A 57671-nucleotide genomic window follows, 5' to 3' on the forward strand; every position below is an offset into this window, starting at 1 on the left:
GGAAACAAAACGGCGCCCCGAGGGGCGCCTTTTTGCTATCCACAATCAGTCGTTCTGCATGGCCTTCCGCATCGTCCGGAGCAGTTCCGCGGACTCCTCGGTGGGGCGGTTCGGGAACATGGCGACGCCGAGGCTGCCGCCGTCGGCCCAGCCGCACACCGCCATGGAGCCGCCGTCGGTCTTCGTGGAACCACACCTCATGACGCCGCCCAGCGGCCCAGCGGGCACCACCTGGACGCTCTCCACTCCACCGGACTCGTCGCTGATCAGTTGGAAGGTCTTGGTCAGCGCCTCGTCCGGCGAGGAGATCCTGCCCGTACCGCCGATGAACAGCACCGAGCGCGACTGACCGGCCTCGTCCGCGTACACGGCGCCTGTGGTCTTCTCCAGAGAGACACCGGTCTGTACGGCCGTGCGCAGGTAGTCGATGGTCTCGTGCGCGCCCTGGCTGTCGTCGAGGACCAGTCCAGCCAGCCGCGGCGGGGTGTCGATCCGGACGTCCTTGTGGTTCAGCCTGTCCCAGGCGACGGGGGCGAAGGCGGCCGCGAGTACGAGAGCCGCTGCAGCGCCGCCGATCACGGCCAACCTGCGGCGGCGCGACGAGGTCGGACGATCGCCGTCCTCCTCGGCTGTACCTGCCTCGTCGTTTGACAGGACAACGTCAATCGGGCCCGGCGTGGTGCCCTCGGTCGCTGGCCGTTCCAGCGCGTCGACCTCCGCCGAGTTCGGCTCCTCCACCGGCGAGCCGGCGTCGTCGGCCGAATTGGCGTGCTCCGATGAGCCGGCGTCGTCTGTCGAGCCGTCGTGCTCCGATGAGCCGGCGTCGTCTGTCGAGCCGTCGTCGTCCCCGGGCAGGTCCTGCTCTGCCGCCTCGGCATCCCGGTCGCCTGCTTCGCCATCCTCGTGACCGTCGGCGTCGGCATTGACCGACTTCACCGCGGGAACCTTGGCGGAGCCTTCGTTCACCGGTGTCGCGGACCGCTCGTCATCGGAGACGGCCGTGGGCCGTTCGTACTCGCTCATCGCACCTCCTGCCGAGGGGTTCTCCCGGGCGGCGCTCGTTTCGGACGTCCGTGTTTCCGGCTCCGGTCAGGGTAGCGGTCGGCGCTGTTTCAGATTGGTCTGGGTTGAGGTCAGGTGGTGCCGGCGGGCGCAGTCCTGCGCGGGGGCCGCCGTAGACTCGCTACGTGACCGAAACCGTGCAGATGACCGCGAACAGCGATCCCGACCGCTCCCGCTCGCAGCAGGACACGAGCCTGCCGGCACAGTACTCTCCTGCGCAGGTAGAGCAGCGTCTGTACGAGCAGTGGGTAGCCGCGGGTCTGTTCCGGGCCGACGCGGGCAGCGACAGGCCACCGTTCTGCATCGTCATCCCCCCGCCGAACGTGACCGGGTCGCTGCACATCGGCCACGCCCTCGACCACACCATCCAGGACTCCCTGGTCCGCCGTAAGCGCATGCAGGGGTACGAGGCACTGTGGCTGCCCGGCATGGACCACGCCGGTATCGCGACCCAGAACGTCGTCGAGCGGCAGCTCGCCGCCGAGGGCCTGTCCCGCCACGACCTCGGCAGGGACAAGTTCATCGAGCGGGTCTGGCAGTGGAAGTCGGAGTCCGGCGGCAAGATCCTCGGCCAGATGCGCCGGCTGGGTGACTCGGTCGACTGGACGCGTGAGCGCTTCACCATGGACGAGGGCCTTTCCAGGGCCGTGCTCACCATCTTCAAGCGGCTTTTCGACGAGGGCCTGATCTACCGGGCCGAGCGCATCATCAACTGGTGCCCGCGCTGTCTGACGGCGCTGAGCGACATCGAGGTGGAGCACTCCGACGACGAGGGCGAGCTGATCTCGATCCGGTACAGCGACGAGGTCGTGGTCGCCACCACCCGGGCCGAGACGATGCTGGGTGACACCGCGGTCGCCGTGCACCCCGGCGACGAGCGCTACAAGCACCTGATCGGTACCGAGGTCGAGCTGCCGCTGACCGGCCGGCGTATCCCGATCGTGGCCGACGAGCACGTCGACCCGAGCTTCGGTACCGGCATGGTCAAGGTGACCCCGGCGCACGACCCGAATGACTTCGAGATCGGCCAGCGGCACGGCCTGCCGAGCCTGACGATCATGGACGAGCGCGGTGTAATCACCGCCCACGGCCCGTTCGAGGGGCTCGACCGGTACGAGGCCCGGCCGGCGATCGTCGACGCGCTGCGCGAACAGGGCCGGATCGTGGCCGAGAAGCGGCCGTACCTCCACGCGGTCGGGCACTGCTCGCGCTGCGCCACCACGGTCGAGCCGCGCCTGTCGCTGCAGTGGTTCGTGAACACGGAGCCGCTGGCCCGGGCCGCGGGCGACGCGGTGCGCGACGGCCGGGTGCGCATCGAGCCGCCGGAGCTGGCGAAGCGGTATTTCGCCTGGGTCGACAACATGCACGACTGGTGCATCTCGCGGCAACTCTGGTGGGGCCATCGCATCCCGGTCTGGTACGGGCCGAACGGCGAGATCGTCTGCGTCGGGCCGGACGAGGAGCCGCCGGGCACCGAGGAGCAGGGCTGGCGCCAGGACGAGGACGTGCTGGACACCTGGTTCTCCAGCGGGCTGTGGCCGTTCTCCACGCTCGGCTGGCCGGACCAGACCACCGACCTGGAGAAGTTCTACCCGAACAGCGTGCTGGTGACCGGGTACGACATCCTGTTCTTCTGGGTGGCCCGGATGATGATGTTCGGGCTGTACGCGATGAACGGTAAGCAGCCGTTCGACGTCGTGGCGCTGCACGGCATGGTCCGCGACGAGCACGGCAAGAAGATGTCGAAGTCGTTCGGCAACGTGGTCGACCCGCTGGACTGGATCGACCGGTTCGGTGCCGACGCCACCCGGTTCACCCTGGCCCGAGGCGCCAACCCGGGCTCGGATGTGCCGGTCAGCGAGGACTGGGTCCAGGGCTCGCGCAACTTCTGCAACAAGCTCTGGAACGCGACCCGGTACGCCCTGATGAGCGGCGCGACCGTGGCGGGCGACCTGCCGCCCGCATCCGACCTGGGCAGCGTGGACCGGTGGATCCTGTCCCGGCTGCAGCACGTGACGGCGCAGGTCGACGAGTACTTCGAGGAGTACGAGTTCGGCAAGATCTGCGACACGCTGTACCACTTCGCCTGGGACGACGTGTGCGACTGGTACGTCGAGCTGACCAAGCCCATCCTCAACGCGGGTGACGCCGAGGTGGCGGCGCGCACGCGTCGCGTACTCGGGCATGTTCTCGACCAGCTGTTGCGCCTGCTGCACCCGGTGATCCCGTTCGTGACCGAGGAGCTGTGGACCGCGCTGACCGCGCCGGCCCCGGTCGTCGGAGTGGAGGAGGCGGCCCCAGGCATCGGGCCGATCGACGTGATCGAGCCCGCCGGGGTGCGCTCGATCATGGTGGCCGCCTGGCCGGCCGCCGACCAGGCGTACGTCGACGACGCGGCCGAGGCGGAGATCGCCGCCCTGCAGCGCGTCGTCACCGAAGTCCGGCGGTTCCGTTCCGACCAGGGCGTCAAGCCCGGTCAGCGGGTGAGCGCCCGGCTGATCGGTCTCGCCGACCTGGCCGCGCACGAGCCGCTGATCCGTTCGCTGGCGCGCCTCGACGCGGCCGGTGACGACTTCGCGGCCACCGCGACCCTGGCGGTCGGCGGGGGAGTGAACGTCGAGCTGGACACCCGCGGCTCGATCGACGTCGCCGCCGAGCGGGCCCGACTGCTCAAGGACCGGGCGGCCGCGGAGAAGGAGGCGGCGCAGTGCCACGCCAAGCTGAACAACCCGGCGTTCGTCGGCAAGGCGCCTGAGCAGGTCGTCAGCAAGATCCGCGACCGGCTCGCGACCGCCGAGGCCGAGCTTGCGCGCATCGGCGGACAGCTTGACGCACTCCCGGCGGCGTGACGTGAGTTCGGAGCGGTTCACCGAAGCCGAGCGGGAACTGGAAGCCCGTGGATACGCCCGCATGGTCTTCGACCTCGGGCGGATCCAGGGGCTGCTGGAGGTGCTCGGCGACCCGCAGAAGGCGTACCCGTCGATCCACGTCACCGGTACCAACGGCAAGACGTCGACGGCACGGATGATCGACGCGCTGCTGCGGGCCCACGGTCTGCGTACCGGGCGCTACACCAGCCCGCACCTGAAGACCGTACGCGAGCGGATCACCATCGAGACGGAGCCGATCGACTCCGAGCGCTTCGCTGACGTGTACGCCGAGGTCGCGCCGCTGGCGAAGCTCCTCGACGAGCGCGCCGGCGAGACGCTGACGTACTTCGACATGACGACGGCGATGGCGTTCGCGGCGTTCGCCGACGCGCCGGTCGACGTCGCGGTCGTGGAGGTCGGGCTCGGTGGCGTGGACGACTCGACCAACGTCATCCAGGCCGGCGTCTGCGTGATCACCCCGATCGGGCTCGACCACCAGGAGTGGCTCGGCGACACGATCGAGGACATCGCGCTGGCCAAGGTCGGCATCGTGCACAAGGGCGCGACGTTGATCACCGCCAACCAGCCCGAGGAGGCGATGCGCCCGATCGTGGAGCACTGCGCCGAGGTCGACGCCACGATCGCCCGGGAGGGCAGCGAGTTCGGCGTCATCGGGCGCGAACTCGCGGTCGGCGGGCAGGTGCTCACCCTGCAGGGGCTGTCCGGCGTGTACGACGAGGTGTTCCTGCCGCTGCACGGGGCGCACCAGGCACAGAACGCCGTCGTCGCCCTTGCCGCGGTGGAGGCGTTCCTCGGCGCCGGGCCGGACAAGGCGCTCGACCCGGAGACCGTACGGGCGGGCTTCGCGGCGGCCACCTCACCGGGCCGGCTGGAGCGGGTACGCACCTCGCCCACGATCCTGCTCGACGCCGCCCACAACCCGCACGGCATGGCCGCCACGGTGCAGGCGCTGGAGGAGGAGTTCGACTTCCGCCGGCTGGTCGCCGTGGTCGCCACCCTCGCGGACAAGGACGCGCACGGCATCCTGGACCTGCTCGAACCGGTGGTGGACTCCGTGGTCATCACCCGCAACACCTCGCCGCGCGCGACGCCGGTGTCGGAGCTCGCCGCGATCGCCACCGAGATCTTCGGAGAAGAGAGGGTACGGGTGCAGCCTGACCTGCCGGACGCTATCGAGGCGGCCGTCGCGCTGGCAGAGGAGGACCTGGACGCCGGGCTGAGCGGGGTCGGGGTGCTGATCACCGGCTCCGTGTTCACGGTGGCCGACGCCCGTGGGTTGCTCAAGCGATGAGCGAGTCGCAACCGCAGCCGCAGCCCGGTCTGCGTAACCCGGCGGCGGCGGTCCGGGGCGCGGGCGCGGGAGCGCTGGTTACCGAGGCGCTCGTTCTGCTGCTCGCGATCGCACCGCTAGCCAAGATCGGTGGGGCTGTCCGGGGTACGGCCATCGTGCTCGTCGTCGTCCTGGCCGTGGTCGCCGGCCTGCTGGCCGGGCTACTACGCCATTCGTGGGCGTGGTGGGCCGGACTGGTCGTACCGGTCGCTCTGCTCGCGGGCGGCGTACTGCACTGGGCGCTGGCGGCGCTCGGGGTCGTGTTCGGTCTGCTGTGGGCGTACATGCTCAACGTGCGCAGGACGGTGTTCGCCAACCGCCCGTCCTGACCGGCCGCCTTCATGCCGGGGGACCCCGGCGGGACGGACGCGGTCAGGAGCGGATCTCCCAGCGGGTGAGGTTGACCGCGTGGCCGTCCGGGTCGCGGAGCATCGCCGCCCACTGCTCCAACTGCTCGCCCTGGCTGATCACGCGAGGCGGGTGGATGAACTCCACGCCCTCGCGGCTCAGGCGCTCGTAATGCTCGTGCACGTCGTCCACCTCGAGGTTGACGTGCAGGACCCGGCGGTCGACCGGGCGGGTGTCGGCCACCTGACGCAGCAGGATCCGGGCGTTGCCGCCGACGAGGATGGCACTGCCCATCCCGCCGTCGATCTGGGTCAGGTTCAGCACGTCGCGGTAGAAGGCCAGCGACCGTCGCAGGTCGGACACGATCACCGTGACGCTGACGTTGTGTACCCCGCCGAGCCGCTGCTTGGCGTCCTCCGGCTCGTCGGCGAGGTAGGAAGCCAGGTACGGGGGGGCCTTGGGCCGGTTGGTCCCGGCTCGCCCGGCCGGTTCAGGTTGGACCGGGCCGGCCGCGTCGGGTTCGTCGTCGGCGGGTCGGTGGCCGCTCGATCCCGGTACCCGGCGCGGTAGCGGGATCGGCGCCAGGGTGAACTCGACGGTGTTCGGGCCCGCGGTGCCGGACTCCGTGGCGGTGTCTTCGGCCTCGGTCTCCGCCGGGACCTCAGCCTCGGGCGCGCCCCGCGCCGGGGTGGCCGGTTCAGTGTCGGACGGCACTGCCGTGGCAGCCGGCGCTTCGGACGGCGCTGCCGGCTCTGGCGCTTCGGCTGGCGCTGCCGGCTCTGGCGCTTCGGCTGGCGCTGCCGGCTCCGGCCTGTCCGCGGGCGCTGCCGCACCGGCCGGCGCGTCCTGCTCCACACTGCCGACGAACAGGCCGCCGGCGGGGACGACCGGATCCATCCTCTCGACGGAGGCCGGTACCGCCGACTTCGCCTCCACGACCTCCGACCGCGTCTTCCTCGGCTCGTCGGCCGGCGGTACGACCGGCGGTACGACCGGTACCACGGTCTCCGACGCGGGAGTGGGCATCGGTACGACCGCCTCAACCGAGTCGGGCGGCGCGGTCCGGGGCCGGGGGCGGGGGCTCGGCCGGCGCCGGGCCGGTGCGGCGGTCGCGACGGCCTCCGTACCGGGCGCGGTCCCGGAGGCTGGCGACGCGGGTGCAGGCGACGCGGGTGCAGGCGACGCGGGTGCTTCCGGCGTCACGGGTGCTGGCGGGGTCACGACCGGGATCTCGTCCGTCGGGGTGGTCTCCGTACGGTGCTCCTGGTCGGGGCGGGCCCACTCGGAACGGGATCGCTGCGGCACGACTCGTGCCGGCGGTTCGTCGACGACGGTCTCGGCCGTCGGGTCGGTCGTGGGGGAGTACTCGGGGTAGCTCGCCCCCTCGTCGACGTACTCCTCCTCGACGTACGGGCTGTAGCTCACGTCGTCCATGGCGAGGTCGTGGTGGGCGCGGACCTGGTCCCAGAGGATCTGGAGGCGGCGGGGATTTCCGTTCGGGATCAGTACCGGCAGGTTCGAGCCGATGTCGGGCCACTTGCTCACCGGTACGCGGGCGTCACGGATGCGCACCACGGCGTTGCGGATGCCCTGGGCGTTGACCACCAGATGCAGGTCGGCGCGGCCGGTGAACCCGGTGGCCGGTGGCGGCGAGGACTGGTTCACGTGCGCGCTGCCGAAGACGTCGGGGCGGTTGGCCCGGATACTCGACAGCGTGATCACGGCGGGGCCCAGCAGCCCGACGGCGACGCCGAGGGCGGCGACCGGGATGTTGCTCATGCCCGCACCGCAGGAGAGCATGAACAGGCCTGCTACGACCGACCCGCACACCAGGAAGCCCTGACGCGCGGACAGTGACCAACGGCTGGCATTCGCCAAAGTTGACCTCCCGGGTCTCGACAGCCAGGCTAGGCCGCGCCGAGCGGCGAAGGGAAGCCTAGGCGCTCCGGTCGATGACCGCCCGTCGTGTGGACCCCGCCCCGGCCGACCTCGTCACCGGCCCGATAGGCTCCTCGGGTAGCGGTTGCAAGGCTCGGAGGAGGGCACGTGGGCGAGCGCACGCTCGTACTGATCAAGCCGGACGCGGTCCGTCGCGGACTGGTCGGTGAGGTGATCGGGAGGTTCGAGCGCAAGGGCCTGGCCATCGACGAGATGCGTCTGCGCACAATGGACCCCGCGCTCGCGGACGAGCACTACGCCGAGCACGTCGACAAGCCCTTCTACCCGCCGTTGAAGGAGTTCATGACGAGCGGGCCGCTGGTCGCGATGGTCCTCTCCGGCGACCAGGCGATCGAGGTCGTACGGGCGTTGACGGGCGCGACCGACGGGCGCAAGGCCGCTCCGGGCACGATCCGCGGCGACTTCTCACTGTCCAACCGGGAGAATCTCGTACACGCGTCGGACTCGCCGGAGAGCGCCAAGCGGGAGATCGAGCTCTGGTTCCCCGAGCTGGCCTGAGGGGCAACTGTTCACCGCCGCGACACCCCTTGATCGACTGGGGGCGATAGACCCTCCCATGAAGGCATGTGCCATCAATGGGGAGAGTGACAGTGACCTCTGGAACCTGGAGCCGACGGCGGGTACTCGGCACGACCGCGGCGGCGGCGCTCGGATCCGCCGCCGCACCCGCACTGTTATCGGGCCGCGCGGCGGCGTTCGTACCGGCCGGGCGGCCCGTACTCACGCACGGCGTGCAGAGCGGCGACGCGGTCGGTGACTCGGCGTACGTGTGGACCCGCGCCGACCGGGTCGGGCGCATGTTCGTCGAGGTGAGCGAGCGACCCGACTTCCGCCAGGCCCGCATGCTGCGCGGCCCGCTGCTCACTCCGGACACCGACTTCACCGGCAAGCTGCGCCTGACCGGCCTACGGCCGGGGCGGAAGACCTTCTACCGCGTACGGGTGGAGGCCGACCACGGGCTGCGCAGTGAGCCGCTGACCGGAACGCTTTCGGTCCCCGGTCGGCACGACGGCATCCGGTTCGTGTGGACCGGTGACATCGCCGGGCAGGGGTACGGGATCAACCCGGACATCGGCGGCATGCGCATCTTCCGCGCCATGCGCGACGTCAGGCCCGACTTCTACCTGTGCAGCGGCGACACGATCTACGCCGACGGCCCCATCCCGGAGACGGTAGCGCTGCCCGACGGCCGGACCTGGCGCAACATCACCACCCCGGCCAAGAGCAAGGTCGCCGAGACGCTCGACGAGTACCGCGGCAACTACGCCTACAACCTGCTCGACGCGAACCTGCGGGCACTCGCCGCCGAGGTGCCGCAGATCAACCAGTGGGACGACCACGAGGTCCGCAACAACTGGTACCCGGGGCAGATCCTCGCCGACGACCGGTACACCGAGAAGCGCGTCGACGTGCTGGCGGCGCGCGCCAAGCGGGCCTTCCACGAGTGGGTACCCGTACCGGAGGGTCCGGTCTACCGCAAGCTGTCGTTCGGGCCGCTGCTGGACCTGTTCATCCTCGACATGCGTACCTACAAGGACCCCAACGACGGCAACACGTACGCCGACCCGCAGCGCGGCCTGCTCGGCCGCGAACAGCGGGAGTGGCTCGTCCGCGGGCTGACGCGGTCACGGGCCACCTGGAAGGTGATCGCCAACGACCTGCCGCTCGGCCTGGTGGTGGGCGACGGGCCGGGCAGCTTCGAGGGCGTCGCGCAGGGCGACAACGGCACCCCGAAGGGCCGCGAGCTGGAGTTCGCGGAGATCCTGCGGACGGTTCACCAGCGCAACGTCGACAACATCGTCTTCCTGACCGCGGACGTGCACTACACCGCCGCGCACCACTACGACCCGGCCCGGGCGGCGATCGGCGACTTCACGCCGTTCTGGGAGTTCGTCTCCGGCCCGGCCAACGCCGGCGCGTTCGGCCCGAACACCCTCGACGGTACGTTCGGGCCCGAGGCGGTGTTCGTACGCGGGCCGTCGCGGCCGAACGCCTCGCCGGCGGAGGGGTTCCAGCACTTCGGCGAGGTCGACATCGACCGGCACAGCGGGGCGCTGACGGTACGGCTACGTGATCTCGACGGCGCCGTACTCTGGACGCGGACGCTGCCCGCCGTCCGCTGACTCGTGGATCCTGGACAGTTGGACCGGTTGCAACCGGTCCAACTGTCCAAGATCGCGGAACACCACGGGGGTCGGGGGTGTTGTAAGTAGCGTGAAGAGTGGCCCTTCGTTCGGGTACTCTTGACAACCACAGGCGTCGACCCGGCCATCACCGGTGAGCCTCCGGAAGAACAGGCGCGAGCCCCAGTAGAACCGGACGGGACGGCCCGTCACAGCCGATCAACGAGCGGGCATCCGATCATGGGTGCCAAGCGGGGTGGTACCGCGGGCTTCGGCTCGTCCTCGCGCCGGCAGCAGTTATTACCGGAGCGAGGAGAACCCCAACTCATGGCTTACCCGAAGAACGCCCCCGCCGGCGTCCCGGCGAGCCCCGACCTTCCCGAGGTGGAGCGTCGGGTGCTCGACTTCTGGAAGTCCGACAAGACTTTCGAGGCGAGCGTCTCCAACCGGCCGACCGGCGAGGACGGTTCCAACGAATTTGTTTTCTACGACGGCCCGCCGTTCGCCAACGGCCTGCCGCACTACGGCCACCTGCTGACCGGCTACGTCAAGGACGTGGTGCCGCGCTACCAGACCATGCGCGGCCGTCGCGTCGAGCGCCGGTTCGGCTGGGACACCCACGGCCTGCCCGCCGAGGTCGAGGCCGAGAAGCAGCTCGACATCTCCACCAAGGCCGAGATCCTCGCGATGGGCGTCGACAAGTTCAACGCCGCCTGCCGCGATTCGGTGCTGCGCTACACCAGCGAGTGGGAGCGCTACGTCACCCGCCAGGCCCGCTGGGTCGACTTCGAAAACGACTACAAGACGCTCGACCTGGACTACATGGAAAGCGTCATGTGGGCGTTCCGGACGCTCCACGACAAGGGCCTGATCTACGAGGGCTTCCGGGTGATGCCGTACTGCTGGCGCTGCGAGACGCCGCTGTCGAACACCGAGACCCGGATGGACGACGTGTACCGCGACCGGCAGGACCCGGCGGTCACCGTCAAGTTCCGCCTGGAAACGGGTGAGGACCTACTGGTCTGGACCACCACGCCGTGGACGCTGCCGTCCAACCTGGCCGTCGCGGTCAACCCCGAGGTCGAGTACGCCGTCTACGAATCCGACGGGCAGCGGTACGTCCTCGCCTCGGCCCTCGCCGGTGGCTACGAGCGCGAGCTGGCGAACGCGACCCGGGTGGGCACCGTTCAGGGCAGCGAACTGGTGGGCCGGCGCTACACGCCCCTGTTCGACTTCCTGGTCGAGCGGGGCGGGGAGAACGCGTTCCGGGTCCTCGCGGGCGACTTCGTCACCACCGAGGACGGCACCGGCGTGGTCCACATGGCGCCCGCGTTCGGTGAGGACGACCAGAACACCTGCAACGCCAACGGCATCCCGACCGTGGTGACCGTCGACGACCACACGCGCTTCACGTCGCTGGTGCCGGCGTACGAGGGGCTGCAGGTCTTCGAGGCGAACAAGCCGGTGCTGCGCGACCTGAAGGAGCGTGGCGCCGTGGTGCGCCACGACAGCTACACCCACTCGTACCCGCACTGCTGGCGCTGCGACACCCCGCTGGTCTACAAGGCGGTGTCGTCGTGGTTCGTGGCGGTGACGAAGTTCCGCGACCGGATGGTCGAGCTCAACCAGGAGATCAACTGGACGCCGGAGCACGTCAAGGACGGCCAGTTCGGCAAGTGGCTGGCCGGCGCCCGGGACTGGGGCATCAGCCGTACCCGGTTCTGGGGTTCGCCGATCCCGGTGTGGAAGTCCGACAACCCCGAGTACCCGCGGATCGACGTCTACGGCTCACTCGACGAGCTGGAGCGTGACTTCGGGGTACGCCCGACCGATCTGCACCGGCCCGGTATCGACGAGCTGACCCGGCCCAACCCGGACGACCCGACCGGTCGGTCGACGATGCGGCGGGTGCCGGAGGTGCTCGACTGCTGGTTCGAGTCGGGCTCGATGCCGTTCGCCCAGGTGCACTACCCGTTCTCCAACCGCGACTGGTTCGAGGACCACTACCCGGGCGACTTCATCGTCGAGTACACCGCGCAGACCCGCGGCTGGTTCTACACGCTGCACGTCCTCGCGACGGCACTGTTCGACCGGCCGGCGTTCCGCAACTGCGTCGTGCACGGCACGCTGCTGGGCGAGGACGGCCGCAAGATGTCCAAGAGCCTGCGCAACTACCCGGACGTGTACGGGGTGTTCGACTCGTACGGCGCGGACGCGATGCGGTGGTTCCTGATCGCCTCGCCGGTGCTGCGCGGCGGCGACATGTCGGTGACCGAGACGGGCATCCGGGACGCGGTACGGCAGGTGCTGCTGCCGCTGTGGAACGTCTGGTACTTCTTCTCGCTCTACGCCAACGCCGAGGGGTACGAAGCGGTCCGCCGGACTGACTCGCCGCACCTGCTCGACCGGTACGTGCTGGCCAAGACCGGCGAGCTGGTCGCGGACGTGACCCGGCAGCTGGACGCCTACGACCTGTCCGGGGCGTCCGGCTCGGTGCGCTCGTACCTGGACGCGCTGACCAACTGGTACGTGCGCCGCTCCCGCAACCGGTTCTGGACCGGCGACCGGGAAGCGTTCGACACCCTGTACACGGTCCTCGAGACGCTCGCCCGCGTCGTCGCGCCGCTGGCGCCGATGGTGGCGGAGGAGATCTGGCGGGGCCTGACCGGAGGCCGGTCGGTGCATCTGACCGACTGGCCCGACGCGGCCGAGTTCCCGGCCGATCACGAGCTGGTCGCGTCGATGGACTCGGTCCGGGACGTCTGCTCGGCGGCGCTGTCCCTGCGCAAGGCCCGTGGCCTGCGGGTTCGGCTGCCGCTGCCGCGGCTGACCGTGGCGACGCCCGACGCAGAGCGGCTGCGGCCGTTCGCCGACCTGGTCGCGGACGAGGTCAACGTGAAGGACGTGGCGTTCGCCGCCGATGTCGACCGGTACTGCCAGCAGGTCCTGACCGTCGTGCCGCGGGCGCTCGGCCCGCGCGTGGGCGGCCAGGTCCAGCACGTCATCAAGGCCGTCAAGGCGGGGGACTGGTCGCTGGTCGACGGCGCGCCGGTCGCCGCCGGGGTCACGCTGCAGCCCGGCGAGTACGAGCTGCGGCTGGTCGCCGCGGACGCCGAGAACTCGGCGCCGCTGCCCGGTGGCGAGGGCGTGGTCGTCCTCGACACCGCCGTCACGCCGGAGCTGGCCGCCGAGGGTCTGGCCCGCGACGTGGTACGCGTCGTCCAGTTGGCCCGCAGGGACGCCGGTCTCGACGTGACCGACCGGATCGCGCTCGTCGTCGACGCCCCGGCCGAGGTGGCCGCCGCCGTCGAGGCGCACCGCGACTTCGTCGCCAACGAGACGCTCGCGACGTCGGTGACCCTCTCCGACGCCGGGGACCGCGGGTTCGAGGGCGAGGTCGGCGAGGGCGGGAAGGTACGGGTAGCCGTCTCGCCGGCGTGAGATCGTGAACACTTCGCGGGGCCGGAGCGCCCCGCGAAGTGTTCACGATCTCGGAGGCTGCCGTAACGTGACGGCCGTGCTCGACCTGTACTCGTTCAGCAAGGCCATCGTGGCGCCGACGCTGCGTACGCTCTGGCGTCCCAAGGTCACCGGTCTGGAGCACCTGCCCCGTACCGGGCCGGTGATCATGGCCAGCAACCACCTGTCGGTGGTCGACTCGCTGATCATTCCGATCATGGTGGACCGGCCGGTCTACTTCCTGGCGAAGAACGAGTACTTCCGGGGTGCGGTGATGCGGACGGTCATGACCGGGCTCCACCAGATCCCGGTCGACCGCTCCGGCGGCCGGGCCAGCCTGATGGCGCTGGATGCGGCCCTGCCGGTCCTGCGCGACGGCCAGGTGCTGGGCATCTTCCCGGAGGGCACCCGCTCGCCGGACGGGCGGCTGTACCGGGGCCGGCCGGGCGTGGCCAGGCTCGCCCTCGACGCGGGGGCGACCGTGCTGCCGGTCGGGCTGGCGGGCACGGAGAAGATCCAGCCGATCGGGGCCCGGCTGCCGCGCGTGGGTCTGCCGGTGGAGATGCGGATCGGCGCGCCGCTGGACCTGTCGCGCTGGCGCGACGTCACGGTCGACAGCCGGGTCCTGCGTGAGATCACCGCAGCGCTGATGGCGGAGATCCAGAAGCTGACCGGTCAGGAGTACGTGGGCCGGTATGCGCCGAAGCGCGACAACGGCGCCGTGCCGTCGGCCTGATACCCACGCCCAGGACCCGCGCAAGGTGTGACTTCTTGCTGCTTCGGCGCGCTCCGAGGCCGCAATCTGTGACACCTTGCGCGGATCTTGTGGGGCGGAAGCGTCAGAAGCCCGCGCTGATCCTCGTGAACTCCCAGTCGGCCTGTGAAATCCCGCTGCAGTTGGAGACGACCCCGCCGCCCGGGCACGGCCGGTCCCGGTTGACCGACCAGAACGCCAGGCGTACCAGGCCCTTGCTCCTGGCGTAGTCCCGGATCTGGGTCCAGGTCTGCGGCGACACCTGCTCCTGCTGGTCGGTGAGGCCGTTCATGCCCGAGATGCCCATATGCCCGTACGCGGCCGCGTCCGACCAGCCGAACGTGGTCTTGAGCGCGTTCTTCAGCCCCTCCGCCGCGTTGACGGTGTCGGTGTACATATTCGTGCCGCCGAAGTCGAACGGCATGATCGTGTACACGTCGATGTTGGCGCCGGCCGCCTTGGTCTCGTTGATCAGCTGGGTGCCGTAGTAGTTCGGGCCGGTCTTGGTGGTACCGAAGGTGAGGACCGTCTTGACGCCCGGGTTGCGCTGCTTGACGATCTTCAGCGCGTCGACGATCCGCCGCCGTACCGCGTCGTTCTCGAACTCGTCGGAGTTCTCGATGTCGATGTCGACCACCTTGAGCTTGTAGGCGTCGATCACCTTCTGGTACGCGCCGGCGAGGGCGTTCGCGTCGGCGCAGTTGGGGCCGAGCTTGGTGCCCGACCAGCCGCCGAACGAGATCTCGACGTCGCCGCTGGCGGCCCGGATCGCGTTGATCGCCTGCTGGTCGGCGCCGCCGGTCAGCGGCCGTGAGCTGTCCCAGGCCGGGTTGCAGCCACCGCTGGCGTTCATGAACGCCATGGTGAAGGCCTTGATGCCGGTGGCCGACATGACCGTGGCCGGGTTCGGCGGGTTGCCCCAGCCCTCGTACAGGTAGGGCGCGGCGGCGAGTTTGCCGCCCGGCGTGCCACCGCCGCCGCCCGGGGGAGGAGCGGTCGTCGTCGGCGGGGGCGGGGGAGGCGCGCCGCCGCCGGAGCACGAGCCGCCGTTCAGGCCGCAGTTCGTCGGGCTGCCGGTACCGCTGGCGACGAAGCCGAAGCTCACCGAGGCGCCCGGCGCGATCGCGGCGTTGTAGTCGCGGTTCTTCGCGGTGTAGTGGTTGCCGCTGGACGTGATCAGGGCGTCCCAGTAGGAGCCGAGAGTGGTCCCGGCCGGCAGGTCGAACGTGAGCGTCCAGCCGTTGACGGCGGTGCCGCCGCTGTTGGCGATGGTGTACGTGCCGTTGTAACCGGTCTCCCATGCCGACTTGCTGAACGTCGCGGTGAGGCCGGTCGCGGCGAAGGCCGGCGACATCACCAACACGGTGGCCCCACTGACGATCACCGAGGCGGTGGTCGCGAGAAGGGTTCGGAATGACCTCGGTCCCATGGCGGTCCTCCACGAGGCATCGACGATTGTGGAATGAAGGTACAGTCAGGATTCCTAACAGTAAAGAGAACTGTCAGTACGGCGAGGGCCTCGTTTTCGGGGCGGCGCGGGCGCCCGCGTACCCTTGGGCGTTATGAGCGAGGCGCCCGTTACCACTGCGAACCTGCGAGCCGCGCCCACCGTGTGGCCGCAGCTGGAGCAGTTGCTGCCCAAGGTGAGCAAGCCGATCCAGTACGTCGGCGGCGAGCTGGGGGCGGTCACGAAGGACTGGGACGCCGCCGCTGTGCGCTGGGTCCTGTCGTACCCGGACGCGTACGAGGTCGGCCTGCCCAACCAGGGCGTGCAGATCCTGTACGAGGTGCTCAACGAGCAGCCCGACGTCCTGGCCGAGCGGACCTACGCCGTCTGGCCCGACCTCGAGGCGCAGATGCGGGAGAACGGCGTACCGCAGTTCACCGTCGACTCGCACCGGCCGGTCCGCGCGTTCGACCTGTTCGGCATCTCGTTCGCGACCGAGCTGGGCTACACGAACATGCTCACGATGCTGAGCCTGGCCGGGATCCCGCTGGACAGCTCCGAGCGCGACGAGACCCACCCGATCGTGGTCGCCGGTGGACACGCGGCGTTCAACCCGGAGCCGATCGCCGACTTCGTCGACGCCGCCGTGCTCGGCGACGGCGAGGAGGCGGTCCTCGAGATCACCGCGATCGTGCGGGAGTGGAAGGCGGAGGGCTGCCCGGGCGGCCGCGACGAGCTGCTGCTGCGGCTGGCCCGTACCGAGAGCGTGTACGTGCCGCGCTTCTACGACGTCGACTACCTGCCCGACGGGCGGATCCAGCGGGTCGTGCCCAACCGGGCCGACGTGCCGTTCCGGGTACACAAGCGCACCACCATGGACCTCGACGCGTGGCCGTACCCGAAGAAGCCCCTCGTGCCGCTGGCAGAGACGGTGCACGAGCGGTACGCGGTGGAGATCTTCCGGGGCTGCACCCGCGGCTGCCGGTTCTGCCAGGCCGGCATGATCACGAGGCCGGTCCGGGAGCGTTCCATCACCACGATCGGCGAGATGGTCAAAGAGGGGCTGGAGTTCTCCGGCTTCGGCGAGGTCGGGCTTTTGTCGTTGAGCTCGGCAGACCACTCCGAGATCGGCGACATCTGCTCCGGCCTTGCCGACCAGTACGAGGGCACGAACGTGTCCCTGTCGTTGCCGAGCACCCGGGTCGACGCGTTCAACGTGACGCTGGCGCAGGAGCTGGCGCGCAACGGGCGGCGTACCGGCCTGACCTTCGCCCCGGAGGGCGGCTCGGAGCGGATCCGCAAGGTGATCAACAAGATGGTGTCGGAGGAGGACCTGATCCGCACCGTCGTCACCGCCTACACCAACGGCTGGCGGCAGGTGAAGCTGTACTTCATGTGCGGCCTGCCCACCGAGACCGATGAGGACGTCCTGCAGATCGCCAAGCTCGCCCACGAGGTGATCAAGGCCGGTCGGGCGGCCACCGGCTCCAAGGACATCCGCTGCACGGTGTCGATCGGCGGGTTCGTACCCAAGCCGCACACCCCGTTCCAGTGGGCCTCGATGAGCTCGCCGGAGACCATCGACAACCGCCTCAAGCTGCTCAAGCAGGCGATCAACTCGGACCGGTCGCTCGGCCGGGCCATCGGGTACCGCTACCACGACGGCCAGCCGTCCCTGATCGAGGGCCTGCTCAGCCGCGGTGACCGGCGGGTCGGCGCGGTGATCCGGCGGGTCTGGGAGAGCGGCGGGCGCTTCGACGGCTGGTCGGAGCACTTCTCGTACCAGCGCTGGGTGGACGCGGCGGCCGAGACTCTGCCGGAGTACGGCCTGGACCTCGACTGGTACACGACCCGCCAGCGCGACGAGAACGAGGTCCTGCCCTGGGATCACCTGGACTCGGGGCTGGACAAGGAGTGGCTCTGGCAGGACTGGCAGGACTCGCTGTCGGAATACGAGCAGGACGACTGTCGTTGGACCCCATGTTTCGACTGCGGCGTGTGCCCGAGCATGGACACCGAGATCCAGATCGGGCCGACCGGTAAGAAGCTGTTGCCGCTCACCCCGGTCAACGCCGGGTTGAAGGTGCCTTCATGACCGAGCGGAGCGAGGTCATCGGCAGGCTCAGCGCGGCCAGGCCTCATGGCGTCACCGAGCGAAGCGAGGTGGCGTCATGAGCGGTCGTCGTCCCAAGAACCAGCCGGAAGGCGGCCAGGCGCCGGTCGTGCAGCGCATCCGGCTGCACTACGCCAAGCGCGGGCCGATGCGCTTCACCTCGCACCGGGACTTCGCCCGGGCGTTCGAGCGGGCGATCCTGCGGGCCGGCGTGCCGATCGCGTACTCGCAGGGCTTCACCCCGCACCCGAAGATCTCGTACGCCTCGGCGGCGCCTACCGGCGTGGCGAGTGAGGCCGAGTACCTGGAGATCGGGCTGCGCGAGCGGGTCGACCCGGCCGCGCTGGTCGGGGCGCTGGACGCGGCGCTCTCGCCGGGTCTCGACGTCCTCGACGCGGTGGAGGCGGCCGGCGGCAGTCTGGCCGACCGGATCGACGCGTCGGCGTGGCGGATCGAGCTGCCCGGCGTGTCGATCGAGGCCGCTCGGCACGCGGTCGAAACGTTCCTGAAGGCGACCGAGGTACCGGTGGAGCGCCTGACCAAACAGGGCAAGCGCACGCTGGACGCGCGGTCGCCGGTGGTGAGTCTCACAGCGGCACAGACCACGGATGTGACACCTTCCGAGGTCGCCGGCGTACCGTGTGCGATACTCGACCTTGTTGTACGGCAGGTCACCCCGTCCGTGCGACCCGATGACGTCCTGTCCGGCCTGCGCGAGGCGGCCGACCTGGAGCTGCCGGTGCCGCCCCGTGCGACCCGACTGGCCCAGGGCACGCTGATGGCGCAGGGCGAGCTGGTCGATCCGCTGGCCGCGGATCGCGAGGTGGCTGTCATCGGAACTCCGTCGCCCTGACGGAGTTGGCAGACTTCGGCGGTTGGTTCGGATTCCCGGGCGGGCCGCCGGCACATACAGGTGTCCCTGCGTGGCAGCGTTCGTACGCGCCCGGGGGCCCCAGAACTGGAGAACGTCCGAATGCTCGACAACGAGCCTGGAGCAGCGAACAGCAACGCACCAGGAAATGACGCCCCGGCGAACGCCGCGGGCACCGACAATCCCACCGTCGCGGCGGCGGAGGCCGTGCAGGCCGCCGAGTCGGCGCCGGCCCCACGCCGCAGCAGGCGACGCCCGACGAAGTCCGCGCCCGCCGAGGCGGCGGCGACGACCCCCGCTGACGAGGGCAACGCCGCTGGCGCCGAGGCGGAGCCGGTGAAGGCGACCCGCCGCCGGCGGCGTTCGGTCGGCGAGCCGGCCGAGACGACCGCCGTGGAGCCGGTGAGCGCCGCCGAGACGGCGGAGCAGCCCGCCCCCGCCGAGCAGTCCGCCCCCGCCGAAGCCGCGGAGAGCGTCCCGGCCCGCGCGTCCCGTACCCGCAGGCGGAGCACCAAGGCGACCGCTGCCGCCGCTGAGCCGACCGCTGCCGCCGAGCCCGTCGTTGCGGCCGCCGAGCCCGTCGTTGCGGCCGCCGAGCCGGCCGGGACGGCTGAACCCGCTGTGGCCGAGCCCGCCGCCCAGGTGGCCGAGGCCACCGAGGGTGCGACCCGGTCCCGCCGGCGCGCCGCGCCGACCACGGCGGTGCTGTTCATGCCGCCGAGCGCGGCCGAGATCGAGGCCCAGGCGGAGGCCCAGGCGGAGGCCGAGGCCGAGGCGACCCGCGCCTCCCGGCGGCGCCGGGGCCGGCGCGGCGAGGCTGCCGAGCCCGCCGCCGCGGTGACCGAGGCCGAGCCCGAGGTCGAAGAGGCCACCGAGGCCGGTGACGAGGTCGACGAGGCCGGCGACGAGGAAGACGAGGGTCCGAACGGCCGTCGCCGTCGGCGCCGCGGCCGCCGTGGCCGTGGCCGCGGTAAGGGCGGTTACGGCGACGAGGACGAGGACGAGACCGAGGCCAGCGCCGACGAGGAGACCGGCGAGGCCGAGGAGTCGGAGGACGCCGAGGACGAGGCGGAGGCCGAGGAGGGCGCGACCCGCCGTCGCCGCCGCCGTCGGCGCAAGGGCGCCGGCGACGTCGAGCCCGCGCCGGACGACCCGGCCAACACGGTCGTCAAGATCCGCGAACCGCGCCCCGCCCGCGACGAGGTGCAGGGCGTGTCCGGCTCGACCCGGCTGGAGGCCAAGCGCCAGCGCCGCCGGGACGGGCGTGAGCAGCGGCGTACCCGTCCGCCGATCCTCAGCGAGTCGGAGTTCCTGGCCCGCCGCGAGGCGGTCGACCGGGTCATGGTCGTCCGGCAGAAGGGCGACCGTACCCAGATCGGCGTCCTCGAGGACGGCATCCTGGTCGAGCACTACGTCTCCCGGGCCAGCGCCTCGACGATGGTCGGCAACGTGTACCTGGGCCGGGTCCAGAACGTGCTGCCGAGCATGGAGGCGGCCTTCGTCGACATCGGGCGCGGTCGCAACGCCGTCCTGTACGCCGGCGAGGTCAACTGGGAGGCCTCCGGCCTGGAGGGGCGCACCCGCACCATCGAGCAGGCGCTCAAGTCCGGCGACTCGGTGCTGGTACAGGTCACCAAGGACCCGATCGGTACCAAGGGCGCCCGCCTGACCAGCCACATCGCGCTGTCCGGGCGCCACCTGGTGTACGTGCCCAACGGCAACGCGTCCGGCATCAGCCGCAAGCTGTCCGACGTCGAGCGCAAGCGACTGCGCGACGCGCTCAAGAACCTGGTACCCGACGGCGCCGGCGTGATCGTACGCACGGCCGCCGAGGGGGCGTCCGAGGACGAACTGGCCCGCGACGTGAAGCGGCTGCAGGCGCAGTGGGAGGAGATCTCCGCCCGTACCGGCGAGTCCGGCGCGCCGAAGCTGCTGTACGAGGAGCCCGACCTGCTCGTCCGGGTGGTCCGGGACCTGTTCAACGAGGACTTCCGTGACCTGGTCGTGCAGGGTGACGGCGCCTTCGACATGATCGAGGCGTACCTTCAGCACGTCTCGCCGGACCTGGTGGCGCGGGTGCGCCGCCACGCCGGCGTCGGCGACGTCTTCCACGAGATGCGCATCGACGAGCAGCTGATGAAGGCGCTCGACCGCCGGGTCTTCCTGCCGTCCGGCGGCAGTCTCGTCATCGACCGTACCGAGGCGATGACCGTCATCGACGTCAACACCGGCAAGTACACCGGTTCGGGCGGCAACCTCGAGGAGACGGTCACCCGCAACAACCTGGAGGCCGCCGAGGAGATCGTGCGGCAGCTCCGGCTGCGGGACCTGGGCGGCATCATCGTCATCGACTTCATCGACATGGTGCTCGAGTCCAACCGCGAGCTGGTGCTGCGCCGGCTCACCGAGTGCCTCGGCCGGGACCGCACCAAGCACCAGGTCACCGAGATCACTTCGCTCGGCCTGGTCCAGATGACCCGCAAGCGGGTCGGCCAGGGCCTGCTCGAGGCGTTCAGCGAGAACTGCGAGGTCTGCAAGGGCCGGGGGCTGATCATCCACTCCGAGCCGGTACCGGAGAAGCGCGGCTCCGGCAGCGCCGCCGCGCCGGCGAAGGCGGCCCCGGCCCGGTCCGAGGAGCCCAGCGAGAACGGGCGCGGCAGCCGCCGTCGGCGCAAGGGCGGGGCCGCCGCGACGACGGAGCCCACGCCGGCCGAGGAGGTCGGCACCGCCGAGGTGGGAGCCTCCGAGGCCAGTGCGGACGCCGGCGAAGCCGAGCGTACGGCCGAGGGCGACAACCTCGACGGGCACGAGGCGGCGTTCGCCGGGCTGGACCCCGTACCCGCGGTCGGGTTCGACTCCGACGGACTGGAGCCCGAGGAGGAGCCGGTCGGCGCCGCCCGTCGTCGGCCGCGCCGTCGCCGTTAGGCCGCCCGAGGGCGTCACCTGCTCCGGCCCTGGCGGGTTTCACACCGTATCCGGTGGCGAACCCGCCAGGGTCCCGGTACGCCTGATCTGACGAGGGAGGCCCGCATGCGAGGCCTGATCGCCGTGGCGGCGCTGTGCGGCGCCACGCTGCTCACCGCCGGCTGCGGCACGGCCGCGGGGACGCCCGAGGCGGTCCCCTCGGCCTCGGCCTCGGCCCGGCCCAGCGCGGTCGCCGGCGCCTCCCCGGACGCGAGCGCGCAGGCGGTCTGCGACGACCTGCGGAGCACGATCCTCGACACGGACGCGAAGGCGTTCGGTACCGAACTGGGCCGGATGATCGCGGCCCGGGGTCAGGGTGACCGGGCGGGGGAGAGCCGGGCCCAGCAGGCGGCCGGCGCCAAGCTGGGCGAGATCGCCGGCAAGCTGCGTACGCACGCGGCGGCCGCGACCGATCCCCGGCTGGCGAACGCGCTGACCACCTCGGCCGCCAACCTGGACCGGCTGGGGTCGGACCCGGCCACGTTCGCCGGGCTCACGTCGCTGGACGCGGTCAGCCAGACGACGGGGAAGTTCGCGACGGCGCTCAGTGACGTCGCCGACTACTGCAGTGCCTGACCCGGTTTGGGTTCTGGACCCCTGATGACGTACTCTTGCCTGCGGCGCACGTCGTGCGTCGCGTCCTTGCGTGCCCAGTGTTCACAGCTGGCGGTGCGGCAAGGAACGATCCACCCGCCAGTAGCTACGACAGGAGTCCGCCTCCGATGTACGCGATCGTCAAGACCGGCGGCAAGCAGTACAAGGTCGCCGAGGGCGACGTGATCGAGGTCGAGAAGCTCGCCGGTGACGCCGGTGACGCGGTCACCCTCCCCGCGGTGCTCCTCGTCGACGGTGACGACCTGGTGACCGACGCGAATGTGCTTGCCAACGTCGCGGTGACCGGTGAGGTCGTCGCCCACACCAAGGGTCCGAAGATCCGGATCCACAAGTTCAAGAACAAGACCGGCTACCACAAGCGCCAGGGTCACCGCCAGCCGCTGACCCAGGTCAAGGTGACCGGCATCTCCACCGGAAAGTAGGCGTAAAGCGATGGCACACAAAAAGGGTGCGTCCAGCTCGCGCAACGGCCGTGACTCCGCCGCTCAGCGCCTGGGCGTCAAGCGCTTCGGTGGACAGCAGGTCAAGGCCGGCGAGATTCTGATCCGCCAGCGCGGCACCAAGTTCCACCCGGGCGACCTGGTCGGCCGGGGCGGTGACGACACGCTGTTCGCCCTTGCCACCGGCTCGGTGCTCTTCGGCACCAAGCGCGGTCGCAAGACCATCAGCATCGTGCCCGCCCAGGTCTGAGCGAGTACCTGAGCGAGTTACCTGAGCGGACCGGTGGGCGCTTCGCGCCGCCGGTCCGCTTCGTATTTGACGCGCCGTTGTATTTGACGCGGCGTTTGACGCGAGAGCGCTGGGAAGGGACAAGCTGTGGCTACGTTCGTCGACCGGGTCGTACTGCACGCGCAGGCCGGTGACGGCGGGCACGGCTGCGTGTCGATCCACCGGGAGAAGTTCAAGCCGCTCGGCGGCCCGGACGGCGGCAACGGCGGACACGGCGGCAGCGTCGCCCTCGTCGTCGACCCCGGCGTACACACCCTGCTCGACTTCCACTTCCGGCCCCGGGTCAAGGCCGAGAACGGCAAGGGCGGCGCCGGCTCCAACCGCGACGGCGCCAACGGCGCCGACCTGCAGTTGCGCGTACCGGACGGCACGGTCGTCCTCACGCCCGACGGCGAGGTGATCGCCGACCTGGTGGGCGAGGGTACGACCGTCGTGATCGCCAACGGCGGCCGCGGCGGGCGCGGCAACGCCGCCCTGGCCAACTCCAAGCGCAAGGCACCTGGCTTCGCGGAGCTGGGCGAGCCCGGCGAGATGCTCGACGCCGTCCTGGAACTCAAGAGCGTCGCCGACGTCGGGCTGATCGGGTTCCCGAGCGCCGGCAAGTCGTCGCTGATCTCGGTGCTCTCCGCGGCCCGCCCGAAGATCGCCGACTACCCCTTCACCACGCTGGTACCGAACCTCGGCGTCGTCCGCGTCGACGACCACACCTTCACGATCGCCGACGTACCGGGCCTGATCCCCGGTGCCGCCACCGGCAAGGGGCTGGGCCTGCAGTTCCTACGGCACATCGAGCGGACCGCCGTCCTGCTGCACGTCATCGACACCGCCACGATCGAGCCGGGCCGCGACCCGCTCGCCGACATCGACGCGATCGAGGCCGAGCTCGCCGCATACGGAGGCCTGGAGGACCGGCCGCGCCTCGTCGCGCTCAACAAGGTCGACGTGCCCGACGGTCGCGACCTGGCCGAGATCGTCCGGCCGGACCTGGAGGCGCGCGGGTTCCGGGTGTTCGAGGTCAGCGCCGCCACCCGGGAGGGGCTGCGGGAGCTGACGTACGCTCTCGCCGAACAGGTGGACCGGCACCGCAGGACCGCGCCGCCGCCGGAGCGTACCCGCATCGTGATCCGCCCGAAGGCGGTCGACGACGCCGGCTTCACCATCGACCGGGACGCCGACGGGGTGTACGTGGTGCGCGGACGCCCCGAGCGCTGGGTGCGGCAGACGAACTTCGACAACGACGAGGCCGTCGGCTACCTGGCCGACCGGCTGGCCCGCCTCGGGGTCGAGGACGCCCTGGCCAAGGCCGGGGCCGAGCCCGGCGCCCCGGTGCGCATCGGCACCCACGAGTTCGACTGGCAGCCCACCCTGTACGCCGGCGAGGAGTACGTGCCCAGCGGACGGGGCACCGACCGCCGGCTCGAGGACGCCGCCACGCGACTGTCGGCGGCCGAGCGCAAGGCCGCCCGCCAGGCCCGCCGGCAGCGCTTCGAGGACCAGGCCGAAGCCCCCGCCGGCGTGGCCGGCGAAGCCTCCAGCGACCCCGACGACGAGGGGTGACCCGCCGGGCGGCGTGCGGCCCGGCGACCGCCGCCTCGGTGTGACGCATTGCGGGTAACCTCGGCGGTCGGGTTCAGGAGGTGACGTGGGCATTTTCGACCGGCTGCGACGGCACAGCGGGCCGGACCGGTTCGCCGGCGAGGTGCTCGCCGCCCTGCGCGCCGCCGGGGTCTCCGACGCCCACTACCACCGCCGTGAGTTCTCCATCGAGTACCGCCGCCGACCCGGTACCGAGTCGGCCTGGCTGTACCTGCACAACCTGTACGCCGAGTGCCAGCGCGAGCCGGGCAGCCGCGAGGAGCGGATCCGGCGGTTCGTCACGACCTTCACCCGGCTGCCCGACGTACCCGAGAACTGGGAGGCCGCGCGCCACCGGTTGCGACCGGTACTGCGCAGCGCCACCTTCGCCCGCGCCGGCCAGGCCGGGCGCCCGGCGCCGCTGCGCCGCCCGGCGTTCCCGTTCCTCGACGAGATGGTCGTCATCGACCAGCCCACGTCGATGACCTACGTCTCCGAGGCGACGTGCGCGGAGTGGGGCGTGACCACCGAGGAGGTGTTCGCCGCGGCCCGGGCCAACCTGGCCGCCGTCAGCACCCCGCCGCTGGCCGAGCACCCCGGTGGCCGGGTGATGCTGCGCTTCATCGACGACGGCGACGCGTACTGGGTCTCCCACATCCTGCTCGACGGCTGGCTGGCCGCGCTGGCCGACCACGTCGGCGGCACCCCGGTCGCGTTCGTACCCGACGTGCGCTCGCTGGTGATCGTCGACGCCGACCCGCAGCCGCTGCCCCAACTGTTCGACCTGGTCGAACGGCACTTCGCCGAGTCACCGCGGCCGCTGTCGCCGATGGCGTACACGGTGGACCGGACGGGGCGCGTCGTGCCGTTCACCGTGGATCGCGGGCACCCCGCCGCCGACGCGGTCCAGCGGGCGTCGCGGGTACTGGCCGCCACCGAGTACGGCGCCCAGCGCAACATCCTGCGGGGCGAGACCGACGACTCCGTCGCGTCGTACGCGGTGTTCGCGACCGCCGACGGCGGCACGTTCTCGGTGGCCGCCTGGACGCGGGGTACGCGGGTACTGCTGCCGCGCGTCGACTTCGTGGCGTTCACCGTCACGGCCGGGAACACGTTCTTCGTGCCGTGGGACGTCGTCATCGAGGCCGACGTGCTGACCGAGCTGCCGCAGTACCGGCCGGCCCGCTACCTCGGTGAGGCGTGGCCGTGGCCGGCCGCGCTCGGATACCTGCGGGAACGGGCCGTCCCGATCGACCTGGGCCGCCCCGTTCCCCGTTGAGCTGGCCCCCCTTTCTGGCCCCGGGGCCATGGCCCCGGGGCCGCTCTGGCCCACACTTTTTCGCCCTGCTGGGGCTCCTCCTCGGCGCCGTTGCCCGTTGATTCGCTCTCGACCCATGAACGCGATGAGGCTTCAGCAGTTCACGCTCCTGACCGACCGGTCCCTTGACGAGTCCGCCCGGGCCGCTCTGGTCGAGCGCTGCCCGGACGCCACGATCGCCGGTGGCCCGGCCGGGTCCGGCGTCATGGTCGACTTCGCCCGGGAGGCCCCGACGCTGGTCGACGCGATCGTGTCGGCGGTACGGGACCTCGACACCGTCGGCGTACCGGCTCTCGCCGTACGCGACGACGACCTGGTCACGCTGGCGACGATCGCGGAGCGGGTGGGCCGTTCGCCGGAGGCGGTGCGGCGATGGGCGGCCGGGAGCGCGGGTCCCGGCGGCTTCCCGGCGGCGGCCGAGGGGCGGCGCGGCACGGCGTACTACCGGTGGACCAGGGTGGCGTGCTGGCTCCGGCTACGGCTGGAGATCCCGGTACCCGATCCGGAGCCGGTGCTGGCCGCCGTCAACCTGGCGCTGCAGTTGCGGGCGCTGGCGCCGAGGGTGTCCCGGATGGACGCGATCCGGGCGTTGATCGCGGCATGAGCGGGGGTGCGCGTCCGATCACGACGACGGGACGGCAGGATGATCGGATGCCTAGCCTCACCCGAGCCGAGGCGGCCGAGCGGGCCGCGCTGCTGTCGGTCGACGAGTACACGATCGACCTGGACCTGACGGGCCCGGACGCGGAGTTCGAGTCCGCGACGGTGGTGCGGTTCGGCTGTACCCGACCGGGTGCGGACACCTTCGTCGAGCTCCGGCCGGCCGCGCTGCGCTCCGTGACGCTCAACGGCCGGGAGCTCGACGTGGCCGGACTTAGTGACAACCGGCTGGCGCTTACCGGCCTGGCCGCCGAGAACGAGCTCGTCGTACGGGCCACGATGGCGTACTCGAACAGCGGTGAGGGGCTGCACCGCTTCGTCGACCCGGCCGACGGCGAGGTCTACCTGTACGCCCAGACGTTCCTGGACTCCGCCCAGCGGGTGTTCGCCTGTTTCGACCAGCCGGACCTGAAGGCCCCGGTCACGCTGACGGTCACGGCGCCGGCCGGTTGGACCGTGCTGGCCAACGGCGCGGGGGAGCAGCAGGCGCCGGGGCGGTGGCGGTTCGCCACGACGCCGCCGCTGGCGACCTACTTCGTCACCCTCGTCGCCGGGCCGCTGCACTCCCGGTACGCCGAGCACGACGGCATCCCGCTCGGCATCCACTGCCGGGCGTCGCTCGCCGAGCACCTCGACCGCGACGCCGACGAGATCTTCGAGGTGACCTCCGGCTGCCTCGACCGGTACCACGAGCTGTTCGCCCGGCGCTACCCGTTCGGCAAGTACGACCAGGTGTTCGTGCCGGAGTTCAACGCCGGCGCGATGGAGAACCCGGGCTGCGTGACGTTCCGCGACGAGTACGTGTTCCGCTCCGCCGTCACGCGGGCGGAGCGGGTGGAGCGCGCCGTCGTGATCGCACACGAGATGGCACACATGTGGTTCGGCGACCTGGTCACCATGCGCTGGTGGGACGACCTGTGGCTGAACGAGTCGTTCGCCGAGTACCTGGGCACCCGGGTCGCGGCGGAGGCGACCGCCTTCACCGACGCCTGGAGCGGCTTCACGATCGAGCGCAAGACCTGGGGGTACGCGGCCGACCAGCGGCCCTCCACGCACCCGGTGGCCCCCGAGGGCGTCGACGACAGCGACGCGGCCCTGCTCAACTTCGACGGCATCTCGTACGCCAAGGGCGCGGCCGCGCTGCGCCAGCTCGGCGCGTTCGTGGGCGACGAGGCCTTCCTCGCCGGGCTGCGGCAGTACTTCGCCGACCACGCGTACGGCAACGCCACGCTGACCGACCTGCTGGCCGCGCTCGGCGCGGCGAGCGGCCGCGACCTGTCCGGCTGGGCGGCGCTGTGGCTGCGGCAGAGCGGGGTCACGACGCTGCGTCCGGTGGCCGCGACCGGCCCGGACGGCCGGTACGCCGCGGTCACGGTGGTCCAGACCGCACCCGCGTCCCAGCCGGTCCTACGCCCGCACCGGCTGGCGCTCGGCCTGTACGACCGGGACGCCGACGGCCGGGTCGTGCGCCGGGAGCAGGTGGAGGTCGAGGTGGACCCGGCGGTCGACCTCGGGCGTACCTCCGTGCCGGCGCTGACCGGCCGGCCCGCCGCCGCGCTGCTGCTGGCCAACGACGACGACCTCACGTACGCGAAGGTGCGGCTGACCGAACCGGAGCTGGCCGCCCTGCCCCGCCTGCTGCCGTCGGTCGCCGACCCGGTCGCCCGGGCGCTGCTGTGGAGCGCGGTCTGGGACGCCACGCGCGACGCCGAGGCGGCGCCCGCACGCTTTGTCGAACTGGCCGCCGCCGGGCTCGAGACCGAGACCGACCTCGCCGTCTTCGCCGAGGTGATGGAGCTCGCCGCGGACGTGACGGTCGGCCAGTACCTTCCGGCGGCCCAGCGTGCGGCCGCGTCGGCCGCGCTCGCCGCGATGTGCGCCCGGGTCCTCGCCACCGCTGCCGCGGGCAGCGACCGGCAGCTCGCGGCAGCCCGGGGGCTCGCCCGGTGCGCGGGGGTGGACGAGGCCGGCACCCTGCGGGGCTGGCTGGCCGGCAAGGACGTACCGGACGGTCTCGCCGTCGACGCCGAGCTGCGCTGGGCGCTGCTGCGCCGGCTCGTCGTCCTCGGGATGGCCGGCGCCGCGGACCTCGACGCCGAGAGCGAGCGGGACCGCAGCGGGCACGGCGCCCAGCACGCGGCCCGGTGCCGGGCGGCGCTGCCGGATCCGGCGGCCAAGGCGCGGGCCTGGGAGGCGATCGTCACCGACGAGACGCTGTCCAACCGGCTGTTGCTCGCGTACGCCCAGGGGTTCTGGCAGCCGGAGCAGGAGAGCCTGACCGAGGCGTACGTGGCGCGGTACTTCGACCAGATGCCGGCGATGGCCGCGCAGCGCGGCGCGCAGGTGGTCAGCCAGGTGGCGAAGGCCGCCTACCCGAGGTACGCGGTGAGCACTCCGACGGCCGACGCGGCCCAGCGGCTGCTCGACCGTACGGACCTGCCCCCGGTGCTGCGCCGGGTGCTGCTCGACTGCACGGATGATCTACGGCGGGCGCTGACCGTCCGGTCGCTGGCCGGGGCGTAAGGGGCGACCATTACCATGCCGCGGGTGGGAGAGCCTCGGAGGGACGTGTCTCGTCGTCGAATAGGGATCATGGGCGGCACGTTCGACCCGATCCACAACGGTCACCTCGTCGCAGCGAGCGAGGTCGCCGACGAGTTCTCGCTCGACGAGGTCGTCTTCGTGCCCACCGGGCAGCCCTGGCAGAAGGACGAGGTGGACGTCAGCCCGGCCGAGGACCGGTACCTGATGACCGTGATCGCGACGGCGTCCAACCCGCGGTTCCACGTCAGTCGGGCCGACATCGACCGGAAGGGGCCGACCTACACCATCGACACCCTGCGCGACCTGCGTGAGGCGTACGGCCCGGACACCGACCTGTACTTCATCACGGGCGCCGACGCCCTGGAGAAGATCCTGTCGTGGAAGGACGCCGACGAGATCTTCGCGCTCGCCCACTTCGTCGGGGTCACCCGGCCCGGGTACGAGCTCAGCGCCGCCCACCTGCCCGCCGACACGGTCAGCCTGGTGCAGGTGCCGGCCATGGCGATCTCCTCGACCGACTGCCGGGCGCGCGTCGCGCAGGGCAAGCCGGTCTGGTACCTGGTACCCGACGGGGTTGTGCAATATATCGCAAAGAGAAGTTTGTACCGATAGCTCCCAGGGATCGAAGCGGCACTTCGCGGGTACCCGTGAGAGGCTGGAACCTTGGGGCGGAGCCGCTGGCTGGTTGTGGCCCGCACCGACGACACGACGAGAGGAGTCAGGTGCCCGCAAACGAGCGCGCCCGCGAACTGGCCCTGGCCGCCGCGCAGGCGGCCGCCGACAAGAAGGCACAGGACATCGTCCTGCTGGACGTGGGCGACCAACTCGTGATCACCGATGTCTTCCTGCTCGCTTCGGCGCCGAACGAACGCCAGGTCATCGCGATCGTGGATGCCATCGAGGAGAAGCTGCTCGAACTGCCGGACAAGGCGAAGCCGGTACGCCGCGAGGGCGAGCGGGCCGGCCGCTGGGTGCTGCTGGACTACATCGACATCGTGGTACACGTGCAGCACAGCGAGGAGCGCGAGTTCTACGCGCTCGACCGGCTGTGGAAGGACTGCCCGACCATCCCGTTCGTCGACCGGGACATGGCCACCGCCGAAGCCCGTGGTGGCGCCGAGGGCCCCGGCGGCGAAGCCGACGACGCGGCGTGACGCGTCTGCTGCTGTGGCGGCACGGGCAGACCGCCTGGAACGCCGCCAGCCGGGTACAGGGGCAGATAGACGCCGAGCTTGACGAGGTCGGTCGGGCCCAGGCCCAGGCCGCCGCGGCCCGCCTCGCCGAGCTGCACCCCGACGTGATCATCTCCAGTGATCTCCGCCGGGCGGCGGACACCGCCGGCGCGCTCGCCGCGATCACGGGCCTCGACGTGGCCCACGATCCGCGCCTGCGGGAGCGGCACTACGGCAGCTGGCAGGGGCTGACCACCACGGAGATCGCCGAGCGCTGGCCGGAGGAGTACGCCGGCTGGCGCGCCGGGGCCCCGATCCGGGGGCTCGGCATCGAGGACCTCGACGAGCTCGGCAAGCGGGTCGCCGACGCGCTGACGGACGTGGCGGGCCGGGCCGCCGGCGGCACGATCGTCGTGGCCAGCCACGGCGGCGCCATCCGGCGCGGCGTGATCGCGATGCTGGGCTGGCCCGAGTCGGTCGTACCGACGCTGAGCGTGCTCACCAACTGCCACTGGGTGGAGCTGCGCCTGGACCAGCGACGAGGCTGGCAGCTCCGGGCGTACAACGCGGGCTGAGCCCCTGCGCGATCATGCGTGTGGGGGCGGGGCGGAACCGGGCGGCGCAGAGTAGCGTCCGATCACCATGGGAGCGCCTCGCACCGTCACCGCACTGCTCGTCCCGTTGCTCGCCGGTGCCCTGGTGGGCGGCTGCAGTAGCGGCGGCGGCGGGACGCCGTCCCCGGGAGCGAGCAGCGGCGGCGGCAGTTCGGTGCCGCCCTCGGCGTCCCCGGCGGTTTCCTCCACGCCAGCCCCTGAGCTGACGCTGTCCGGGCAGGTCGAGGCCGGCGTGGAGCCCAACTGCCTGGTGCTTCACAGCGGCGGCCAGACCTACAACCTGATGGGCGGCGACCGGAACGTGGTGAAGCCCGGCAACAACGTGGTCGTCCGGGGTCACGTCGCCCAGAACGTCATGAGCTACTGCATGCAGGGCCAGCCGTTCCAGGTCACCGAGGCCAGCGCCGGGTGAGCGGGACGCGTTTCTGAATTGGCCGCCATCGGTTACGGTGCCGACATGGCAGGTACGTCTGAGCGCGTCGCGGTGGTCACCGACAGCACCACGTACCTGCCGGAGACCCTCGCAACCGAGGCCGGTCTGACCGTCGTTCCGCTCACCGTCGTCATCGACGGGGAGCCGGGCCTGGAAGGCATCGACATCACCCCGGCGGACGTCGCCAAGGCGCTCGAGCACCGACGCGCCCACGTGACGACGTCGCGGCCGGCCCCCGGTGCGTTCGCCGAGACGTACCGGCAGTTGCTCGACGGTGGCGCGCCAGGCGTCGTGTCGGTACACCTCTCCGCGCAGCTCTCCGGTACCTATGAAGCCGCCCGCCTGGCTGCGGACGAGTTCGGCGGGCGGGTCGAGGTGGTCGACTCCTGCTCCACCGGCATGGGCCTGGGCTTCCCGGCCCTCGCCGCGGCGGCGGCCGCCGCCGACGGGAAATCCCTTCCGGAGGTACGGGCCGCCGCCCTCGCCACGGCTGACCGCACCACGACGCTGTTCTATGTGGACACGCTGGAGTTCCTGCGTCGGGGTGGCCGGATCGGGGCGGCGTCGGCACTGCTCGGTACCGCGCTGTCGGTCAAGCCGATCCTGCGCCTGGCCGGTGGACGGATCGCCGTCAGCGACAAGGTACGCACCGCCGGCCGCGCCCTGGCCCGGCTGGTCGACCTGGCGGTCGAGGCGGCGGGCGACGGCACGGTCGACATCGCGGTACACCACCTGGCGGCCACCGAGCGGGCCGAGGCGCTGCGAGGGTCGCTCACGGCGCGGCTCGGTGACCGGATCCGCCGGGTATACGCGACCGAGGTGGGTGCGGCGGTCGCCGCCCACGCCGGACCGGGCCTGCTGTGCGCGGTGGTGAGCCGCCGGTAGCGACCGGCCCGGGTTTTCCACAGGCACCCTCGCTGTCCACAGCCGCGCGGCTCGTACCCGCGGAGACCGCCGCCCGCCACTAGCTTTCGGCGCATGTTTCCATCGCACCGAGACGCCGCCGCCGACGAGGTGCGGGAGCGGTTCGTCCGGGTCGTCGGCCTGCCGGAGGACGAGGAGCTGGTCTCCCCGGCCTCACCTGTCACTACGGCACCACCTCCCGCGCCCGCCGGTCTGCGGGGCGCGCTGGGCGCCCTCGACCCGGGCCGCCGGGGCGTCCGTGCGCTGGTCGCCGTGGCGGTGGTCGCCGTCGCCGTTGCGGGCTTCCTGACCTGGCGGGCCCGTCCCCAGGTGGAGCCCGTCGCCGCCGCCCGGCCCGAGCCCTCGGCGGCGGCGAGCCCGTCCGGCTCCGGTGTCGTCGTGATCGCCGTGACCGGCCGGGTACGGCGTCCCGGGCTGGTCCGTCTTCCCGCCGGCGCCCGGGTGGCCGACGCGATCGACGCGGCCGGCGGCATCCTGCCCGACACCGACCTCTCCTTCGTCAACCTGGCCCGCAAGCTCGCCGACGGTGAGCTGGTGGCGATCGGTGTCACCCCGCCACCCGGTGTCGCCGCCGAGCAGGGCGCGCCCGGGGCGACCGCAGCCGGGCCGCTCAACCTCAACACCGCCACCGCCGCCCAGTTCGAGGCGCTGCCCGGCATCGGACCCGTCCTCGCCCAGCACATCCTGGAGTACCGCACCAAGCACGGCCCGTTCCGGTCGGTCGACGAGCTACGGCAGGTCGACGGGCTCGGGGGTGCCCGGTTCAACCAGATCAAGCCGCTGGTGACGGTGTGAGCGCCGACGCCTACCCCGATCTTCGGCTGGCCGGGGTCGCGACCGGGACGTGGCTGGCGGCGCTCGCGGCGCTGCACCTGTCCGGGCGGGCCGGGGCCGCCGTCGCGGTGGCAGCCGGGCTGGTCGCCGTCGCGGTGGCAGCCGGCCTGGTCGCCGTCGTGGTGGCGGTCGGCCGGCGGTCCGGCCGGATGCCCGCGGGCGCGGTCGGCGCGGTGTCCGGCCGGACCGCCGTGGTCGCCGTGCTGGTCGGCGTCGTCGCCGGTGCCGGGGTCACGGCGTGCCGGGTGGCGCTGCGCGACGCCGGCCCGGTCGCGGCACTGGCCCGCGAGGGCGCCACCGTGGCCGCCGCCCTCGTGGTCACCGACGACCCCCGCCCCACCCCGGGTGCCGTCGGCGGCCCCACCCGGTACGCCGTCGCCGCGGACCTCACCCGGCTGAGCCCGACCGGCCGGCCGGCGCTGCGCCTGTCGACGCGGGTCCTGGTGCTCGGTGGCGACCCCTCCTGGCGGGGCGTCCTGCCCGGGCAGCGGGTCGAGGTCGACGGCCGGATCGTGGCGGCGCGCGGGGGAGACCTGCGCTCGGCGGTCCTGTCCGTGCCGGGCGCGCCACGGCTGATCGGCCGGGCGTCGTGGGCCCAGCGGTCGGCCGGGCGGCTGCGTGCCGGCCTGCAACGGGCCTGCGCGCCGCTGCCACCCGAGCCGGGCGGCCTGCTGCCCGGGCTGGTGGTCGGCGACACCACGCGGCTGGAGCCCGCCGTGGCGGACGATTTCCGCACCACCGGCATGACGCACCTGCTCGCGGTCAGCGGGTCGAACGTTGCGATCGTGCTCGGCTTCGTGCTCGGCCTGGCCCGCTGGTGCCGGGCCGGTCCACGGCTGGCCGCCGCGATCTCCGTCGTCGCGCTCGTCGGCTTCGTGATCCTGGTACGCCCGTCGCCCAGCGTCCTACGCGCCGCCGCCCTGGGGGCGCTCGTGCTGGTGGCGCTCGCGAGCGGTCGTCCCCGGGCGGCGGTGCCCGGGCTGGCCGCCGTGGTGATCGTGCTGGTCCTCGTCGACCCGCAGTTGGCCGGCGAGCCGGGGTTCGCGCTCTCGGTCCTCGCCACGGCAGGCATCCTCCTGCTCGCACCCGGCTGGCGCGACGGGCTGCGCCGCCACCGGGTACCGGCAGGCCTGGCAGAGGCGATCGCCGTACCGGCGGCCGCGCAGTTGGCCTGCGCGCCGGTGATCGCCGCCCTGTCGGGCACGATCGGGCTCGTCGCCGTGCCGGCCAACCTGCTCGCGGTACCCGCCGTCGCGCCGGCCACCGTGCTCGGCGTCGCCGCGGCGCTGCTGTCACCGGTCTGGCCGGCCGGGGCCGAGCTTGCCGCGTGGCTCGCCGCCTGGCCGGCGCGATGGCTCGTTCTGGTCGGCCGGTACGGCGCGCAGGCACCCGCCGGCACCGCGCCGTGGCCCACAGGCGCGGTCGGCGGCGTCCTGCTCGCCGGGGTCCTCGTCGCGCTCCTGGTCGCGGCCCGGCACCCGCTGGTCCGCCGGCTGGCGGCCGTGGTGACGATTGCGACGGTCGTCGGCACGCTGCCGGTACGGCTGGTCGCCTCGGGCTGGCCGCCGCCGGGGTGGCTGCTGGTGATGTGCGACGTAGGCCAGGGCGACGCGGTGGTGCTGCCGGTCACGCCGGGCCAGGCGGTGGTCGTGGACGCCGGTCCCGACCCGCCCTCGGTCGACGCCTGCCTGCGCCGGCTCGGCGTCCGACACGTACCGCTGCTGGTGATCAGCCATTTTCACGTCGACCACGTCGGGGGAGTGGAAGGCGTGTTCCGGGACCGCTCGGTCGGCGCGGTGGTGACGACCGCCCACCCGGAGCCGGCCCTCGGGCGCCGCCAGGTGCTCGCGGCTGCCACCGCCCGGCAAACTCCGGTACGGCAGGCGACGGCGGGTGAGGTCTACCCGGCGGGCGGGCTGCGCCTGACCGTGGTCGGGCCGGGCCGGCCGCTGGTCAACACCCGCTCGGATCCCAACAACAACTCGCTCGTCCTACGCGCCACCGTGCGCGGGCACTCGGTGCTGCTGGCCGGCGACGCCGAGGAGGACGAGCAGCAGGGCCTGCTGGGCGACCCGGTACGGGTCGATGTGCTGAAGGTGGCGCACCACGGCAGTGCCTTCCAGGACCCGCGGTTCCTCGACGAGGTGGATCCGTCGGTCGCGCTCGTCTCGGTGGGCGCCGGGAACGCGTACGGCCATCCCAACCCGGCCGTGCTCCACCGGCTGGCCCGAGGCGGGGCCAGGGTGCTGCGGACGGACGTCTCCGGTGACCTGGCCGTCGTCGACACGGACGGGCGGCTGGCGGTGGCGGCACGCGGCCGGCAGCCCGGCCGCCGGCGCGCAGCCCTGCCAGCACCGCCGCCGGTAGCGCCGGCCGTACGGCGGCGGCGTTCGTGGGACGATGGCTGCCGTGCCTCCACAGTTGTCAGCCGACGTACGTCTCGTCCTCGGTGACGAGGAATTCCTCGCGGACAGGGCGGTGAGCGACGCGATCGCCACCGCGCGGACGGCCGAGCCCGACGCCGAGGTGAGCGAGTACGCCGCCAGCGAGCTGGTGCCCGGCGAGCTGGCCGAGATGACCAGCCCGTCGCTGTTCGGCGGGCGCCGGGTGCTCGTCGTCCGGGGCGGTCAGGACGCGAAGAAGGACCTGGCGGCGGCGCTGCTCGAGTACGCCCGCGACCCCGACCCGGACGTGACCCTGGTCATCACGCACCTCGGCGGCGCCAAGGGTAAAGCCCTGGCCGACGGCCTGCGCGCGGCCGGTGTCAAGGTCATCCCCGTCGGGAAGATCACCAAGCCCCGGGAGCGGGTCGACTTCGTCCGCGCCGAGGTCCGCCGGCTCGGCGGCAAGTGCGCGGAGGACGCCGCCGAGGCGCTGATCGAGGCCGTCGGAAACGACCTGCGCGAGCTGGTCGCCGCCTGCTCCCAGCTGGTCGCCGACACCGGAGGGCGGATCGACGCCGGCACCGTCGCCCGCTACTACCGTGGCCGCGCGGAGGTCACCGGCTTCACGGTCGCCGACGCGACCGTGGAGGGTGACCTACCGGGCGCGCTGGAGGCACTGCGCTGGGCGCTGCACGTCGGCGTCGACCCGGTACCGATCGCGGACGCGCTGGCCGACGGGGTCCGTACGGTGGCCCGGGTGGCCTCGGCCGGGCGCGGCAACCCGTACCAGTTGGCCAGTGCTCTCGGCATGCCGGCCTGGAAAATTGAACGTGCTCAGCGCCGAGCCCGTGGCTGGACCCCCGACGCGCTCGTTGAAGCCATGCGGGTGGTCGCTGACTGCAACGCCGCAGTCAAGGGCGGCTCCGAGGACCGTGGGTATGCGCTGGAGCGCGCGGTCTTCGCGGTCGCAGCGGCCCGAAACGGAGGTGGGACGCGGTGAGTCAGGGCGGCGAAGTCACGGGGCAGGCTTCCTGGTACGCACGTGCGCTGGGGCTACGGCACGTACGGCCCGGTGGGCTGATGTCTTTTCTGCTCTTCGAATGCATGGTCGCGCTGGCCGTGCTGCTCGGGCTGGCAGAGCTGACCAGCTGGTGGGCGGTCGCCGCGCTGCCGGTCGCGGTCGCCGCGATGGTCAAGCTGAACGACCTGGTGGCCGGCGCGGTCGGCGGGGGCGGTCAGGGCAGCCGTGCCGTCGGTTCCCGGCGGTACGGGGAGCACCGGGACAATCTTGCGACCGAGGTGACCCCGGCGTTCGACATGCCGGGCATGGCCCGGGCCGAGGCCCGGTCGTCGCGCGTCTACGTCTCCGGCGCCTACGCCGCCGTCCCCGGCTCCTACCCCACGGGTGCGGATGCCGGTGCCGACCGCATGACCGGGGCGCGCGCCGGGAGGGCCGACACCACGGCGGGCCTGCCGGGCGAGAGCCGGCGTTTCGACGAGCCGACGACCGTGGGTCTGCCCCGTGAGAGCCGGCGCTTCGACGAGACCACCCAGCACAACGGGCTGCAGCGCCGGGTGGCGGCCGGCAACCCGGCCGGGGGTCGTACCGGGAACTCCCGTGGGCGGCAGCACAGCGCCGAGTCCGAGGACGAGCGCGCCGCGCTGGTACGGCCGGAGTGGCGTCAGACGGTCACCCTCGGCCGCCACACCCGGCGGGACGACAGCCGAGCCGGTAACGGCCGGCAGGCAGGTCCGCACCTCGACGCCCATGAGGGCAGGCACCAGGGCGGCCAGCCCAACCGGCACCGGTTCGCCTGAGGCCCTTCGTCTCACCACGGGGCACGCCCGCAGCGGCGCGCCCCGAGTCGCGTGCGTGCCACGATCGGCGTTATCCGCCGCAGCGCATCCGTACCCCACGGGTGCGCCGAAACGGCCGTACCGGGACACGCCAAAACGCCGCCGGGCCGTCAGACCCAGGCGGCGTTACGAGGCGTCGACGAGCGGGGAGCTCAGGCGGCCAGCGACGACAGCCGCTTGGCGATGGCCGACTTGCGGTTGGCGGCCTGGTTCTTGTGGATAACGCCCTTGCTCACGGCCTTGTCGAGCTTGCGCGAGGCCTCGCGCATCAGCGCGGCGGCCTGCTCGGAGTCGCCGGTAGCGGCGGCCTCCTGGAACTTGCGGACAGACGTCTTCAGCGCAGACTTGACCGACTTGTTTCGCAGCCGGCGCTTCTCGTTCTGCCGGTTGCGCTTGATCTGGGACTTGATGTTCGCCACGCGACAGCCTCGTCAGGTAGTTCGGGTTGGAGTCGAGTGCGCATGTTGAGACGGCGCCTCAGCAGTGCGCGAAGAGCCAGGTTACCAGGTGCGCCGCGGAGCGGCCAAAACGGCGGCGAGCCGGACCGGCCCGGTCTGGGCCGAGCCGTCGGACGGAGCCCCGCTCGGGCCCGCGGACGGACCGGTCGGGTTCGCCGGCCGGGGAAGGGCGCTGCCCTTGACGTACTCCTCCCAACTGCGGTTCCAGTCGGTCCAGCCGTCACCCCAGTCCAGGCCACGTTCGGTGCCCTTGACGATCACCGGGTCGCCGATGCGCGTCTGGTGCCACAGCCAGTCGGCGTTCCCCATGGAGATGTTGGTGCAGCCGTGCGAGACGTTGCGCCGGCCCTGGTCGCCTACCGACCAGGGGGCGGCGTGGATGTACTGCCCGCCCCAGGTCAACCGCTGCGGCCAGCTGACCCTGGTGCGGTAGCCGTCGGTCGAGTCGACCGGGACGCCGTAGCTGGACGAGTCGAACCACTCCCACTCGTTCTTGACCATCACGATCATGTTGCCGCTGGACGACGGCGCGCTCGGCTTGCCCAGGCTGACCGGCATCGTCTTGACCACCTGGTCGTTGCGGGTGACCGACATCGTCTTGGTCGCGTTGTCGATGGTCATCACGAACTTGTCACCGATCGAGGCGCGTACGGTCACGTCCGCCGCGCCGTACGAGCCGCCGCCGAACGGCAGCCCACCCGTCGCGAGCCGGATCGACAGCTTCGTGCCGGCCTTCCAGTACTCGCGGGGCCGGTAGTGGACCTCGTGGCCGTTGAACCAGTGCCACACGCCCTCCTGTACCGGCTCGCTGGCGACGAACAACCGCTTCTCGACGTTGGCCCGATGGTCCTGGTGGACATCGCGGCCGAAGTTGACCACCACCGGCATGCCGACGCCGTAGACCCGATCGTCGCCGAGTTGGCTGCTCACCGAGGCGAAGCCGCCAGGCCGGTCCATCGTGGTGAACGTCACCGTCTTGGCGGTCTCCTTGCCGTCCGCACCGATGGCGGCGACCTTCGCGGTGTACCTGGTGGAGTACTTGAGCTGCGCGTTCGGTATCCACGACGAGCCGTCGGACCGCATGGCACCGTCGACCGGGGCGCCCGCGGCGTCGGTGAGGGTCACCATGCTGGACCGGGCGTTCTCGGTGGTGAAGGCGATCTCCGCCGAGGTGGGCACGTCCGCCGCGCCGTCGGCGGGGAAGCTGACGGCCGCGACCGGCGGGGGCGGGGCACTGGCGGTCGATCTCGGGGTCGATGTACGGCCCTTGCCGTTCGAGGCCTTGTCCGAGCCGCCGCACGCAGCGAGGACCATCAGCCCAGCCAGCGCGACCATCGCCCCGACGCTCCGCCGCCGTCGGGCCGCCGTCTGCCCCATGTTCATCTCCCCGATCCCCAAGCCTGGCGCTAATGGTGCCCTAGTACCTGGCTTCGTGAGGTACCCGTTTGTGCCTTCGGCCGGGGACCTGGCGGGGTGAGGGGGAATGGGTTGGGAGGTCACCAAAGGGGCGTGCTATCGTTCTCAGCGTTCCAGTGAGCGCCGCTAGCTCAACTGGCAGAGCAGCGGACTCTTAATCCGCGGGTTCGGGGTTCGAGTCCCTGGCGGCGCACCACAGGTAACAGGCCCTGAGCTGGCGTTTCTCGCCGGATCGGGGCCTGTTTTGTATGTGGCGCCGGTGGGCGGGTGCTCGGTGGGTGCTCGGGAGCGGTTAGATCGGCGGGGCTGGCCTGGGAGTGTCTGGCGCGCTCGGGGACGTGAACGAGCGGCCGACCGCCTCAGTGTGGCCGTCGGCCGTGGCTGGGGTGCGGTGGCGAGCCGGGTGGCCGGCCATGCCTGGTAGTTCGCGACGGACATTTGCTGTCGCGGCACTGGTCGAGGTGGCAGCCCGGTTGGTTGGCGGCCTGGCATTGCTCTGGTCAGGTCGTCCAGGTCGGCACCGTGCGACAGGGGTCATCGTGTAGGAGTCCTGGGGCCTCGACGCCGGCCGAGGTGGATGAGGAATTCGTTGTCTTCGACCAGGCTCCCGTTCTCGCTGTGCTCGGTGAGAGTCGAAATGATCGCCTCTTCGAATTCGTGAACGCGGTCGCCGAACAGGCGTCGGGCGGCGAATGAGGTCGAGTAGAGGTAGCCAAGCACCGACTCGGCCGTCCAGGTCCGTCGGACCGGAACCCGTACCTCCTCCACGACGGAGAAGGCGGACTCGGCGAGGATCTCGCCGAAGGGGCGGTCGGCGTGGGTGAATACGCTGTCGCCGGCGCGCCGCTGCGTGCCGAGGAACTCAGTGATGATTTGTCGGACGGCGGTCTGCCAGGGGTTGCTGGCTGTCCAGAAGCTGCGGTCAGCGAAGATCGCGACTGTCCCGGCCGGGCTGACACGCTGATCCAGCCGGGCGAGCACGGCCGGCTTGTCCATCCAGTGGAACGCTCGGCAGATGGTCACGAGGGAGGCTGTCCACCCCGGCGGAGTGGTGAAGCTCTCGGCGGTTGCGTGCACCAGGCGCAGCATGACGTCTGCGGGTAGTGCGGCGCGGAGGGAGTCGTGGGCGGCGGCGAGCATGCCGGCGTCCGGGTCGGCGGCGACGACCTCGTCGAAACGGTCACCGATAGCGAGCACCACGTGTCCGGTCCCGGTCCCGAGGTCGAGTAGCCGGCGTGGGGTTTCGACAGCGCTCGCGGCGATGAGCACGTTCGCCACGTCGGTGGGGATACCGGGGCGGTACCGCCGGTAGTAGTCGACGGTGCCGGTGAAGTTGCTCATGGGCGGGTTCCTTACGGTCGCTGCATGGGCGAGCTCGGTCGACACGCTCCACCTGCGGGGCTTCGGTCTTGCGCTTCCCGAAAATGCCGACCTCTTGTCGCGATCCGCACTTCGCGCGCGTGGGGATGTTGATGCGCCGCTCCCACCCAGCCGATGGACACACTGCTGGCCGGATACCGATCTGCGCAACTTCGGCTCGACCGCCTGCGACCTGCTGGCGGTGGCGAGTGGCGCTCTGGACGGGTTCATCGGGTTCTCGCAATCGCCGTAGGACACCGCGGCGGGACTGGCCCTGGTGCGTGCCGCTGGCGGGGTGAGCCGAAATCTCACCGACGTCGATGGTGTCGACGTCGTGGTGGCGGGAAGCGAGAAGATCGTGGACGCGGCGTCAGCCGCCCTGCTGAGCCGAGACTGACGCCGTTGCGCTACGCGAACGTGAGTTCCGGTTCGGCGAGAATGTCGCGGTTGAGCACGGCCAGGTAGACCTCGTCGACACTGCCGAAGGAGGCCTCTTCGAAGGCAAGGCCGAGACCTTCGGCGGCGTTGTGGACGGCCGCTTCGTCCGGTCCCTCGACCTCGAGGAACGTGGGCAGGTCGGGCCACGTGTCCAGATCGAAGGTGACGCCGTCGAGGTGCCACTCTTCGCGGTAGTTCTCCTGGTAGCGCTGGGCGGTGAACCCCATTGCCTCCAACAGGACGCGGGTGGCGTCGAAGTCGCCGACCTGGACTTCGGCTTCCAGAATGCTGTCGATCGCCGCCGTGTCCGCCACTACCTGCTTGTAGGTCAGGACGGTCTTGTCGCCCTGATCACGCAGCCGCAGCCAGCCACGTCGGGCCTGGATGTCGTCGTTGCTGAACACGATGCGGCGCATCAGCGTGCGAGGCATGGTGCACACGGCCGACCGGGCCTTCAGCTTGTCCAGGACGGCGGCGACGTTGACGGCGAGGAAACGTGCCTCGAACTCGGTCTTCAACGAGTCTCCTATGGCCGGGTAGCGATGATCAGGCCCATCCGGTGGATGTGTTCGGTGAACTGCTCGACGTGCGGAGCTTCCAGGAACGGCACCGTGTAAGCCTCCCAGTCAATCCTCCAGTCGCGGAACAGTCGCCGCACCTCGCCCTGTTCGGGGTAGTGCTCGATGCTGAGGTGACGCGGCTCGACCGGCATCATGTATTCGGCGCCCAGGAGCCCGCGGTGCGGCCGGCACAAGGCGGCCATCGTCGCGATGAAGTCGGCAAGCGGCCGACTGTGGTTGACGCTGTAGTGCCATGAGCAGCTTGTCCAGACCGCGTCGAACAGCTGTGCCGGCGCTTGCATGTCGAGGAGGTTGCTCTCCACGATCTCGACGAAGCTGCTGAGTCCTTCCACAGCGAGTCGTTGACGTAGCCCCGGCATGGTCGAGCCCATCTGGCCGGGCAGGGCGATCTGGCCCCCGTTGAGCGCGAGCGGGTCGCGCTCAACGGCGAGTACCCGAATGCCCCGGCGTGCCAGGGGCAGGACGAACTTGCCGTCGGACGCCCCCACCACGCAGGCAGATTCGACCTTTCTGGCCGACAGAAGGTCAAGGAACAGTGGGAAGAAGGTCCGGGTGTCCTGCCATACGCTGGTCGTGACCACGGATCACCTGACCGAGGCGTTCTGGTAGACCACGTCGGGGATGCCGACCGCGAATTCGTCATCCGCGCGGGGCTCGTAGACAATGGTCTGGTTGGCCTTGTCCCACCGGAACGCGTTGACGTCACGCCCGACGGCCTTGCAAGACACGGTCAGCCCACCACGAGGGTCCGCCTCGATACGGTCGAGCCATCCACCAGCGACGAGGTTTGAGCACGTCTCGCCGGCCGGTGCCGGCGAGAGATCCGAGTCGTAGATGACCGGCATGGTCAAGCCGGCGTTGTTGATCGCGCGGTGCAGGTCGGCATACTTACCGGTGTTGGACACCTCAAGATCTGGGTGTGCGGCGGCGTTTCCCACGAGCCGCAGACAGTGCAGCTTCAACTCGGCGACGCCGCGCTGCTGAAGTAGACCAGCCAGGGGAACGACGTCGTCAAGGTTGTGGTCGGTCACCGTCATGGTGGCCCCGGTCGTGATACCAAGGCGTACTGCGAGGTCGACCATCTCGATCGCGCTGGTGAAGCTGCCACGCTGCCGCAGCGCGTCATGCCTGGTCTCCAGGCCATCAAGTGACACCCGGAACTTGTCGAGGCTCTCGGCGATGGCCTTGATCCTGTTGCGGAATCCGCGGTGGGCGTTGGTGCAGATCTCCACTCGAAGGCCGAGCTGTTTCGCGAACCGGCAGGCGGCGCCGATGTGCGGATATAGCAGCGGTTCGCCTCCGAGAAAAGTCACAGCCTCGAGACGATAAACGTCACGGAAGTGGTGCAGGACGGCCTCGACGTCGGCCAGTTCGAACTGGTCGGGGGCCTTGAGCAGCTCGCCGTGGAAGCAGTGACGGCACGAGAAGTTGCAGCGATACAGCAGTTGGAGGTAGAGCATCCGGACGCGCGTGATGCCAACGATCTGGTCGAGCATCGTTCACTCCGTTCGTGAGATCCACAAGTCAGGTGCGGGGTGCTGGTGTGGCGGCGACCAACTCTCCGAGACGTCGGACAACCTGGGGCACGGTCAGCCCAGTGGTGTCGATCCGCATGAGCTCGAAGGTGTCGTAGACGAGCCGGGTGGTCTCGACATTCGCCTCCTCCAGCCGCGACCAGTAGGTGCGGTTGTCAGGCAGACGGGCTGCCAAGCGCCGCTGGCGTACCTCTTCGTCGACGGTCAGCAGCACTGCAAGGTCCGGCGCGACGGCGTAGTCCCAGTCGACCACCGGCAGCGTCGTCACTCCCATCGCGGCATGCGTGGCGAGCGTGCGGTAGAAGTAGCTCTCGATAACGACGTCATCCCCGGCGCGCAACGCGAACCGGATCGCCTGCGCGGCGGCATAGTTCGCGGTCATCCAGAAGTGCAGCCGCGCCATCAGCGACCCGAGTCTGTCAATGTGTCGGCGCGCGTCTTCGAACTCCGGCGGTACGGTCGGCACGAACCTGGCCGTCACTGCGGCGGCGACCAACGGCGCCAGCGTGCTTTTACCAACAGCACTGAGCCCTTCGAGGACGACGAGCCGGCCGCGGCGGTTGCGCTCCGGGTCAGAGCCGCTTCCCGGCAGGCCTCCAGAGAAGGCGAGATCCGCTGCGGGAAAGTCGCCATGCCCCGTTGTCGAAGGGAACCGGGCGTTCACGCGGTCCACCCCGGACCCGACGTGGTGACCTGGCGTGCGCCGCACAATTCGGGCCGGGACGCGCCGGGTGTACGCCGGGGCAGACGTAACGACAGGCAAAACAATCCCGCTGCCCACTCGTGCGCTGCGCACGGCCCCGGCACCGCGCAGGCCAGGCAGCGACCATCCACGCAGGACACCACATGCCGCGTCAGGACGGCCTGTGCTTGCTCGATCTGTTCACCGCCGGAATAAGTTCCCATGAGTCCTCCGAGAGCAGTCGTTGGATGGGCGCGGCGGCGGTCAGCGGGTCATGCGAGATCGCTCCAGCCGACGTCGATGCCGCCGCCGGCGCCCGGGACCCAACGGCCCGGCCCTTCCGGCTCAGACCGTCACGTCCCTCGATGGACAGCGTGGCCGTGGTAGGTGGCTGGTTGAAGCGGTGCGCCGTCAGCAGCTGTCAGCCGACACCGTCGCCCCGGCGGAGTACGGGTCGGCGCACGCCGATAAGGTGCGGGCATGGATACGGGTGCTCGGCGTGCCAGCGAGTGGACCATCCATGGCGAGCGGGTCATCGACGACACCAGACGCGCGGTGTTGAGCGTGGCCGACGTCGAACTACCCGATGGCGTCCGCTTCGAGCAGTACGTGCTCCGGGTGCCCGCCGCGGCGATGGTGGTCGTCCTCGACGACGCCGACCATGTGCTGATGATGTGGCGGCACCGGTTCATCATCGATCGATGGGTATGGGAGTTGCCCGGCGGCTACCTCGACCCGGACGAGGAGCCGGCCGCGTGCGCCGCCCGGGAGGTCGAAGAGGAGACCGGCTGGCGGCCCAGAACGATGGAGCCGCTGCTGGAGTTCCAGCCCATGGTTGGCACTATCGATCAGCGCAACGTCGTCTACCTGTCTCGCGGAGCCGACCACACTGGTGCCGCGCCCGATGTCAACGAAGCCGAACGGCTCGGCTGGATCCCGCTGGCCGAGGTGGAGCAGCGGATCAAAGCGGGAGAGATCGTCGGTTCCGGTTCGGTCACGGGCCTGCTCGCGGTCCTGCTGGCCAAGGCGACCGGACGGATCTGACCGGTCCTATGACGTCTGGAGCGCCGGCCGTACCCGCTCTATGAACTCTCGCACCGCCGCCACGTCGCCGTAGGGCGCGAGCCGGCGCGCGAGGTCGGCAAGGTAGTCGTGCGCGCGTCGGGACCGCAGGCCCACGGCCGCCTCGACGGCCTGCAGGCCCATCACACCGGCCTGCTCCGGATCACCCGAGTGCAGATGCGCGACGGCCAGCAGCGCCAGGTTGAACTGCCGGCCGCGCGCGTACGCCTGGCCATCCATCTCCAGCGACCGCACGGCGAACCGGGTGGCGAGGTCACCACGGCCGAGAGCCGCGAAACAGTGCCCGAACTTCGCCGACAGGTACGCCTCGTCGAAGTAGCCGATCCACTGCGGGGACCCGGCACGATCCGCACGGTCGAACGCACGCTCGGCGCGGTCCAGCGCCGCCGCGCACGCCGCTTCGTCGCCGCCGACCGCGTGGCCCTGCGCCTCCAGGACGGCCGACTCCGCCTGGATCGCGGTCACCCCGGCCTCGGCCGCCGTACGCCCGGCGGCGCGGGCCAGGTCGACCGCCTCCGACGAGGCGCCCAGGTAGGCCGCCTGATGGCTCATCGCCGCGAGGATCTCCGCGCCCAGCGCACGGTCGCCAGCCGCTGCGGCCAGCCGCAGCGCGTGAACCAGATACCGCTGCGCCAGGCCGTTTCGCCCGACGTCGTACGACGCCCACCCCGCAAGCTGGGTCACCTCGGCCGCCGCCGACAACAACGCGGCGCCAGTGCGCGCGTCGTAGCGGCCACGCAGCAGACCCGCCACCTCGGTGTCGAGGAACCGAACCACCGAGTCGCGGACGTGGCCGCCGCCGTACCTGTTGTCGAGCGCACGGTAAACGCTCGTGATCTGCCGCACGGTCTCGACATCCGGCTCTCCGACGACACGCTCACCGCGGCCGACAGGCTCCTCATCAAGCCGCCAGGTCAGCCAGCGGAGAGCCGGCGTGACGAACGCAGCCGCGCTGAACGCCGCACCCGCAAGGAGATCCCGCCGTTGCATGTCCGCCTGCCACAGCTCAGCCGCGACCGCTACGCCGTGTCGCCAGTCTGCTGCGAACTCTAGCCCGCGCGCCGCTTTGCCGTCGGTGTCGCCGACGTCGACGGTCTGGTCTCCGCTGTCGGCTGACGCCTCGCTCACCATGGCGGACAACTGCCCATCAGCGCCAAGCGCCGCATCGAGCAGCGTCGCCACGGACGCGCTCGGCCGCTTGCCACCCCCTTCGAGATCCCACAGGTAACCGTGGGAGCAGTGAACCTGCAGCCCGAGCTGCCGCAGCGACAATCCCCGCTGTTCGCGCAGCTCCCTCAGCCGAACTCCGAAGCCTGGGACGACGGCGACGATCTGTCGCGGCATGCCATGCTCCCTAGAACAAGGCGATGGTTGGCCGGTCGCCCGTCGGACGACGGCGTAGTCTGACGGTACCCGTTCAGCCACATCGATGGGACCACGAAACGTAGCGCGCACCGCGAAACAGGCGAACCGGGGTCCCACGGCATTGCCGCTCCCCGCTGTCGAAAACCGTCCTTAAAGGATTGATGTCGTACTCCGGTCGAGCGGTACCAGACAGACGTTCGCCGTGCGGCGATTTCGTTCACTAGGGGCACAGCAGTCGATAGGTAAACGCCTCGTTCTCGCCCCTGCCGCTGCGCGAGGTCCCGCGCCGAGCTGCCGCCGTGGGACCATACGTCCGCCGTCCGTACCGTCGACGAGAGATTGGCCGAACTGACCGCATGAGCGATCGTGCCGCCCAGCCGCCCATCCGCGCCGTCTACTTCGACGTCGGCGAAACCTTGATCGACGAGTCCACCGAGTACGGCACCTGGGCCGACTGGCTCGGCGTGCCCCGGCACACCTTCTCGGCCGTCTTCGGGCAGGTCATCGCCCAGGGCCAGGACTACCGGCAGGTCTTCCAGCACTTCCGGCCCGGCTTCGACCTCGCCGTCGAGCGTCGACGCCGTGCCGACGCCGGCCTCGCCGAGCACTTCAAGGCCCGAGACCTGTACCCGGACGTGCGCGAGTGCCTCGCCGCGCTCAAGGCTGATGGCTACTTCGTCGGCGTGGCCGGCAACCAGACCGCCCGCGCCGGCCGGCTGCTGCACGAGTTGAACCTCGGCGTCGACCTCATCGCCACCTCCGACGATTGGGGCGCCGAGAAGCCCACCCCGGCCTTCTTCGCCAAACTGATCGAGTCGGCTGGGTGTGAGCCGGCCGAGATCGCGTACGCGGGGGACCGGCTCGACAATGACATTCTGCCGGCGCTCAACGCTGGGCTCACCACCGTGTTCATCCGGCGCGGGCCGTGGGGGTACTACTACGCCACCCGGCCGGAGGTCGCGAAGGCACACGTACGCATCGACAGCCTCGCGGCACTTCCTGAGCGGCTCCGCGAACTCAACAGCGAACGCGATGCGGACGAGAGCGGGGAAGCCCAAGAGCGCTAACCGGCAGCGGATCGCCAACCTGCTCCGGGCCGCGATCCTGACCCGCAAGTTTGCGCCCGGGGAGCGGCTGCCGTCCCAGAACGACCTCGCAGACCGGTACGGCGTGGCCCGCGAAACGGTCAAGAGTGCGCTGCGGATCTTGCGCGACGAGCGGCTGATCGTCAGCCGGCAGGGCAGCGGGGCGTTCGTCCGCGCACAGACCGAGCGTCCGGTCGGGCTACGCCCGCACATCGAAGCCGCGTTCGAACGGCCCCACGCGCCGAACCGCCGGGCGACGACCCGGCCGTACGCGAACGCGCCGCGCGGATCGTCCGCGTCGCCATCGACTTCGCCGGCTTCTCCGGCGAGACGCTGCACGGTGCGATCCAGGAAGCCCTCGACAAGATCCGGGCTGGCCGGCTCACCCCGGAGTCGATCGCGATCCGGATCCTGCTGCCCGACCTCGACCTGCCGGCCGTCGTCCCGTCCCGCGACGGTGACGGGATGGACGGGGGAGCAGTGGCGGGAGTCCGCCAATGCGGATGATCGAAAACCCAGGACGTAGGCGGGGTGCCGAGCGACGATGGTGCCATGCAGGCCGAGTTCGAGGGCATGGTGCCGTGGCAGTACAACAGCGAGATCATCGAGTGCGACACCCCGCACGGCCTGATTGATCTGCACAACGATTGCGTGTTGGAGGCCCTGGCCGTTCAAGTCGGTCCGCCGCCGTCCGTAGTGCTGACCTTGCACCGCCCAGACGGAGACCGCTTCCAGTTGGTATTCCATGACGTCCTGGAGGCGTCGTTCGTCCAGGACTCGGATGACGCCTTGCCGGGGGCGCACAACTGGGACCGTGAAGAGGTGAGCACCGTGTACGGCGTCGACTACACCGACATGGGCACTGACGCTCTGCCCCGCTTCGAGATCAGCCTGATAGTCGGGACGGTAGCTCTGAGGTCGCCTCGCGTATCGCTGACCTGGTTGAGCCGTTGAGCAGGCGTGACCATGGATGACCTCGAGACGCAGTGGACCGCGGTGGCCCGGGATGCATACGCCCAGAGAGCCGAGGACCTCATCGCTGAGATCCGCCGCCACGTCGAAGCCACCCTGCGGCGGAAGGGGCGTCAGGCCGAAAGGCAGGACTACTTCGAGTCCGTGCAACGGCTCGGGTCGGCGGCGAAGGCCTTCAACGATGCGGAGTTCGACTGGTGTGGATCATCGCCGCTCGCCCTTGAGTACGTTGACGAGGACGATGCGTGGGACGAGGCCGACGAGATCGAAGACGATGAGGCGAAGGCAGTCTTCTCCCTGCTGGGCAGGTGGGACTACCACATCACCGATGTCGAAGCTGTGATCGCAGCTGGACGTGCTGCGTACTTGACGGCGTGGCCCGGCGACACCGAGGAAGACGCCCGCATCCGAGTACAGGACGTGGCCAGCGCCGCGGCCGAGATCATGCATACGCATGGCTTCTCGAAGCTCCACGGAACCGCCGGCCTTGAACCTGATCGCGACATCACCGCCTTCGTGATGCACGACGGAGAAGATGATGACGCCTTCCACGCGGATCCGTTCGCCATCGTTCGCGGTGACACCGACTTCTGAGGCGGTGGGGAGCGGACCTACAGGTCCTGGGTCATCTAGCCCTGACCCCCACGTGACCCCAACCCAGCGCAAGACGAGCACGCCAGCACTGCGGCGTGCTGGGCTGCACCGAGGTCGCGCACCATGACCGTGATCGAGCGGGAGTCCTCTTAATCCGCGGGTTCGGGGTTCGAGTCCTTGGCGGCGCACGGAAGAAGGCCCAGGCCACAACCCTTACGGTTGAGCCTGGGCCTTCATCGTTTCCCGGCCGTACAGCCATCCGTACAGCCAACTACCCGAACAGCCGGTCCGCGGCGGCGTCGACGGCCGCCCGCTCGACGTCGGCGAGCACGTGGGCGTACGTGTTCATGGTCAGCGTGATCTGGCTGTGCTTCGAAGCGATCTGTGACCGGTGGCGTCGACACCCGAAAGGCCACTCGCGGTCAGGGTCCCTGCGTTACCGCTTCAGGGACCCCCGCCGCAAGGCCGGTCGCGGTCGGCAACCGGCCTGGTGATTCAGAGCCGGAACCGGCCCACCACCGACTGCATCTCCGCAGCGAGCGAGCCCAGTTCGGCCACCGTACGTCCGGAGTCGGCCAACGAGGCGGTGGTCGCCTCGGCGGCGTGCGCCACGCCTGCGATGTTGCCGGCGATGTCCGACGCGCCCTGTGCCGCGTCGCCGACGCTGCGGCTCATCTCGCTCGTGGTGGCCGTCTGCTGTTCCACCGCCGAGGCGATGGTCAGCTGGTAGTCGTTGATCCTGGCGATGATCCGGCTGATCTCGCCGATCGCGGTCACCGCATTCGTCGTGTCGGACTGGATGGCCTCGACCCGGCGGGAGATGTCCTCGGTGGCGCGGGCGGTCTCCTGAGCGAGGTCCTTGACCTCGCTCGCCACGACGGCGAAGCCCTTGCCCGCCTCGCCGGCGCGGGCGGCCTCGATGGTGGCGTTGAGGGCCAGCAGGTTGGTCTGCTCGGCGATGGAGGTGATCACCTTGATGACGTTGCCGATCTCGGCGGAAGACTCGCCGAGCTTGGACACCGTCTGGTTGGTCGACTCGGCGACCCCGACCGCCTGCGCGGCCACCTCCGCCGCGTCGTTGGCGTTCTGTGCGATCTCGCGGATCGACGAGCCCATCTCCTCGGAGCCGGACGCCAGCGTCTGCACGTTGTGCGACACGTCGCCGGCGGTGGCCGCGACGCGGTGGGCCTGAGCGGCGGCCTCCCGGGCGCTGTCGTCGATCCGGCCGCTGACCTCGGTGAGCTGCTCGCTGCTCTGGCCCAGGGTACGGGCACCGACGGCGAGTGCCTCCACCGCGCGCTTCACCCCGGCGCTGGCCAGGTTCACGGCCGCGGTCATCTGGCCCAGTTCGTCCCGCGAGCGCACCTCGGCCACCCGGCTGAGGTCGCCCTCGGCCAGCGCACGCAGCGAGTCACCGGCGTCGCGCAACTGGCGCCGCATGAGCCGGGAGATCCAGAGCGCGGCGGCGAACGCCAGCAGCATCCCGAGCACAAGGACTCCGATGATCACCATACGGTCCTGCTTGTACTGCTCGGTTGCCCGGGCCGCGGTCGCCTGACTCTCGGCGCGCTCGACCGTGGCCAGGTCGCTCAGCGCCTTCGCCATGTCACCCTCGGCCTTGCCGATGGCGGGGCTCAGCTGGTCGGCCGGTGGCATCGTCACGCCGGGCGAGGCGCTCTCTCCGAAGACCACCACGTTGCGCAGCTCGTTGTAGTACTGCTGCGCCTCGGTGAACGTGGCGAGCGCACGCTGCCGGGCCGGCGACCCGGCGGCCAGCTCGCGATACCCGGTAAGGGTGTCGGCAACGGTCTTGTCCGCGTCCGCGGCGTTCTTGCGCCCCGCCGCCTGCAGCGCCGGGGCCGCCGCCTTGCCGTACTGGTACAGGAACATGCCGTTGTACATGTTGGTCAGGCCGCCGCGCAGCTCGCTCAGGCGCTCCAGGCTGGCGATGTTCCGGCTCTTCATGGTGTCGAGGTCGGCGTTCAGTCTCGCCATCCGGTTGATGGCCAGGCCACCGACGACGAGCGCGACGACGGCGACGATTGCGGCGGCGATCATCCCCTTGGCGTTGACGCTGCGATCCGCGAGCCACCCCGCGATCCGATTGCGCTGAACGGTCACCTCGACCGGATATGCTGCTGCCACCATCGCGAAAACCTTCCGTCCGCCCCCCGTCGGGGCCTGTCGACAGGTCATCGGCAGCCGTAGCCGTCACCTTAGGCAGGCCGGTGCCGAGCCGCTGCCAGGAGCCGGCACCGGGTGCCCGGTAGAACGTGGCGAGGTCGGTCGCCAGCAGCAGGGCGCCGCCGCGCAGCACCTTGACCGAGTTGGCCGGTACGTCGGGCGCGTTCGCCGAGACGTCTGTCCAGGTCGCGCCCGCGTTCTTGGACTCGAACACGTGTCCGAAGCCCGCGCCCGGGCCTTCCGTGAAGCGCCGGGAGAACCCGTTGACGGCGACGAGGACGTGCGAGGCGTTGGCCGGGTCGACGCCGAAGCCGGCGACGTACCGGTTCCGTACGGTGCCGTCGACGGGCAGCGTCAGCTGGTGCCAGCCCGTACCGTCGACCTTGCCGACCGCGATGCCGCGACCGAAGCCCGAGTTGTTGCACGGGCCGCACCAGCCGACGTACGCCATGTCACCGGAGACCGCGACCGCGGTGGCCGTGTGGCCCGCACCGAGGTCGAACACCTTCTTCCCAGTCCTTGCCGTTCCGGATCGCGTACCCCTTGGTGTTGATCCAGACGTGCGATGGGCCATCCCACCGGCTGCTGGTGTTGCTGGACCAGCATCGGGTGATGACCACCGGCCAGCTGGCCCGCGCGACCGACGCTCCTGACCGGACTGTGCGGTACCGGCTGGAGCGGCTGCGTGAGGCACGCCTGGCGGACTGTGTGCGGCCGGTCGCGAGAGCGGGTCGGCTCCCCGGCACTGGTGGCTGCGTCCGGTCGGCGCGTGGGTGGTCGACGGCACGGCGGCGGCTGAGGGCAAGACGGCCGGGATGTTCGTGGCGCACACTGCCGCCATCACCGGGGTATGGCTCTCGCTGGTCGAGTACGGCGGGTCCGTGGGCCTGAGCGTGGAGAGCTGGTTGACCGATCGGGCCGGCTGGCAGGAATGGGAGGGCAGGGGTCCCTGGTCCCAGCGGCATCGGTTGACCCCGGACGCCGTCGCGCAATTGGCGCTCGCCGGCGGTGCGAGTACGGCGGCGGTGGTCACCGGGCGGGATCTCCTCGCTTGTGCACCGAGACGGCTGCCCGAGAACCCCGGCCGCGCCAAGGCCGGGCCGCTTCGCGGTCGCCTACGGCGAGCCTTGTCCCCGCCGGAGAACCTCGGGCAGGGACGAGCCTGCCCGACCGAGGAGATCCCGCCAGCCAAGCGGTGTGGGATGACATCCCAAGATCGAACGTGCCTTCCGCGTGCCAGTAATCATGTCCGTCCACAGTCACGAACGGTCACGAGTGGTCAATTCGATCGAGCCCCTGGGCAGGCATTTCGGGCATCTCGGGGCATGAATCGTCAGCCTTCTAAACTGGGGACTCACTGTCAACGTCGCAGGGCCTTCGACAGCCGAGCAAGGCAAACTTCGTTATGTGCCTTCACCGCTGGAAGCATCCCACCAGCATCCATCGATCCTGAACAATGAGTGGCCCGACCAGGCTTTCGGGACGTAAGCGCAGGCGATCGGGGAGCGGGTCAAGGTTCCGCTTCAACGTCTGAGGAGGCAGCGTTCAGGCTGCTCACGGGGTCGGCTCCCCCCAGTTAGGTGGGTCGACGACATACAGGGCGGTACCGGGGCTGGGGTGCGGCAACCGGCGATAGATGCTGTCCACCGCGTAACCTCGGCGTGTGGGGGTCAACGTCGAACTTCGTCAACACGGACCACGGCCGCGTAAAGGACGGCCCAAGACCACGGTGGTGGATGAAGTTGTCGATTGGGACGATCTCTTTGTTGGGTTGCTGAACAAGGTCTGCAACCGGGGTCGGACTCCGCTGTTCGACAGGATTGACCCGTACGGCGACTTGGTGCTTTCCGGCGCTGAGATGACTCAGCTGCTCGCGGAGCTGCCGACCGTCGCTGCTGCTGCGGGCAGCGAAGCCGAGAAGGACTTCCTCGCAGGCCTCGAACGACTGGCACGTCAATGCGCCGCGAATCCCTCTGATCACCGCCTGCACTTCGTTGGGGACTGATCGGCCAGCTGCTCCACGGCTCATGTGGGACGGGCCAAGTGCGGGCCACAAGCGGGGGACCGGCCGGGGTAACCCAGGCCGCTCGGGACCGCCGCGACCAGCGTCAAGACAAGCCAGAGCCTCGATCTTGTGCAATTCCCAAGCTGACGGTGGCGCATGGGGCCAGCGCAGTTACGGCTCCGCCAAGGTCGTTCGTCCGGTAGGGCGCTCCACCTTGGCACCCTGACCCCTGGCCCGCTCCACGGTGTGTGGGACTCACAGCGGAGATGGCTCTGGGGCCCAGCCGTGTGTGGCTAAGTCATGTCCGAGGACCCGCCACGTCTGCTGTCACGTGGCCGATATCTGACGAGACCGAGTGCGAGGAGCACGACCGCCAAGCCCACAAACGTCAACGCTGTCGCGGGTCCGAACACGCCGATGAGCCGTCCGAGGTACCCCACTGCGAGTAACAAGAAGAAGAGCCCACTGCAGAGGAACCACATCCCTGCATCGACTGGCCGCCTCCACCTCCGCTGGGCGAAGGGCGACATGCGGCCAGTCAGCAGGAGACGAACACCGCAGCTGGCAAAGACTAAACCGCCGACGCCCAACAGTATTTGGAACAGGTCTCGGGGGTCCATAGACCTGCCTCTACCCCGGAGACCTGGCCGGCAACCAGGTCCGCTAGGCCGGCCGTCTTGGCGGTACAGCCATCGGTACCGCCAAGACGGCCGACCCGGGCCGACATCCCCAGACTCCGGCAGACGCTCTGAGGAGGGGAGCTTGCCTCCCACCATGCCGCCGCGATCTTCTCTTAATCCGCGGGTTCGGGGTTCGAGTCCCTGGCGGCGCGCCACAGGTAACAGGCCCTGAGCTGGCGTTATGCGCCGATCAGGGACCGCGAACCCCTCTGAGGTGAAAAGGGTGCTTACCGCCGCCAGTGGTAGGGCGTCGTCGTCGACACCTTGACCAGACCGGAACGTTCGAGGATCGGGCGTGAGTACTCGGTCGAGTCGCTGTTGATGAGCGTCTTGCCCATACCGAGTGCCGAACGGGCCCGCGCGGCCGTCAACGCGCGGTAGATCCCACGACCGCGCCACTCCTCACGGGTCGCGCCGCCCCAGATCCCGGCGAAGTTTGTCCCGCGCACCGGATCCAGCCGACCGGCGCTCACGATTCGCCCCTCAGCTTCGGCAACCCACAACTCCATCCCGTCATCGCGGGCCAGGCGGCGCAGGAGATCGTTCGCCCTATCATCGCTCACAGGGTCACCGAAGACCTCGTCTTGCATCGCAGTCATCGCGCGGACGTCTGCCTCCTCGGTGACCCGGCGCAGCGTCACCCCCTCGGGTAGCGGAACGTCGACGGCCAGCAGCCGTGCCTCGCCGAGCATGATCGACTCCGGCTCGCCGGCGACGAACCCGTTCTCCAGCAACGCCTCGTGCAATCCCGGCGCATGGTCGTGCCCACGGGTCTTCCACTCGACCCGGCTGATCTCGGGGTCCGCCCGGTAGTGGGCGAGCACCTCTGGGACGAGCCGCCGGATTGTGTCGACGCCCGCCCCGCCGAGGTCGCGGTAGGTGACAAAACCTCGACCACCAGCGAAGGTCACGAGGCGCAGCGGTCCGTGTCGGGTGATTGAGACCGCGCTGAGGGTCTCGGCATCAGTGCGAAGCTGCTCGTCATAGGCCGCGAGGAGGTAAACGGGGTCGATCATGCCCGTCACGGTGCAGTGGCGGGGCCGAGGGAGCAACCGGTTTTTGAGTCAGCCTCGGCCGACCAGACCTGCCCTGGCACGAGAAAGCCGCTACCTCCGACCACGAGAAGATCCATACGCCCACGGTAAAGGGCCCCGCAAACTGCGAGCTATCCGTGTCGTAGCGGCCCGGCCAACGCTCGTACCGGTCGGTGACGGCGGCGCCCGCGAACCGGAGACCAACTCGTCTGTCGCGATTGGTGCGGCTGTTGCCGCGCGCTGTACAGGGGGCCACACGGCGTTGTGGCCAGACTTGGCGCGAGGTCGAGCAGATCGGGGTCGAGTGCAGTTCGTCATCGATGATCGCTGACGGTGCGCCGTGGGTGGCGAGGGCAGTAGCTATCTGCTGGGCGATCCTGGCCGGCAGGGTGGCGGCGGGTGCCAGCGGTATCAGCACGGGCAGCAGCGTTGTCTCGTTGACCAGCAAGGCGACCTGGGGCTTCGAGAACAGTGCGGTCGCGTACCACTCGCCCAACAGCATTATCGACTGCTCGCCGTCTTGTAGGGCCGGCGGACCGATGCGTTGGAGCAGTTTCTGCGTCGCGCGCAGGATGAGCACGCGGTAATCCTGCCCGGGACTTTGTGGCGAAGGCGACCTCTCAGCCGCAGAGCGGGAAGGGCGGGCGCGCAGGTCGACGCCGTGCCGCCGCCTTCGTTGAAACCAAAGAAAGAGGGCCGGGGCAATGCCCGGCCCTCTTCTCGCGGTAGTGGTCAGCGCTCCTTCGCGGCCGCAGCGCGCTTCGGGGCGGGCGCCTTCTTGGCGGTGGTAGCCCGAGCGGACGCCGGCTTGCGGGCCGGCGTCGCCGCAACCCTGGTGACCTTGGTCGCGGCCTTGGCGACCGACTTCGCCGGCGTGGCCTTGGCCGCCGCCTTCTTGGCCGGAGCAGGCTTGGCGACCGACTTGACCGGCGCGGCCTTGCGCGCCGACTTCGCGGGCACGGACTTGGTGGCCCGGGTGGTGGTCGCCTTGGCCGCCGCCTTCTTGGCCGGAGCAGCTTTGGAAGCGGTCTTGGTCGCGGTGACCTTGGTGGCCCGAGTGGCGGTCGCCTTGGCGGTCGCCTTGGCAGCCGCCTTGGCCGGCGCGGCCTTGGCGGCGGTGGTCTTGGTCGAGGTCGCCTTCGCGGCGGCCTTCGAGGCAGGCGTGGCCTTGGCGGCAGGCGTGGCCTTGGCGGCCGTCTTGGTCGCGGGGGCGGCCTTGGCAGCGGTCTTCTTGGCAGCGGTCTTCTTGGCAGTGGCCGCCTTCGGCAGCTTGCCGCTGGCCACCAGTTCACGGAAGCCCGTGCCCGGCCGGAAAGCCGGAACGTTGGTCTTCTTGACCTTCACGGTTGCGCCGGTGCGCGGGTTGCGCGCCGTGCGAGCGGCACGAGCCTTCTTTTCGAAGACGCCAAAGCCGGTGATGGCAACCTTGTCGCCCTTGGTGACGGCGTGCTGGATCTCGGTCAGCACGGCGTCGAGCGCCTGCGTCGCCGCACGCTTGTCACCGAGGCGGGCCGATAGCGCTTCGATGAGCTCGGCTTTGTTCACGATTTCCTCCTGTATCTGGACTCTGTGCGAGTCCGTCTACGCGCCACATCGGTTCCGGCTGCGGGGATACAAGAAATTTCGGAAATTGAAGTCGTTTCGGTACAACAGATTCGGGCGGCGGCCAAAATCGATGCCGTTGCGCCGCTTGCGAAACCGCGTGGCCGAGCCGCCCGGTCGCTCCCAGGATGACGACGGCCTGGCTCAACGTAGACGGTCACTCGTCCTCACGGCGGCCGCGCGGTTGCCCCGCTCGGTGCCCGAAATCAGGACGTGATCGAGCGGCCGGATCGATAGGGTGCCCGTGTCACATCCCGCGATTCGAGCTTCATCAATCCTGGAAGGGAAGGCATTCGGGTGACCGACGTCGTTGCAACCAAGAACCTGGTGGAAACCGCCGTCTCTGCGGCGATGGCCCAGGTCCTGCCGGCCGAACTGGCCGGTGGCGATCCCTTGGTGCGACGATCCGAGCACGCCGACTTCCAGTCCAATGTCGCCCTCGCGCTCGCCAAGCAGGCCAAGCGCCCGCCGCGCGAGATCGCCCAGGCGGTAGCCGATGCCATAGACGCCCACGCTGTCTCGGCGACGACGTCCGGGCCGGGGTTTCTCAACCTGACGGTTCCCGACGCGACGCTCTGGGAGCGGATCGGTGAGCGAGTGAACGCCGATCGGCTCGGCATTGGCACGCCGCTGACCGGTGAACGCATGGTGATCGACTACTCGGCGCCCAACATCGCCAAGGAGATGCACGTCGGGCACCTACGCACCACGATCATCGGTGACGCGCTCGCCCGCATCCTCGGCTTCCTGGGCGCCGACGTCGTGCGGCAGAACCACCTCGGCGACTGGGGCACCCAGTTCGGCATGCTCATCCAGTACATCGACGAGCACCCGGAGCTGCCCTGGCGCCACCAGGGCGGTGACGTGTCCACCCTCGACGCCCTGTACCGCGCGGCCCGCGCCCAGTTCGACGCCGATCTCGGGTTCGCCGACCGGGCCCGCTCCCGCGTGGTCGCGCTGCAGTCCGGGGACGCCGCCACCCTCGCCGTCTGGCGCGAGCTCGTCGCGGAGTCCGAACTCGCCTTCCAGGCCCTCTACGACCGCCTGGGTGTGCTGCTCACTCCGGCTGACTCGGCGGGGGAGTCCACGTACAACCTGTTCCTGGCCGACGTGGTCGAAGAACTGGTCGCCGCAGGGATCGTGGTCGAAAGCGACGGCGCGCTGTGCGTGTTCTTCGACGACATCACCGGCCCCGACGGCGACCGGGTGCCACTCATCGTGCGCAAGTCCGACGGCGGGTTCGGCTACGCCGCCACCGACCTCGCCACCATCCGGTACCGGATCCGGGATCTCAAGGCCACGCGAATCCTCTATGTTGTCGACGCCCGGCAGGCCATGCATTTCCGCATGGTCTTCGCCACGGCCCGGCGGGCCGGGTGGCTGACCGATGACGTCCACGCGGTCCACGTACCCTTCGGCACGGTCCTGGCCGCAGACGGCCGGCCGTTCAAGACCCGCTCCGGCGGCACGGTCCGGCTGAGCGAACTGCTCGACGCAGCCGTAGGCCGGGCCCGTGACGTCATCTCCGAGAAGGCGCACGGCCTGGCCCCGGACGAACTCGAACACGTCGTCCAGGCCGCTGGCATCGGCGCGGTCAAGTACGCCGACCTGTCCACGT

Annotated in this window: 48 protein-coding genes, 1 tRNA gene and 1 pseudogene (1 of these 50 running past the window's edge); 35 read left to right on the forward strand and 15 right to left on the reverse strand. The window is 70.6% G+C overall.

Features of this window, described 5'->3' with window-relative positions:
* Positions 1–45 precede the first annotated feature (45 nt).
* Positions 46–1023 (reverse strand): ICP22 family protein, encoded by a 978-nt coding sequence (locus tag Pme01_RS11885; protein WP_168115644.1) that lies wholly within the window; start codon positions 1021–1023, stop codon positions 46–48.
* Between the two features lie 182 nt (positions 1024–1205).
* Here Pme01_RS11885 and Pme01_RS11890 point away from each other — a divergent pair, with 182 nt between their 5' ends.
* The 3 genes from Pme01_RS11890 to Pme01_RS11900 all read left to right on the forward strand — a co-directional run bounded on the left by Pme01_RS11890 (position 1206) and on the right by Pme01_RS11900 (position 5612).
* Positions 1206–3911, forward strand: a complete 2706-nt coding sequence (locus tag Pme01_RS11890; RefSeq protein WP_168115656.1) for a valine--tRNA ligase — start codon at positions 1206–1208, stop codon at positions 3909–3911.
* A 61-nt stretch (positions 3912–3972) separates the two neighbouring features.
* Entirely contained in the window at positions 3973–5244 is a 1272-nt protein-coding gene (locus tag Pme01_RS11895) for a bifunctional folylpolyglutamate synthase/dihydrofolate synthase (protein ID WP_168115657.1), read from the forward strand.
* Positions 5241–5612, forward strand: a complete 372-nt coding sequence (locus Pme01_RS11900) for a DUF4233 domain-containing protein (protein ID WP_168115643.1) — start codon at positions 5241–5243, stop codon at positions 5610–5612. Before Pme01_RS11895 ends, Pme01_RS11900 begins: the two co-directional genes overlap by 4 nt.
* A 43-nt stretch (positions 5613–5655) precedes the next feature.
* On the opposite strand, the gene Pme01_RS11905 is transcribed toward Pme01_RS11900, so the two are convergent.
* A complete protein-coding gene (locus tag Pme01_RS11905) occupies positions 5656–7410 on the reverse strand; it encodes a VOC family protein (protein ID WP_168115642.1) in 1755 nt (584 codons plus the stop codon).
* Positions 7411–7677: 267 nt separating this feature from the next.
* On the opposite strand from Pme01_RS11905, the gene ndk reads away from it, so the two are divergent.
* From ndk to Pme01_RS11925, 4 genes are all read left to right on the forward strand, one after another.
* The gene (gene ndk, locus Pme01_RS11910; protein WP_168115641.1) at positions 7678–8088 is read left to right on the forward strand and encodes a nucleoside-diphosphate kinase; all 411 of its coding nucleotides are present in this window, start codon (positions 7678–7680) and stop codon (positions 8086–8088) included.
* 92 nt (positions 8089–8180) lie between these two features.
* Positions 8181–9713: an alkaline phosphatase D family protein gene (locus Pme01_RS11915; protein WP_239088180.1), complete on the forward strand. Its 1533-nt coding sequence runs from the start codon at positions 8181–8183 to the stop codon at positions 9711–9713.
* Between the two features lie 327 nt (positions 9714–10040).
* The gene (ileS, locus tag Pme01_RS11920) at positions 10041–13154 is read left to right on the forward strand and encodes an isoleucine--tRNA ligase (protein WP_168115639.1); all 3114 of its coding nucleotides are present in this window, start codon (positions 10041–10043) and stop codon (positions 13152–13154) included.
* Between the two features lie 67 nt (positions 13155–13221).
* Positions 13222–13908, forward strand: a complete 687-nt coding sequence (locus Pme01_RS11925; protein WP_373315484.1) for a lysophospholipid acyltransferase family protein — start codon at positions 13222–13224, stop codon at positions 13906–13908.
* A 103-nt stretch (positions 13909–14011) separates the two neighbouring features.
* Here Pme01_RS11925 and Pme01_RS11930 read toward each other — a convergent pair whose 3' ends face one another.
* Complete coding sequence (locus tag Pme01_RS11930; protein WP_239088181.1) at positions 14012–15280, reverse strand: cellulose binding domain-containing protein; 1269 nt, start codon at positions 15278–15280, stop codon at positions 14012–14014.
* Between the two features lie 208 nt (positions 15281–15488).
* On the opposite strand from Pme01_RS11930, the gene Pme01_RS11935 reads away from it, so the two are divergent.
* From Pme01_RS11935 to Pme01_RS31940, 19 genes are all read left to right on the forward strand, one after another.
* Positions 15489–17468, forward strand: a complete 1980-nt coding sequence (locus tag Pme01_RS11935; protein WP_168115637.1) for a TIGR03960 family B12-binding radical SAM protein — start codon at positions 15489–15491, stop codon at positions 17466–17468.
* Positions 17469–17595: 127 nt separating this feature from the next.
* Positions 17596–18339: a TIGR03936 family radical SAM-associated protein gene (locus Pme01_RS11940; RefSeq protein ID WP_275408518.1), complete on the forward strand. Its 744-nt coding sequence runs from the start codon at positions 17596–17598 to the stop codon at positions 18337–18339.
* Positions 18340–18459: 120 nt separating this feature from the next.
* Entirely contained in the window at positions 18460–21282 is a 2823-nt protein-coding gene (locus tag Pme01_RS11945; protein ID WP_168115635.1) for an Rne/Rng family ribonuclease, read from the forward strand.
* Positions 21283–21387: 105 nt separating this feature from the next.
* Entirely contained in the window at positions 21388–21897 is a 510-nt protein-coding gene (locus Pme01_RS11950; RefSeq protein WP_168115634.1) for a hypothetical protein, read from the forward strand.
* A gap of 146 nt (positions 21898–22043) precedes the next feature.
* Positions 22044–22358, forward strand: coding sequence for a 50S ribosomal protein L21 (gene rplU / locus Pme01_RS11955; RefSeq protein ID WP_168115633.1), 315 nt, complete (start codon positions 22044–22046; stop codon positions 22356–22358).
* Between the two features lie 10 nt (positions 22359–22368).
* Positions 22369–22626, forward strand: coding sequence for a 50S ribosomal protein L27 (gene rpmA, locus Pme01_RS11960; RefSeq protein WP_168115632.1), 258 nt, complete (start codon positions 22369–22371; stop codon positions 22624–22626).
* Between the two features lie 126 nt (positions 22627–22752).
* Positions 22753–24222, forward strand: a complete 1470-nt coding sequence (obgE, locus tag Pme01_RS11965; RefSeq protein WP_168115631.1) for a GTPase ObgE — start codon at positions 22753–22755, stop codon at positions 24220–24222.
* A gap of 85 nt (positions 24223–24307) precedes the next feature.
* Complete coding sequence (locus Pme01_RS11970; protein WP_168115630.1) at positions 24308–25519, forward strand: DUF1444 domain-containing protein; 1212 nt, start codon at positions 24308–24310, stop codon at positions 25517–25519.
* A gap of 115 nt (positions 25520–25634) precedes the next feature.
* A complete protein-coding gene (locus Pme01_RS11975; RefSeq protein ID WP_168115629.1) occupies positions 25635–26162 on the forward strand; it encodes a hypothetical protein in 528 nt (175 codons plus the stop codon).
* Positions 26163–26209: 47 nt separating this feature from the next.
* Positions 26210–28741 (forward strand): aminopeptidase N, encoded by a 2532-nt coding sequence (pepN, locus tag Pme01_RS11980; RefSeq protein WP_168115628.1) that lies wholly within the window; start codon positions 26210–26212, stop codon positions 28739–28741.
* 15 nt (positions 28742–28756) lie between these two features.
* Entirely contained in the window at positions 28757–29374 is a 618-nt protein-coding gene (gene nadD, locus Pme01_RS11985) for a nicotinate-nucleotide adenylyltransferase (RefSeq protein ID WP_168115627.1), read from the forward strand.
* A 110-nt stretch (positions 29375–29484) separates the two neighbouring features.
* Positions 29485–29916: a ribosome silencing factor gene (gene rsfS / locus Pme01_RS11990; RefSeq protein WP_168115626.1), complete on the forward strand. Its 432-nt coding sequence runs from the start codon at positions 29485–29487 to the stop codon at positions 29914–29916.
* Positions 29913–30509 carry a histidine phosphatase family protein gene (locus Pme01_RS11995; RefSeq protein ID WP_168115625.1) on the forward strand — a complete coding sequence of 199 codons (597 nt, stop codon included), beginning with the start codon at positions 29913–29915 and terminating at the stop codon, positions 30507–30509. Before rsfS ends, Pme01_RS11995 begins: the two co-directional genes overlap by 4 nt.
* 67 nt (positions 30510–30576) lie before the next feature.
* The gene (locus Pme01_RS12000; RefSeq protein ID WP_168115624.1) at positions 30577–30960 is read left to right on the forward strand and encodes a hypothetical protein; all 384 of its coding nucleotides are present in this window, start codon (positions 30577–30579) and stop codon (positions 30958–30960) included.
* A 45-nt stretch (positions 30961–31005) separates the two neighbouring features.
* Entirely contained in the window at positions 31006–31866 is an 861-nt protein-coding gene (locus tag Pme01_RS12005; RefSeq protein WP_168115623.1) for a DegV family protein, read from the forward strand.
* Between the two features lie 93 nt (positions 31867–31959).
* Positions 31960–32700: a ComEA family DNA-binding protein gene (locus Pme01_RS12010; protein WP_168115622.1), complete on the forward strand. Its 741-nt coding sequence runs from the start codon at positions 31960–31962 to the stop codon at positions 32698–32700.
* Positions 32697–35192 carry a ComEC/Rec2 family competence protein gene (locus Pme01_RS12015; protein ID WP_168115621.1) on the forward strand — a complete coding sequence of 832 codons (2496 nt, stop codon included), beginning with the start codon at positions 32697–32699 and terminating at the stop codon, positions 35190–35192. The genes Pme01_RS12010 and Pme01_RS12015 overlap by 4 nt, the downstream gene beginning before the upstream one ends.
* Positions 35140–36123 carry a DNA polymerase III subunit delta gene (holA, locus tag Pme01_RS12020; protein ID WP_168115620.1) on the forward strand — a complete coding sequence of 328 codons (984 nt, stop codon included), beginning with the start codon at positions 35140–35142 and terminating at the stop codon, positions 36121–36123. Before Pme01_RS12015 ends, holA begins: the two co-directional genes overlap by 53 nt.
* A gap of 80 nt (positions 36124–36203) precedes the next feature.
* A complete protein-coding gene (locus Pme01_RS31940) occupies positions 36204–36941 on the forward strand; it encodes a hypothetical protein (RefSeq protein ID WP_205864117.1) in 738 nt (245 codons plus the stop codon).
* Positions 36942–37132: 191 nt separating this feature from the next.
* On the opposite strand, the gene rpsT is transcribed toward Pme01_RS31940, so the two are convergent.
* Both rpsT and Pme01_RS12035 read right to left on the reverse strand, forming a co-directional pair.
* Positions 37133–37399, reverse strand: coding sequence for a 30S ribosomal protein S20 (gene rpsT, locus Pme01_RS12030; protein WP_168115619.1), 267 nt, complete (start codon positions 37397–37399; stop codon positions 37133–37135).
* Between the two features lie 81 nt (positions 37400–37480).
* Positions 37481–38815 carry a L,D-transpeptidase gene (locus Pme01_RS12035; RefSeq protein ID WP_239088183.1) on the reverse strand — a complete coding sequence of 445 codons (1335 nt, stop codon included), beginning with the start codon at positions 38813–38815 and terminating at the stop codon, positions 37481–37483.
* Positions 38816–38974: 159 nt separating this feature from the next.
* Here Pme01_RS12035 and Pme01_RS12040 point away from each other — a divergent pair.
* Positions 38975–39050 (forward strand) — tRNA-Lys (locus Pme01_RS12040).
* 338 nt (positions 39051–39388) lie between these two features.
* Here Pme01_RS12040 and Pme01_RS12045 read toward each other — a convergent pair.
* The 5 genes from Pme01_RS12045 to Pme01_RS12065 all read right to left on the reverse strand — a co-directional run bounded on the left by Pme01_RS12045 (position 39389) and on the right by Pme01_RS12065 (position 43431).
* The gene (locus Pme01_RS12045; RefSeq protein ID WP_168115617.1) at positions 39389–40195 is read right to left on the reverse strand and encodes a class I SAM-dependent methyltransferase; all 807 of its coding nucleotides are present in this window, start codon (positions 40193–40195) and stop codon (positions 39389–39391) included.
* A 425-nt stretch (positions 40196–40620) separates the two neighbouring features.
* On the reverse strand, positions 40621–41169 hold the full coding sequence (locus Pme01_RS12050) for a class IV adenylate cyclase (protein ID WP_168115616.1): 549 nt from the start codon (positions 41167–41169) through the stop codon (positions 40621–40623).
* An 8-nt stretch (positions 41170–41177) separates the two neighbouring features.
* Positions 41178–41813 carry a class I SAM-dependent methyltransferase gene (locus Pme01_RS12055; protein WP_168115615.1) on the reverse strand — a complete coding sequence of 212 codons (636 nt, stop codon included), beginning with the start codon at positions 41811–41813 and terminating at the stop codon, positions 41178–41180.
* Positions 41814–41816: 3 nt separating this feature from the next.
* The gene (locus Pme01_RS12060; RefSeq protein ID WP_168115614.1) at positions 41817–42728 is read right to left on the reverse strand and encodes a radical SAM protein; all 912 of its coding nucleotides are present in this window, start codon (positions 42726–42728) and stop codon (positions 41817–41819) included.
* Between the two features lie 28 nt (positions 42729–42756).
* A complete protein-coding gene (locus Pme01_RS12065) occupies positions 42757–43431 on the reverse strand; it encodes an AAA family ATPase (protein WP_168115613.1) in 675 nt (224 codons plus the stop codon).
* A 498-nt stretch (positions 43432–43929) separates the two neighbouring features.
* Between Pme01_RS12065 and Pme01_RS12070 the strand changes: the two genes are divergently transcribed.
* Positions 43930–44493 (forward strand): NUDIX hydrolase, encoded by a 564-nt coding sequence (locus Pme01_RS12070; RefSeq protein ID WP_168115612.1) that lies wholly within the window; start codon positions 43930–43932, stop codon positions 44491–44493.
* 6 nt (positions 44494–44499) lie between these two features.
* On the opposite strand, the gene Pme01_RS12075 is transcribed toward Pme01_RS12070, so the two are convergent.
* The gene (locus tag Pme01_RS12075; protein ID WP_168115611.1) at positions 44500–45876 is read right to left on the reverse strand and encodes a helix-turn-helix domain-containing protein; all 1377 of its coding nucleotides are present in this window, start codon (positions 45874–45876) and stop codon (positions 44500–44502) included.
* Positions 45877–46253: 377 nt separating this feature from the next.
* Between Pme01_RS12075 and Pme01_RS12080 the strand changes: the two genes are divergently transcribed.
* The 4 genes and pseudogenes from Pme01_RS12080 (at position 46254) to Pme01_RS12095 (ending at position 48548) form a co-directional block, all read left to right on the forward strand.
* Entirely contained in the window at positions 46254–46964 is a 711-nt protein-coding gene (locus Pme01_RS12080; protein WP_168115610.1) for an HAD family hydrolase, read from the forward strand.
* Positions 46930–47465: pseudogene (locus Pme01_RS12085) on the forward strand (winged helix-turn-helix domain-containing protein); the annotation flags it as partial. The gene Pme01_RS12080 and the pseudogene Pme01_RS12085, both read left to right, overlap by 35 nt.
* Before the next feature lie 69 nt (positions 47466–47534).
* Positions 47535–47936 carry a hypothetical protein gene (locus Pme01_RS12090; protein WP_168115609.1) on the forward strand — a complete coding sequence of 134 codons (402 nt, stop codon included), beginning with the start codon at positions 47535–47537 and terminating at the stop codon, positions 47934–47936.
* A 12-nt stretch (positions 47937–47948) separates the two neighbouring features.
* Positions 47949–48548, forward strand: coding sequence for a hypothetical protein (locus tag Pme01_RS12095; RefSeq protein ID WP_168115608.1), 600 nt, complete (start codon positions 47949–47951; stop codon positions 48546–48548).
* Between the two features lie 495 nt (positions 48549–49043).
* Here Pme01_RS12095 and Pme01_RS12100 read toward each other — a convergent pair whose 3' ends face one another.
* On the reverse strand, positions 49044–50696 hold the full coding sequence (locus Pme01_RS12100; RefSeq protein ID WP_168115607.1) for a methyl-accepting chemotaxis protein: 1653 nt from the start codon (positions 50694–50696) through the stop codon (positions 49044–49046).
* Between the two features lie 624 nt (positions 50697–51320).
* Between Pme01_RS12100 and Pme01_RS31755 the strand changes: the two genes are divergently transcribed.
* Positions 51321–51623: a replication-relaxation family protein gene (locus tag Pme01_RS31755; RefSeq protein ID WP_373315485.1), complete on the forward strand. Its 303-nt coding sequence runs from the start codon at positions 51321–51323 to the stop codon at positions 51621–51623.
* A 772-nt stretch (positions 51624–52395) separates the two neighbouring features.
* Positions 52396–52737: a hypothetical protein gene (locus tag Pme01_RS12110; protein WP_168115605.1), complete on the forward strand. Its 342-nt coding sequence runs from the start codon at positions 52396–52398 to the stop codon at positions 52735–52737.
* 907 nt (positions 52738–53644) lie between these two features.
* Here the strand turns inward: Pme01_RS12110 and Pme01_RS12115 are convergent.
* The 3 genes from Pme01_RS12115 to Pme01_RS12125 form a co-directional block, all read right to left on the reverse strand.
* Positions 53645–54433: a GNAT family N-acetyltransferase gene (locus Pme01_RS12115; RefSeq protein WP_168115654.1), complete on the reverse strand. Its 789-nt coding sequence runs from the start codon at positions 54431–54433 to the stop codon at positions 53645–53647.
* The gene (locus Pme01_RS12120) at positions 54399–55031 is read right to left on the reverse strand and encodes a DUF6933 domain-containing protein (protein ID WP_203935571.1); all 633 of its coding nucleotides are present in this window, start codon (positions 55029–55031) and stop codon (positions 54399–54401) included. The genes Pme01_RS12115 and Pme01_RS12120 overlap by 35 nt, the downstream gene beginning before the upstream one ends.
* Positions 55032–55183: 152 nt before the next feature.
* A complete protein-coding gene (locus Pme01_RS12125) occupies positions 55184–55996 on the reverse strand; it encodes an HU family DNA-binding protein (RefSeq protein ID WP_168115604.1) in 813 nt (270 codons plus the stop codon).
* Between the two features lie 354 nt (positions 55997–56350).
* Here Pme01_RS12125 and argS point away from each other — a divergent pair, with 354 nt between their 5' ends.
* A protein-coding gene (gene argS, locus Pme01_RS12130; RefSeq protein WP_168115603.1) for an arginine--tRNA ligase crosses the window boundary here: on the forward strand, positions 56351–57671 show its 5' portion. It continues 425 nt past the right edge of the window; 1321 of the gene's 1746 nt are visible here — the first part of the coding sequence; its start codon is at positions 56351–56353; the stop codon falls past the right edge of the window.

The sequence above is a fragment of the Planosporangium mesophilum genome, assembly GCF_016863255.1.
Lineage (GTDB): Bacteria > Actinomycetota > Actinomycetes > Mycobacteriales > Micromonosporaceae > Planosporangium > Planosporangium mesophilum.

Excerpts from the sequence above, each read along its gene's own strand:
- Pme01_RS11885 (WP_168115644.1), bottom strand. The coding sequence starts at position 1,023 with ATGAGCGAGTACGAACGGCCCACGGCCGTCTCCGATGACGAGCGGTCC.
- Pme01_RS11890 (WP_168115656.1), top strand. The coding sequence starts at position 1,206 with ATGACCGCGAACAGCGATCCCGACCGCTCCCGCTCGCAGCAGGACACG.
- Pme01_RS11895 (WP_168115657.1), top strand. The coding sequence starts at position 3,973 with ATGGTCTTCGACCTCGGGCGGATCCAGGGGCTGCTGGAGGTGCTCGGC.
- Pme01_RS11900 (WP_168115643.1), top strand. The coding sequence starts at position 5,241 with ATGAGCGAGTCGCAACCGCAGCCGCAGCCCGGTCTGCGTAACCCGGCG.
- Pme01_RS11905 (WP_168115642.1), bottom strand. The coding sequence starts at position 7,410 with ATGAGCAACATCCCGGTCGCCGCCCTCGGCGTCGCCGTCGGGCTGCTG.
- ileS (WP_168115639.1), top strand. The coding sequence starts at position 10,041 with ATGGCTTACCCGAAGAACGCCCCCGCCGGCGTCCCGGCGAGCCCCGAC.
- Pme01_RS11930 (WP_239088181.1), bottom strand. The coding sequence starts at position 15,280 with ATGTCGCCGGCCTTCGCCGCGACCGGCCTCACCGCGACGTTCAGCAAG.
- Pme01_RS11935 (WP_168115637.1), top strand. The coding sequence starts at position 15,489 with ATGAGCGAGGCGCCCGTTACCACTGCGAACCTGCGAGCCGCGCCCACC.
- Pme01_RS11945 (WP_168115635.1), top strand. The coding sequence starts at position 18,460 with ATGCTCGACAACGAGCCTGGAGCAGCGAACAGCAACGCACCAGGAAAT.
- Pme01_RS11950 (WP_168115634.1), top strand. The coding sequence starts at position 21,388 with ATGCGAGGCCTGATCGCCGTGGCGGCGCTGTGCGGCGCCACGCTGCTC.
- rplU (WP_168115633.1), top strand. The coding sequence starts at position 22,044 with ATGTACGCGATCGTCAAGACCGGCGGCAAGCAGTACAAGGTCGCCGAG.
- rpmA (WP_168115632.1), top strand. The coding sequence starts at position 22,369 with ATGGCACACAAAAAGGGTGCGTCCAGCTCGCGCAACGGCCGTGACTCC.
- Pme01_RS11975 (WP_168115629.1), top strand. The coding sequence starts at position 25,635 with ATGAACGCGATGAGGCTTCAGCAGTTCACGCTCCTGACCGACCGGTCC.
- pepN (WP_168115628.1), top strand. The coding sequence starts at position 26,210 with ATGCCTAGCCTCACCCGAGCCGAGGCGGCCGAGCGGGCCGCGCTGCTG.
- nadD (WP_168115627.1), top strand. The coding sequence starts at position 28,757 with ATGCCGCGGGTGGGAGAGCCTCGGAGGGACGTGTCTCGTCGTCGAATA.
- Pme01_RS12000 (WP_168115624.1), top strand. The coding sequence starts at position 30,577 with ATGGGAGCGCCTCGCACCGTCACCGCACTGCTCGTCCCGTTGCTCGCC.
- Pme01_RS12005 (WP_168115623.1), top strand. The coding sequence starts at position 31,006 with ATGGCAGGTACGTCTGAGCGCGTCGCGGTGGTCACCGACAGCACCACG.
- Pme01_RS12010 (WP_168115622.1), top strand. The coding sequence starts at position 31,960 with ATGTTTCCATCGCACCGAGACGCCGCCGCCGACGAGGTGCGGGAGCGG.
- holA (WP_168115620.1), top strand. The coding sequence starts at position 35,140 with ATGGCTGCCGTGCCTCCACAGTTGTCAGCCGACGTACGTCTCGTCCTC.
- Pme01_RS31940 (WP_205864117.1), top strand. The coding sequence starts at position 36,204 with ATGTCTTTTCTGCTCTTCGAATGCATGGTCGCGCTGGCCGTGCTGCTC.
- Pme01_RS12035 (WP_239088183.1), bottom strand. The coding sequence starts at position 38,815 with ATGGGGCAGACGGCGGCCCGACGGCGGCGGAGCGTCGGGGCGATGGTC.
- Pme01_RS12045 (WP_168115617.1), bottom strand. The coding sequence starts at position 40,195 with ATGAGCAACTTCACCGGCACCGTCGACTACTACCGGCGGTACCGCCCC.
- Pme01_RS12060 (WP_168115614.1), bottom strand. The coding sequence starts at position 42,728 with ATGCTCGACCAGATCGTTGGCATCACGCGCGTCCGGATGCTCTACCTC.
- Pme01_RS12070 (WP_168115612.1), top strand. The coding sequence starts at position 43,930 with ATGGATACGGGTGCTCGGCGTGCCAGCGAGTGGACCATCCATGGCGAG.
- Pme01_RS12075 (WP_168115611.1), bottom strand. The coding sequence starts at position 45,876 with ATGCCGCGACAGATCGTCGCCGTCGTCCCAGGCTTCGGAGTTCGGCTG.
- Pme01_RS12080 (WP_168115610.1), top strand. The coding sequence starts at position 46,254 with ATGAGCGATCGTGCCGCCCAGCCGCCCATCCGCGCCGTCTACTTCGAC.
- Pme01_RS12090 (WP_168115609.1), top strand. The coding sequence starts at position 47,535 with ATGCAGGCCGAGTTCGAGGGCATGGTGCCGTGGCAGTACAACAGCGAG.
- Pme01_RS12095 (WP_168115608.1), top strand. The coding sequence starts at position 47,949 with ATGGATGACCTCGAGACGCAGTGGACCGCGGTGGCCCGGGATGCATAC.
- Pme01_RS12100 (WP_168115607.1), bottom strand. The coding sequence starts at position 50,696 with ATGGTGGCAGCAGCATATCCGGTCGAGGTGACCGTTCAGCGCAATCGG.
- Pme01_RS12115 (WP_168115654.1), bottom strand. The coding sequence starts at position 54,433 with ATGATCGACCCCGTTTACCTCCTCGCGGCCTATGACGAGCAGCTTCGC.